Genomic DNA, 51006 nt, shown 5'->3' with positions numbered 1-51006 from the left:
TCCGGCCCGTTGACCGTCTTCAGACGCTCGGTGACGATTTCCTTGGTGACGGACATGGCAGTTTTTCCTTACGCAGCTTGCGCCTGAGATGCAGCTTGCACCTGAGATAATGCAGTTTCCGGACAGAACCAAGCCGTGGAGCAATGGCTGTCTTGGCGTGCCTGAAAAAGCGGCGGGTCCTGTCGGATTTCATCCACGCCAAACGTCTTCCAGATAATCGAGCGCCGATGCGGCCAACAATCAGGTCAAGCGACAGTCGTCAAACGATCGCGGCGACCTATTTCGGTGACCAGCACGGGCCGACAACCAGGAAAGGAGACCATCATGCTCGCAAACAGCAACGCAACGGCAAATCTGGCGGTAAGCGACCTGGCAAAGGCCAAGGCTTTCTACGAGGGAACGCTTGGCCTGCAACAGGTGCACGATGAGGGCGGCGAACTGATCGTCTACAAAAGTGGCGATACCACCCTCAACGTCTATCATTCCCAATTTGCCGGAACCAATAAGGCGACAGCGGTGACCTGGATGGTTGGCGACGGGATCGGCGATATCGTCAAGGCGCTGAAGTCGAAGGGCGTCGCCTTCGAGCACTATCAGATGCCGGGCCTGACACTGGAGGGCGATATCCACGTCGGTTACGGAATGAAGGTCGCCTGGTTCAAGGATCCAGACGGCAACATCCTGAACCTTGTGGACAGGTAGATTTCCTCACCTCACCTCGCCAGGCCAACCGCGAGGTAGGTGAGCGCCGAAATCAAAGCGGTGGCCGGCAGGGTGACGATCCAGGCGATGACGATATTGCCGGCAATGCCCCAGCGCACGGCCGAGACGCGGCGGGCGGCGCCGACGCCGATGATGGCGCCGGTGATCGTGTGCGTGGTCGATACGGGAACGCCGAGCCAGGTCGCGGCAAACAGCGTGATCGCCCCACCGGTCTCGGCGCAAAAACCCTGCATCGGGTTCAGCCGGGTGATCTTCGAGCCCATGGTGTGGACGATGCGCCAGCCGCCGAACAACGTACCGAGCGCCAGCGCCGTCTGACAGGTGAGCACGACCCACAGCGGCACATAGAAAGTCGCGCCGAGCATGCCTTGCGAATAGAGCAGCACGGCAATGATGCCCATGGTCTTCTGGGCGTCATTGCCGCCGTGCCCGAGGGAATAGAGCGAGGCGGAAAAGAACTGCATGACGCGGAAGGTGCTGTCGACCGCAAACGGTGTCTGGCGCACGAAGAGCCAGGAAACGGCAAGGATCAGGACAAGAGCCAGGATAAAGCCGGTCGCTGGCGACAAGACGATTGCCGCAACCGTCTTGCCAAGCCCTGTCCAGACGATGGCGCCCACGCCTGCCTTTGCCACACCGGCGCCGACCAGACCGCCAATCAGCGCGTGCGAGCTGCTCGACGGGATGCCGGCGATCCAGGTGACGATGTTCCAGACGATGGCGCCGACGAGCGCTGCAAAGATCACCGCCGGGGTGACGATGCTGACGTCGATGATACCCTTGCCCACGGTCTCGGCAACGTGGAGGCCGAAGAACATGAAGGCGATGAAATTGAAGAATGCCGCCCACAGCACCGCATATTGCGGCCGCAGCACGCGGGTGGAAACGATGGTGGCGATGGAATTGGCGGCATCGTGCAGGCCGTTGAGAAAGTCGAAGAACAGTGCGACGGCGACGAGGCCGGCCAGCACGGGAAAGGCAATGGTGGCTTCCATCACCTAGACATTCTCAATGACGATGCCGCTGATCTCGTTGGCGACGTCCTCGAAGCGGTCGACCACCTTTTCCAGCTGGCCATAAATCTCTGAGCCGATCATATAGGCCATCGGATCGCTGCTGCCGTGCTTCCTGAAGAGATCCTTCAGCCCTTGCTCATGCAGGTCGTCGGCCCGGCTTTCGACGCGCATTACCTCTTCGGCGATGGCGTTGAGGCGCACAGTATGCGTCGCGACCTTGCTGAGCAGCGGGATCGCCTCGGCCACCAGCTTGGCGGCGGCGACGATGACGCCACCCATTTCCTGCATCAGCGGATCGAACTCCTTGCGCTCGAACAGCTTCACCGTCTTGACCGTCTTGTGCATCATGTCGATGGCATCATCCATCGACTGGATCAGGTCCTTGATGTCGCCGCGATCGAAAGGCGTGATGAAGGAGCGCCGCACCGCCAGCAGGACTTCCGCGGTGATGTGGTCGGCCTCATCTTCGAGATCGATGATTTTCTGGCACCATAGGTCGATATCCCTGCCCTGGAGAAGCTGCTCCAGCGCCTCGGCGCCGCCGACCACGGTGCGGGAATGTCGTTCGAACAGGTCGAAGAAGCGATCTTCGCGCGGCAAAAGCTTGCGGAACCAGCCCAGCATGGTCGATCTCCCAGTTTCATCCACATAGCGCCGCATCGCGCCGCGGGAAACAGCTAGCCGGCTTAAAGGTGTGGATGCCGGGCAATTGTGCGTGGTGCTTGCGGTAGAGCACAATTTCCCCGACCTTGCAGCGAACGACCGGAAAGATCGCATGATCGACAAGCTGGAATTCTTCATCGCGCTCGCCAGGGAGGAGCATTTCGGCCGGGCGGCGGAGGTATGCGGCGTCACCCAACCGACGCTCTCGGCCGGCATCAAGCAGTTGGAAGGCCAGCTTGGCGTCATGCTGGTTCTGCGCGGCTCACGCTTCCAGGGGCTGACGCCGGAGGGAAAACAGGTGCTGGTGTGGGCACGCCGCATCGTCGGCGACACCAGAACCATGCGCGAGGAAATGCGCGCGGCGCGCCACGGACTTTCCGGCCGTATCCGCATCGCCGCCATCCCGACGGCGCTCGCCATGCTGCCGCGGCTGACGACGCCGTTTCGCGAAAAGCATCCCGGCGTCACCTTTTCGGTGCTGTCGCGGACCTCGATCGAGGTGCTGTCGCTGCTCGGCAATTTCGACATCGATGCCGGGATCACCTATCTCGACAACGAGCCGCTGGGGCGGGTGACCAGCGTGCCGCTCTATGACGAGCGCTACCAACTGATCACCGCGATGGGGAATCCCTATTCCGACCGCGACAAAGTGACATGGGCGGAGCTCTCAAGCCTGCCGCTGTGTCTGTTGACGCCGGACATGCAGAACCGCCGCATCATCGATCAGCATCTGGCCGAAGCCGGCGTGCAGGTGCGACCGACGCTGGAATCCAATTCGATGATCGTGCTGTTTTCGCACATCCGCACCGGCAAATGGTCGTCGATCATGCCGCTCAACCTTGCGGAAACATTCGGCTTTGCCGAGCCGATCCGGGCCATTCCGATCATCGAGCCAGATGCCAGCCACACGGTTGGCCTGGTGGCGACACCGCGCGAACCGCACACACCTTTGGTCTCGGCGCTGCTGGACGAGGCAATGGCGCTGGCGGACGATTTCCACGCCAACCGTTCCGCTAGACAGAGTTAGCCAAACGGAACGATAGAAAATTTCTATCGTACAACGAAACCGCTTTATTGATTTCAGAGGTTTTCTCTGGTTTCTTAAGCACTTAGCGATAAAGCGGCACGCGCATGTCGTTGTTCCAAAACAGCTTGATGCTCTTGGCCGATAGTATGGGTCGCTACGATAGGGAGGGCGCTGCATGACAATGCAGCCTGCAAGTACCGAGATTACGTCGCGCACGGCCGCGATCATCCAGGAGATGAAGGGCCTCGAAGGCCCATTGCTGCCGATCCTTCACGGCATCCAGGAAGAGTTCGGCCATGTGCCCAAGGATGCGCTGCCGGTCATCGCCGAGGCGCTGAACATTTCCAGGGCCGAGGTGCACGGCGTCGTCAGCTTTTATCATGATTACCGCAGCCACCCGGCAGGCAGGCATGTGCTGAAGCTCTGCCAGGCGGAATCCTGCCAGTCGATGGGTTCGGACGCCATCGCCGCCAAGCTGAAGCAATTGCTGGGCATCGGCTTCCATGAGACGACCCGCGACGGTTCGGTGACGCTGGAGCCGGTCTATTGTCTCGGCCTGTGCGCCTGTTCGCCCGCCGCAATGCTGGATGGCGAGGTGATCGGGCGGCTCGATGACGAGAAGCTCGACGAGATCGTTGCAGAGGTGCGCTCATGATCCCGCGTATCTACATTCCAGCCGATTCCGGTGCGCTGGCGCTTGGCGCCGAAAAGGTCGCCAAGGCGATCGCCGGCGAACTCGCCGAGCGCGGCATCGAAGCCAAGATCGTGCGCAACGGGTCGCGCGGCGCCTATTTCCTCGAGCCTATGGTCGAAGTCGCGACAGCCAATGGCCGCATCGCCTACGGGCCGGTCAAGCCGTCCGACGTCAAAAGCCTGTTCGACAGCGGCTTCCTCACCGGCGGCCACCACAAGCGCTGGCTGGGCACGCCGGACAAGATCCCCTTCCTGGCCAAGCAGACGCGGCTGACCTTCGCGCGCTGCGGCGTCACGGATCCGCTTTCGCTCGAATCCTACAAGAAGCATGGCGGGTTGAACGGACTGACGAACGCGCTGGCGCTGACGCCTGCCGCCACCGTCGCCCAGGTTACCGAGTCGGGCCTGCGCGGGCGCGGCGGCGCAGGCTTCCCGACCGGCATCAAGTGGAAAACGGTGCTCGATACCGCAGGCGACCGCAAATACATCGTCTGCAACGCCGACGAAGGCGATTCGGGTACCTTCGCCGATCGCATGATCATGGAGGGCGATCCCTTCGTGCTGATCGAAGGCATGACGATCGCCGGTATAGCCACGGGCGCGACGAAGGGCTTCGTCTATGTCCGTTCGGAATATCCGCATGCGGTGGCGGTGATGAACAAGGCCGTCGAGATCGCCCGCAAGGCTGGCGTTCTTGGCGCCAGCGTGCTGGGCTCACCCTACGCTTTCGACATGGAGATCCGGGTCGGCGCCGGCGCCTATGTCTGCGGCGAGGAGACGGCGCTGCTCGATTCGCTCGAGGGCAAACGCGGCATGGTTCGGGCAAAGCCGCCACTGCCGGCGCATAAGGGGCTGTTCGGCAAGCCGACGGTGATCAACAACGTCATCTCGCTGGCCTCGGTGCCTGTCATCATGGACAAGGGTGCGGCCTACTACAAGGATTTCGGCATGGGCCGCTCGCGCGGCACGATCCCGATCCAGATCGCCGGCAACGTCAAATATGCCGGTCTGTTCGAAGCCGCTTTCGGCATGACGCTGGGCGAGATCGTCGACGAGATCGGCGGCGGCACTGCCACGGGGCGCCCGGTCAAGGCCGTGCAGGTCGGCGGGCCGCTCGGCGCCTATTTCCCGCGCGCGCTGTTCGACACGCCATTCGATTATGAAGCCTTCGCGGCCAAGGACGGGCTGATCGGCCATGCCGGCGTCGTGGTGTTCGACGACACCGCCGACATGCTGAAACAGGCGCGCTTCGCCATGGAGTTCTGCGCCATCGAAAGCTGTGGCAAATGCACGCCCTGCCGCATCGGCTCGACGCGCGGGGTTGAGACCATCGACAGAATAGTTGCGGGCATTGAGCCGGAGAAGAACCTCGCTCTGGTCACCGATCTCTGCAACACGATGAAGTTTGGTTCGCTCTGCGCGCTGGGCGGCTTCACGCCCTATCCCGTGATGAGCTCGATCACCCATTTCCCCGACGACTTCAAGCCAGCGCCCGTGCGCGTGGCTGCCGAATAGGAGCTGGCAGATGAACATCAAGGCCGACTTCCCCTCCCTCGTCGAAGAGATCGACTACGGAACCCCCCAATCGAAGGCGCAGAAGCAGGTCACGCTGAACGTCGACGGGCGCAGCATCACCGTGCCGGAAGGCACCTCGATCATGCGTGCGGCCATGGAGGGCGGGGTCGAGATCCCGAAGCTTTGCGCCACCGACATGCTGGACTCCTTCGGGTCGTGCCGTGTCTGCCTTGTCGAGATCGAAGGACGTGGCGGCACGCCGGCTTCCTGCACGACGCCCGTCGGCGAAGGCATGATCGTGCGCACGCAGACCGAGCGACTCGACGCCATTCGCCGCGGCGTCATGGAACTCTACGTCTCCGACCATCCGACCGGCTGGAACGAACAGGCCGGAACCGGCGCCAGCGAGTTCGATGCAGTGGCGAAGTCGATCGGCCTGATCGAGAACCGCTACGGCATCGAAGGTCGCAACCACGTCAAGCCGGAAGGTGGCGTGGCGCCCGGCCATGGCTCGCTGGGGGTCGACTACATCGCCCGCGACGAGTCCAACCCCTATTTCACCTATGATGCCTCGCAATGCATCGTCTGCTCGCGCTGCGTGCGGGCCTGCGAAGAGGTGCAGGGCACCTTCGCGCTGACCATCGAGGGACGAGGCTTCGAATCCCGGGTTTCGGCGGGGATGCACGAGGCGTTCATCGATTCGGAATGCGTGTCCTGCGGCGCCTGCGTCCAGGCCTGTCCAACCGATGCGCTGCGTGAGAAGACGGTGCTTGCCAAGGGCCTGCCGGAGCGCTCCGCCGTCACCACCTGTGCCTATTGCGGCGTCGGCTGCTCATTCAAGGCCGAGGTGAAGGGTGACGAAGTCGTTCGCATGATGCCCTATAAGGAGGGCAAGGCGAACCACGGCCATTCCTGCGTCAAGGGCCGTTTCGCCTATGGCTATGCCACCCACAAGGACCGCATCCTGTCGCCGATGATCCGGGAAAAGGTCACCGACCCGTGGCGCGAGGTGAGCTGGGAAGAGGCGATCGCCCATACGGCCAAGGAATTCCGCCGCATCCAGTACCAGTATGGACGCACCTCGATCGGCGGCATAACCTCGTCGCGCTGCACCAATGAGGAAACTTACCTAGTCCAGAAGATGGTGCGGCAAGGTTTCCGCAACAACAATGTCGACACCTGCGCACGCGTCTGCCATTCGCCGACGGGCTACGGGCTCGGCCAGACCTATGGCACCTCGGCCGGCACGCAGGATTTCGATTCCGTCGACTTCACCGACGTCGCCGTCATCATCGGCGCTAATCCGGCTTCCGCCCACCCGGTGTTCGCCTCGCGGCTGAAGAAGCGGCTGCGCCAGGGCGCCAAGCTGATCGTGCTCGATCCGCGCCGCACCGAGATGGTCAAGTCGGCCCATATCGAAGCGGATTACCACCTGCCGCTGAAGCCCGGCACCAATGTGGCCGTGCTGACGGCGCTGGCGCATGTGATCGTCACCGAGGGCCTGTTCGACGAAGCCTTCATCCGCGAACGCTGCGACTGGACGGAGTTCCAGGATTGGGCATCGTTCGTCGCCTTGCCGGAAAACAGCCCCGAAACCGTCGGCAAATTGTCCGGCGTCGATCCCGAACTGATCCGGGGGGCCGCCCGCCTCTACGCCACCGGCGGCAACGGTGCGATCTATTACGGCCTCGGCGTGACGGAACACAGCCAGGGTTCGACCACTGTGATGGCAATCGCCAATCTCGCCATGGCCACCGGCAATATCGGCCGGCCCGGCGTCGGCGTGAACCCGCTGCGCGGCCAGAACAACGTGCAGGGCTCCTGCGACATGGGCTCCTTCCCGCACGAACTGCCCGGCTACCGCCACATCTCCGGCGAAGCCGTGCGCGATATCTATGAGACCTTGTGGGGCGTGAAGCTGGACGACGAACCCGGCCTGCGCATCCCCAACATGCTGGATGCCGCCGTCGACGGCAGCTTCAAGGGCATCTACATCCAGGGCGAAGACATTCTGCAGTCCGATCCCGACACCAAGCATGTCGCCGCCGGCCTTGCCGCGATGGAATGCGTCGTCGTGCACGACCTGTTCCTCAACGAGACCGCAAATTACGCACATGTCTTCCTGCCGGGCTCGACTTTCCTGGAGAAGGACGGCACCTTCACCAACGCCGAGCGCCGCATCAACATGGTGCGCAAGGTTCTTGAGCCGAAGGCGCGCTACGCCGATTGGGAGGCGACGCAGGAGCTTGCCCGCGCGATCGGGCTGGACTGGAACTATCAGCATCCCTCGGAGATCATGGACGAGATCGCGATGACGACGCCGAGCTTCGCCGGCGTCTCCTTCGAGTTGCTCGACCGCGTAGGATCCGTGCAATGGCCCTGCAACGAGAAGGCGCCGCTCGGCACCCCGATCATGCACATCGATGCGTTCGTGCGCGGCAAGGGCAAGTTCATCCGGACCGAATATGTGGCGACGGACGAAAGGACGGGGCCGCGCTTCCCGCTGCTGCTCACCACCGGCCGCATCCTGTCGCAGTATAATGTCGGCGCGCAGACCAGGCGCACCGACAACAGCATGTGGCACTCGGAGGACCGGCTTGAGATCCATCCGCACGATGCCGAGAACCGGGGCTTGCGCGACGGCGACTGGGTCCGGCTGACCAGCCGCTCGGGCGAGACGACGCTGCGCGCGCTGATCACCGACCGGGTGTCGCCAGGCGTCGTCTACACGACGTTCCATCATCCGGACACGCAGGCCAACGTCATCACCACCGACTTCTCCGACTGGGCGACGAACTGTCCGGAATACAAGGTGACGGCGGTTCAGGTCGGCGCCTCCAACGGGCCGTCGGAATGGCAGCGCGACTATGACGAGCAGGCCAAGCAGAGCCGGCGCATCGCGAAGCTGGAAGCGGCGGAATAGCTTTTGGGAACCTCGCTTTCGATAAAATGAAGGCGACGTTGCAATGACGGAGGAACAAAGGTGACTCGAAAGGAGGCCTACGAAATGCTCCTTCGCCTTTGTGAGAAGCAAGGCGCCGATCTGGATCGCTTCCTAAGTGATATTCAGGGACATGCTGCCAAAGAAGATTTCGAAAAGCTTCGGAGCATCGTCGGCAAGATAATGGGCAACGGACACTACGAGGCGTTTGAAGCCATTGCCCATGATGTTCCCGAATTGGCGCCTGTTTGGATGAAGCGTACCTGATGCGTACCCGCCAGCCTCTCAGCCAAATTTCCCGCTTGGCGCATCGCGCCAGCGGCACGGCTGCTGCCGACCGCATGGTGCCGGAAGAGACGCCGGTGGCCTTCTCCTTTGCCGGCACCACCCATGCGGTGATGATGGCAAGCCCGGCCGATTTCGAGGATTTCGCGCTCGGTTTCTCGCTGACCGAAGGCATAATCGCCGCACCTGACGAGATCGAGGCGATCGAGGTCGAGGATCATGGCGCCGGCATCGATATCCAGATCCGGCTGAAGGATCGAGCCAATACACGTTTCGAGGCGCGACGTAGACGACTGGCTGGCCCGGTCGGCTGCGGGCTCTGCGGCATCGAGTCGATTGAGGAGGCGATGCGTTCGGTCGACGCGGTTGGTGCTTCAAAGCTTACGCTTGATGCCGACGACATTGTCCGTTCGGTCAAGCTTCTGTCGAAAGTGCAGCCGCTGCACACCGAGACCGGAGCCGTGCACGCCGCCGGCTTCTATGTACCTGGCAAGGGCATCGTCATGGCGCGCGAAGATGTCGGCCGTCACAATGCGCTCGACAAGCTGGCCGGCGCGCTGGCCAAAGCCCGCATCGACGGCGCATCCGGTGCTGTCGTGGTGACATCCAGGGTTTCGGTTGAAATGGTGCAGAAGACGGCTTCTATCGGCTCGGCCTTCATCATCGCCGTCTCGGCGCCGACCGCACTTGCCATCCGCACGGCGCAAGAGGCCGGCATGACGCTGGTGGCGCTGGTTCGCGGCGACGATTTTGATATTTTCACCCACCCCGACCGGGTGGTTTGCGGAGTTGCCAAGCATGTCGCATGACGAAGAACACATTATGAGCACCGCCGAGAAGCTGGTGCGCATGGCAAACCAGATCGCCGATTTCTTCCATTCCAAGCCGCGCGAGGAAGGCATTGCCGGCGTCGCCGAGCACATCAACAAGTTCTGGGAGCCGAGGATGCGGCGGCAGTTCTTCGAAATGCTGGACGACGGCACCGGGAACTTCAACGAGTTGGTGGTGGCCGCCTCCGCCAGGATCAGGCGGCCGATCACGCCGGCTGCGGCCGACCTCAAACTCGGACTCGAGCCCTCCCCTGCCGATGTCGCCGCCTCGCAGGAATAGTCGCCAAGCCGCGCCGGCTTATATTCTCCATCGCTAAAGTTTAGCTGCCGCAATCTGCGCTGTTCTGCTATGGTTTGACGACCAGAAATCGTCAGGCCGGGGTGGAAATCTCGTGAGGCCGATCGAGACGCGATACGCCCGTAGCGGCGATGTGCGGATCGCCTATCAGGTGGTCGGGCAGGGATCGTTCGATCTCGTCTTCGTGCCGGGTTTCATTTCCAACCTCGACCTGCACTGGGAAGACGAGGGCTATACCAGGCTCTTGAAGCGGCTTTCGGCATTCTCGCGGCTGATCCTGTTCGACAAGCGCGGCACCGGCCTGTCCGACCGCGTCGACGCCCATAACCTGCCCAGTCTCGAAACGCGGATGGACGATGTGCGCGCGGTTATGGACGCCGCCGGCAGCGGCCGTGCAGCCCTGCTCGGCTCCTCCGAAGGCGCGCCGATGGCGATGCTGTTCGCCGCCACCTATCCGGAGCGGACGCGAGCTCTGGCGCTCTATGGCGGCTATGCGCATTTCCACAAATGGGTGATGTCGCGCGAACGCCTCGACGCTTTCATCGAGATGGCGGAGACAGCCTGGGGCACCGGCGCCACGCTGCCCCATTTCGCGCCGAGCCGGGTCGACGACGCGCATTTCGCTCAGTGGTGGGCACGTTTCGAACGATTATCGGCGAGCCCGACTTCGGCGGCGGCGCTGGCGCGCATGAACGCCGACGTCGACATCCGCCATATCCTGAGCGTGATCAGCGCGCCGACGCTTGTGATACATCGCCGCAACGATGCGCGGGTCGACCCCGATGCCAGCCGCTTCCTTGCGCAAAAGATTCCCGATGCCCGGCTCGTCGAGATTCCGGGACGCGATCATCCGATCTGGACCGGCGATGTCGATGGGGTGGCCGACTTGATCGAGGAATTCCTGACCGGCGAGCGCGCCGTAGGCGAAGTGGACCGTGTGCTGGCGGCGCTGCTGGTGACACGCATCTACGACACGGCGCGGCTCGGCGACCGCATGTGGAGCGAACGCAGCCAACGCTTTCAGGAAACCTGGCAGCTGCTGGTCGGGCGCCATGGCGGGCGCTCTGTGGGCCTGCAGGGCGAGTTGATGATTTCGCGCTTCGATGGCCCGGCACGCGCCATTCGCTGCGCGGCGGCGCTGCGCGAGGCGGCGCAGGAAATCGGCGTGGCAAGCGCGCAAGGGGCGCATGTCGGCGAGATCGAAGTGCGCGGTCCGCCCGTTGGGATGACCGCGCGGGTGGCGATGCAACTAGCCGCCCATGCCGGCCGCGGCGACATTATCGCGTCGCGTCTGATCGCCGATCTAGCGGCTGGGTCGGGCCTGCATTTCACCGACGCCGGGCGCATCAGCGTCGACGAGTTGGAGGAGCCGTTGGCGCTGGTCCATGCGACGTCCGAACAACACCTGGAACCCGCCTGCCGGCCCAAACCCAAGGCTGCCGAGCCTGCCGCATTGACGGCGCGCGAAACCGAGGTGGTGAGCCTCGTCGCCGACGGCAAGAGCAATGCCGCGATCGCCGCCGAATTGAGGCTGAGCGAACACACGGTCAAGCGCCATGTCGCCAACATACTGCTCAAGCTGGACCTGCCGTCGCGGGCGGCGGCGGCGGCGTTCTCGGTCAGGCACCCTGGCCCGCACGGGCCATGAGAGCCATGGCGCTTTCGGGCGAAGCGGCCAAGGGCGGCTAGGCGCTATCAATTCTCCCATGCAGGCCAGGCGGATGTCGCCGGAAAGGTGCTGCGAACGGAGGAGGAAATGCTGACGTCGAACCAAACACTCAAATCGCTTGTGATAGCGGCAGGCATTGGAGCGCTGTTCGCCATCGCTCCGGCAAAGGCCGAGGATGCGTCCGCGGCGGCGACCTACAAGGACATTGAGGCGACGCTCGGCTCGGTGCCGGACATGTTCAAGACGTTGCCGGATGTGGCCGTCGCCGGCGCCTGGGCCGAGATCAAGGGCGTGCAGCTCAACCCGAAGACGGCGCTTGACGGCAAGACCAAGGAACTGCTGGGCCTCGCCGTCGCAGCACAAATCCCGTGCCAGTATTGCATCTATTTCCACACCGAGGCGGCCAGGCTCAACGGCGCCAGCGACGAGGAGATCAAGGAGGCGGTGGCGATGTCCGCGATCGTGCGCCACTGGTCGACGATGCTCAACGGCAGCCAGGTCGATCTGACGACCTTCAAGAAGCAGGCCGACGACGTGTTCGCGGCCGTCAAGGCGAAGTCGCAGTAAAAACCACTGCCTGGCGACAAGCGCCGGGCAGCACTTCGACCATCAACCGCCCGGAAGACGGGCCAATGGAGAATGACATGCTGACCAAGACCCAAACAGTGGATGGCGCGGCGATCAAGAAGGCCATCGAAACCCGTGATGGAAAGATGCTGTCGAGCTTCTACGCCGACGACGCGCTGGTGCGGGTGATCGACCGCAACAACCCGCCGAGCAAGCCGCGTGAAATCCGCGGGCGCGCCGCGATCACCACATTCTGGGACGACATCTGCAGCCGCGCGATGACCCACAAGGTCGATACCACCATCGCCGACGGCGACAGTCTCGCCTTCACCCAGGCCTGCGCCTATCCGGACGGCACCAAGGTGTTCTGCGCGGCGATGCTGGAGCTGAAGGACGGGCGGATCGCAAGGCAGACCGTCGTGCAGGCCTGGGACGAGTAGACCAACAGCCGGTGGATCAATCGCGGCCTGGGCCGCAAAGCTGGAGGAGAAGACGATGTTCAGCGCCAGATGGCAGATCGACGCCAAGTTCGGGCACAAGCAGACCGTGCTCGACCTGTTGAAGAAATGGGAACGCGAGATCGGCTCGCAGGTCGGCCTCGACGAGCTGGAATTCCAGATCATGACCGGTTCGATCGGCGCGCGGGAGGCGACGGTCGAGTCCCATCACCAGGTCGAAAGCCTGGCCCAGTTGGAGGCGTTCTTCGCCAAGATCGGCAAGATCGACGGGCATGCAAAATGGGGCAAGGAGATCGAGCCCTATGTCGTGTCGGGCACCAGCCTGTGGAATATTTATCGCGTTGTGGAGTAGCGACTCTTCTCCCCGTGAACGGGGAGAAGAGAAAATAGCCACGCCCGGCCCTACGCAGGCTCCGGGCGTTCGAAGCTCGAAAAGCCAAGCAATTGGCTTTTCGTCCGCTACGCGGACCACCTCTCACCCATGCGCAACCATCACATGGCGCACGGCGGTATAATCCTCGAGCGCATATAGCGACATGTCCTTGCCGTAGCCGGACTGCTTCAACCCGCCATGCGGCATCTCGTTGGTCAGCATGAAGTGGGTGTTGATCCAGGTGCAGCCATATTGCAGGCGGGCGGCCGTCGCCATGGCGCGCGACACGTCCTTGGTCCATACGGATGACGCCAGGCCGTAGTCGCTGTCGTTGGCCCAGTTCACCGCCTCGTCGACTTCCGAAAAACGGGTGATCGAGACGACCGGTCCGAACACTTCGCGGCGCACGATCTCGTCTTCCTGCAGGGCGCCGGCAACGACAGTCGGCTGGTAGTAGAAACCAGATCCCTCGCCCGGCTTGCCGCCGGTGGTGATCTCGATGTGCTTCAGTTCCGAGGCGCGCTCGACGAAGCTGGACACGCGGTCGCGCTGACGGCGCGAGATCAGCGGACCGATCTCGTTTTCGGTGTCGTCGGGACGGTTGTATTTGATGGTCGAGACGGCCGAGGAGAGATCGGCGACGAGCTTGTCATAGATCTTCCTGCCGGCGTAGATGCGGCAGGCGGCGGTGCAGTCCTGGCCGGCATTGTAATAGCCGAAGGCGCGCAGCCCGTTGACCACGGCGCCAAGATCGGCGTCGTCGAAGACGATGACCGGCGCCTTGCCGCCGAGTTCGAGATGCGTGCGCTTGACCGACTTGGCAGCTGCCTGCAGCACCTTCTTGCCGGTGGCGACATCGCCGGTGATCGAGATCATGTTGACCTTGGGATGGTTGATCAGCGTGTTGCCGACGCTGTCGCCGCGGCCGAGCACGACATTGACCACGCCTTCGGGCAAGATGTCCGCAAGGATTTTCGCCAGCTTCAGCGCCGTCAGCGGTGTCTGCTCGGACGGTTTGAAGACGACGGTGTTGCCGCCGGCGATCGCCGGCGCCAGCTTCCAGGCCATCATCATCAGCGGATAGTTCCACGGCGCGATGGAAGCGACGATGCCGATGGCGTCGCGGCGGACCATCGAAGTATGGCCGGGAATGTATTCGCCGGCGACGACGCCCGGCATCGAACGGACGGCTCCGGCGAAGAAGCGGTAGCAGTCGACGATCGCCGGGATTTCGTCATTGAGCACGGCGTTGATCGGCTTGCCGCAATTGAGCGCCTCGAGCGTGGCGAATTCCTTGGCATCGGCCTCGATGCGGTCGGCGATCTTCAGCAAATAGCCGGAGCGCTGCGCCGGCGTGGTGCGCGACCACAAGACGAACGCTTGTTCGGCGGCAGTGATCGCCGCCTCAATCTGTGCCTGGCTGGCCTCGGGCAGGCTGAGGATGGTCGCCCCGGTCTTTGGATTGAGGATCGGCTCCTCGGTTTCGGTGCCCTTCTCGAATCTCGAGCCGATCAGCATCTGGGTGTCCATAAGGTTTCTCCTTAACAGGAGCGAGTAGCGAGTAGCGAATAGCGAGTAGGGTTTGACTGTCGATCTTCCCTATTCGCTATTCGTCACTCCCTATTCGCTGATTTCATTTTCCACTGCCCGCAATCTGGTCGCCGTCGCGGGTGAGGTAATAGGCGGCAAGGATCGGCAGCAGCGTCACCAGCACCACGACCATGGCGACGACATTGGTCACCGGGCGCTGGCGCGGACGGATCAGCTCTTCCAGCATCCAGATCGGCAATGTCTGCTGCTGGCCGGCGGTGAAGGTGGTGACGATGACCTCGTCGAAGGACAGCGCGAAGGCCAGCATGCCGCCGGCAAGCAGCGCCGTGGCAATGTTGGGCAGCACGACATGTCGGAAGGTCTGAAAACCGTCGGCGCCGAGATCCATCGACGCCTCGATCATCGATCCGGAGGTGCGGCGAAAGCGGGCGACGGCATTGTTGTAGACGACGACGACGCAGAAGGTGGCGTGGCCGAGCACGATCGTCCAGAACGAGAACGGGATATCTGCCAGCGAAAAGGCCGAGCGCAGCGCGATGCCGGTGATGATGCCGGGCAGCGCGATCGGCAGGATGACCAGCAGCGAGATGGTTTCGCGGCCGAAGAATTTTGTCCGCGAAACCGCCGCCGAACAGAGCGTGCCGAGGACGAGCGCGATCGCCGTCGAGATCGCGGCAACCCTGACCGACAGCGACAATGCCTGCCAGACATCCGGCCGGTTCCAGGTGACGGCGAACCATTGCGTCGTCAGTCCTGGCGGCGGCCAGACGAAGCTCTTCTCCTCGGTGGTGAAGGCGTAGACGAAGATCAGCAGGATCGGCAGATGCAGGAACAGCAGGCCGCAGGCGGCGGCGATCTTCAGGCCGAGCGGCGCCGACTGGGAACCATCAGAGCGCATCGAAGGCCCCCATGCGCTTGGCGCCCCAGAGATAGAAGCCCATGATGACGATCGGCACCACGGTGAAGGCGGCGGCGAGCGGGATGTTGCCGGCCGTGCCTTGCTGCGAATAGACGGCTTGGCCGATGAACAGCCGCGAGGTGCCGATGATCTGCGGGATGATATAGTCGCCGAGCGTCAGCGAGAAGGTGAAGATCGAACCGGCGACGATGCCCGGCAGCGCCAGCGGGAACAGCACGTTGCGGAAGGTCTGGCCGGGCGAAGCGCCCAAATCGGACGAGGCCTCGACGAGATTGCCGGGCACGCGCTCGAGCGCCGCCTGTACCGGCAGGATCATGAACGGTAGCCAGACATAGACGAAGACGATGAAAGTGCCGGTGAACGATACCGACAGCGAATTGCCGCCGACGATCGGCAGCGACAGCCAGGCGTCGAGCACCCACAACAAATGCAGCTTGGCGAGGAGCCAGGTGAGGATGCCTTCCTTGGCCAGGATGAGCTTCCAGGCGTAGATCTTGACCAGATAGCTCGACCACAGCGGCAGCATGATGCCGAGATAGAACAAGGCCTTCCAGCGACCGCGCGCATAGCGCGCCGCGTAGTAGGCGATGGGGAAAGCGATGACGGCCGAGGCCAGCGTGACCAGAGCCGCCATCGTCACCGTGCGCAGGATGATATCGAGATTGGCGGCCTGGAACAGGTCACCATAGGTCTTGAGCGTGAACTCACGGTTGATGAGACCGGAAAACTCGTCGATGGAGAAAAAGCTCTGCGCCAGGAGCGCAAACAGCGAGCCGATATAGACGATGCCCAGCCAAAGCACCGGCGGCAGCAGCATGAGCAACAGCAGGACCTTCGGCTTGCGCCAGAAAAGGTCCGACAGCGCGCCACGCAGGCCGCCGCTGCCCGGCAGGATGGCGGGCGCGGGATTGGAGCTGAGCGCGGCGGTCGTCATGATGGAGCTCTGTACTCATGGAGGATGTATGAGAGGCCGAGATCCTTCACACCCCCCTCTGTCCTGCCGGACATCTCCCCCGCAAGGGGGGAGATCAGCAGCTTGTCCGCCTCACCGGCTCTGCAGCGTTGGAAGCTGGCGAAGCCAGTGGTAACAGCCAATCTCCCCCCTTGCGGGGGAGATGTCCGGCAGGACAGAGGGGGGTGCAATGCGCAAACCTTCATCATGCCGGCTCGTCCATCAGATGCAGGTGCTCGCGGTTGAAAGTCAGCACGACCGCCTCGCCTTCCCCAGGCAAGGCCGTGCCGGCCGGCACGATGGCGTGCAGTCGAAGGCCGTCGGCGTCGAGCGCCAGTTTTGTCGTGGCGCCGAGATAGTTGGTCGAGACGAGGCGGGCGGACACGCCTTCACCACTTGTGCCCCCGCTGGCCGCGCGGCCGACGCGAATGGATTCAGGGCGGAGACTCCCCCAGCGATGCTGGCCGGAATAACGCTGGACGAAATCCGGTGGCAGTACATTCGATGAGCCGACAAAATCGGCAACAAAACGCGTCTTCGGCCGCTGGTAGATATCCTCCGGCGTGCCGATCTGCATGATCTTGCCGTCGTTGAAAACGGCGACGCGGTCGGCCATCGACAGTGCTTCGCCCTGGTCGTGGGTGACGAAGACGAAGGTGATGCCGAGCGCCTTCTGCAGCGACTTCAGCTCCTCCTGCATGTTCTCGCGCAATTTGAGGTCGAGCGCGCCGAGCGGCTCGTCGAGCAGCAGCACCTTTGGCTGGTTGACCAGCGCACGGGCGAGCGCGACGCGCTGGCGCTGGCCGCCGGAAAGCTGGCCGGGGCGGCGGGCGCCATAGCCGGGCAGCCGCACCAGTGACAGCGCCTCTTCCGCCGCCTTGTGCCGCTGAACCTTGCCGACGCCCTTGACCATCAGCCCGTAGGCGACGTTGTCGAGCACGTTCAGATGCGGGAACAGCGCATAGTCCTGAAACACGGTGTTGACGTTGCGGCGATAGGGCGGAACGCCCTCGGCGCGTTCGCCGAAGATCGAGATCGAGCCCGATGTCGGCTGCTCGAAGCCGGCGATGAGGCGCAGGCAAGTGGTCTTGCCGGAACCGGACGGCCCGAGCATGGCGAAGAATTCCCCCGGCGCGATATCGAGATCGACCGCGTCGACGGCGCGCACGCTGCCGAAATGGCGCGAGGCTTTCTGGAAGGAGACGGCGGAGGTCATGGGCTGTCAGTCCGTTGCCGGTTTGGTGTGCTGATGTCGCGCGACGTCCTACCTCCCCCCTTATGGAGAGGTCGCGGCGAAGCCGCGGGTGGGGGTGCCTCGAAAAACGCCGAGCCGACCCCACCCCGACGCTATGCGTCGACCCTCCCCACGAGAGGGAGGGTAAGAAAAATCACCGCCCGCCGATGACGCCGATATAGTCCGACACCCAGCGGTAGTAGGGCACGCACTGGTCGTTCTGGGTGGTGCATTTCGACACCGGCGTCTTCCAGAACTTGATCTTGTCGAAATTCTCGTAGCCGTTGGTCTTGCAGCCTTCGTCGGTCAAAAGCTCGTTGCCCTTGCAGGCGGCGGGCACGACGGGCAGCGAACCGAACCAGGCCGAGACATCGCCCTGCACCTTGGGCGACAGCGAATGTTCCATCCACATATAGGCGCAGTTTGGGTTGGCCGAATCGGCTTCCATCATCGTGGTGTCGGCCCAACCGGTGGCGCCCTCCTCCGGGATGGTGGACGCGACCGGCTTCTTGGCGGCGACCAGCGTGTTGACCTGATACGGCCACGAGCCGGAAGCGACGACGCCTTCGTTCTGGAAATCGTCGACCTGAATGGCGGCGTCGTGCCAATAGCGGCCGACCAGCGTGCGCTGGACGCGCAGCAATTCCAGCGCAGCCTTGTACTGATCCTCGTTCAGTTCGTAGGGGTCCTTGATGCCGAGTTCCGGCTTGTGGAACATCAGATAGTTGGCGGCATCCGCGATGTGGATCGGCCCGTCATAGGCTTGGACGCGGCCCTTGTTGGACTTGCCGTCAGGCAGCTTCATTTCCTCGAAGACGATGTTCCAGCTCTTGGGAGCCTCCTTGAACACGTCGGTGTTGTACATGAGGACGTTCGGGCCCCACTGGTAAGGAACGCCGTAATGGGCGCCGCCGACGGTGAACCACGGCGCGTCCTTGAGGCGCTCGTCGACCGTCTTCCAGCTCGGGATGAGATCGGTGTTGATCGGCTGCACGCGCTTGCCGGCAACGAGGCGCAGCGAGGCATCGCCTGAAGCGGTGACGAGGTCGAAGCCGCCCTCATTCATCAGCGAGACCATCTCGTCGGAGGTGTTGGCGGTCTTGACGTTGACCTTGCAGCCGGTCTCCTTCTCGAAGGAGGTCACCCAGTCATAGCCCTTGTCGGTTTCGCCGCGCTCGATATAGCCCGGCCAGGCAACGATGTTGACCTGGCCTTCGCCCTTGCCAAGTTCCTTGACCTGGGCGACGGCCTGACCGGAAAAGGTCAGCGCGACCGTCAGAGCAGTGCATGACTTCAGGAATGAATTCATTGTCGATCTCCCATTTAGGCGCCTGACCCTGAAAGCCGGTTTCGGTCTTCGCTAGGGGTCACGCGCGGACTGAAAACTGTCAGTTCGTCCGTTGGGCTTGATGCCGCTCTGATGGCGGCTTTGGTCCCTGGACCGAAAGTGCTTTGAAAACTCCGGTTTCGCAAATTCATTTATCAGAAGGGCGATATCGGTTTTTCCGATAGGTGGGCAGTCGATCTCTCAGGGACGCTGGCGGACCGTCCGTTGCGACTGGGCAAGGCCGATGAAATCGCGCGCCGCCTGCGGCAGACCGGAGCCGCGCCGCCAGACCATGCCGACCTGGACCACCGGCAAGGAGCCGGAAATGTCGCGCGATTCGATGCGGTCGCCTTCCAGCGACCAGGGCCGGTAGACGAGGTCGGGCAGCAGCGCCACACCGGCGCCGGTGGCGACCAGACTGCGCACGGCCTCCACGGAACGGGTGCGGAAGGCGACATGCGGCTTGGCGCCGATCGCCGTCAGCAGCTTGCCGGTATTCTCCTCGATCTCGTCGACGGTCAGCATGATCAGCGTTTCGGAGGCAATGTCGCCAATGCCGATGATGTCGGCGCCGACGAGCGGATGACCGAGCGGCAGCCACAGCCGATAGGCCGAGACTTCGAGGATTTCCGACTGCAACGCGGTGCGGTCGCGCAAATTGGAGGTGACCATGACGGCAATGTCGAGCTTGCCGCCGATCAGGAGGTGTTCGAGATAATCGCCATTGTCCTCGATGGCAGAGACCTCGACGCCGGGATAGGCGCGGCGGTAGCGGGCGAGCAGATCCGACAGCACATAGCCGGCGACCAGTGAGGTGACGCCGAGCTGCAGCCGGCCGGCCGCCACCGTCTGCTCGCCCGAGAAAGAGCGGCGCGCGTCGGAAACGTCCGCGAGAATCTTCGTCGCGTGGCGCAGGAACTGGTGGCCCTTGTGGGTGATGTTGAGGCCACGCGGATGGCGTTCGAACAGTTCGACGCCGAGATCGCTTTCGAGCTCCTTGATCGCTTCGGTGACCGACGATTGCGAGATTGACAGGTTCTGCGCGGCGCCCGAGACCGTGCCTTGCTCGGCGACGGCGATGAAGAACTGCAACTGGCGGATGGTGAAAGCCATGGCCGGACTAAACACGGCGGACGCGATGCTGGGAAGTGGCAACCGGCGAACACTTGACGGCTTCGCCAATCGTAACTAACTAAGTTACATGAAGCGCAACAGCCGACTGTCCTCGACCTTGCACATTCTCGTCCACATGGCCGAGAAGCCCGAACAGGCGCTGACCTCCGAGCAGCTTGCCACCTTCATCCACACCAATCCGGTTGTGGTCCGTCGCACCATCGCAGGCTTGCGCGATGCCGGCATCGTCACCTCGTCGCGCGGGCACGGTGGCGGCTGGCTGCTCGGGCGGGCGCCCGAGAAAATATCCTTGGCCGAGATCAGCGTCGCCCTTGGCGAGACGCTGCTGCCGTTCAGCACCGAGCCGGAAAGCCCCGGCTGCCTCGTCGAGCAGGCGGTGATCGCCGTGCTCGACGATTTTCGCATCGCCGCCGAAAAGCTGCTGGCGGAGAAACTGAGCCGCATCACGCTGGCCGACCTGACCGCCGATTTCCGCCGCCGTTTTGACCTCATTGGAGTCTCCAGCCATGCAGTATGATCTTGCCGTCGTCGGCGGCAGCTTTGCCGGCCTGTCCGCCGCCATCCAGGTGGCGCGCGCAGGACGCAAGGTGCTGGTGATCGACGCCGGCCAGCCGCGCAACCGCTTTGCCGAGCATTCGCACGGCTTCCTCGGACATGACGGGCGCGCGCCCGGCGCAATCCTGGATGACGCAAGGCGGCAGCTGCTGGCCTATCCGACAGCCAGGGTTGTCGACAGGCGTGCGGACAAGGCCGTTGCTGCTGACAGCAGCGATTTCGAAATCGCCACCGACGGCGGCGAGACATTCGGCGCCACACGGCTGGTGCTGGCCACCGGGGTGCGCGATATCCTGCCGGAGGTTGCCGGTCTTGCCGAGCTCTGGGGCAGAAAAGTGCTGCACTGCCCCTATTGCCACGGCTACGAGGTTTCCGGCGGGCCGCTCGGCGTGCTCGCAACCGGCCCGATGTCCCTGCATCAGGCGCAATTGATCGCCGATTGGGGCGATGTCACGCTGTTCGGCAACGGCCTGTTCGAGCCTGACACAGAGCAGATGCGCGCGCTGGAGAGCCGAAAGGTGCGGTTTGAGCCCACCAGCGTTGCCGAGCTGCGGGAAGACGGCTCCGGCGGGTTGATCGTCCACCTCGACGATAGCCGAAAGGCCGGCGTCAGGGCGATGTTCACCGCGCCGCGCAACACCATGGCCAGCCCGCTGGCCGAACAGCTCGGCTGCGGCTTCACCGAAGGCCTTCTCGGTCCGATAATCACCGTCGATGACAGGCAGCAGACGACCGTGCCCGGCGTCTACGCCGCCGGCGACGCGGCACGTTCGATGCACAACATCGCCTTTGCGGTATCGGCTGGCACCTTTGCGGGCGTCTGCGCCCACCAGTCGCTGGTGTTTGGCTAAAACCCGGCTTCCTCGTCGGCGATGCTAAGCCGCGCGCCGGCCTGCGCAAGGGCGGCGGCCAGGTCGTGCGGCGGCGAGCGATCGGTGGCGAGTTCGGAAAAGCTGTCGAAGCCGCAGACCTGGACCAGACCAAGACGGCCGAATTTCGAGTGATCGGTGATGACCAGGGACCGCTGGCCGCGCGACAGCACCATGCGGGCGAACTCGGCTTCATCCAGATCAAAATCCATGACGCCCATCACCGCGTCGACGCCGCCGGTGGAAATGATGGCGTGGCTGACCGAAAAACGACTGACAAAATCGATTGCCGAGGCGCCGAAAGCAGCGCCGGAATCGCTGCGCAGCTCGCCGCCCGCCATGTAGACCTTGTTGCCGTTGATGGTGGCCAGCGTGCGGGCAATATCCGAGGAATTGGTGACGACCGTCAGGCGCCGGTGGCCAAGCAGTTCACGCGCAAGGAACGAGGTCGTCGTGCCGGTGTCGAGCATGATCGATTCGCCGTCGCGTATGGTGGCGGCGACCATGCGGGCAATGACGCGCTTGGCGTCGGCGTTCTCACGCATACGCCGCTCGAACGGCGCTTCGCCGATCATCGACGGCAGGCCGATGGCGCCATGCATCTTGAGGACAGAGCCATCACCAGTCAGTGGCTTGACGTCGCGGCGCACCGTCTCCAGCGACACGCCCAGCCGGTCGGCCAGACTGGCGATGGTGACGGTGCCCTCTTCCTGCACGAGACGCAGGATCTCGCCGTGTCGTTTGGACTGGGCCATCTGGTTTCCCGAACTGATGCTCTTGACCGATTTTAAGGTAATTCACATGCTTTTAAAGGAACTACCTTATGCTTTCGGGCAAAATACCCAAAAAAGGTCACACCTTTTTATTGACAAGCGGGCAGCCCTGGCGTGAAATCAAAGACATCAACGGCTTCAGATCTGCGACTGGGGCAGAGCCGCAACTCAGTGATCAGGCCGTTTGGAACGTGCCTGTTCAAGGAATTTTCAGATCCGCGGGGGCGGATGCCGGGCTCAAAAACCTGGCCAAGGGGCTCGTCGGTGCGGTGCGGGATACCGATCCTGGCGTCCCGCACCGACGAGATTATTTACGTTTCTCCCGCCATCGTTGCGCTGTTCACGGCGCCTTGTCGAAGCCCAGCAAACCAGGGATGTTCCGTGACCGCCGAAGATCGCATCCGCGCCCTGCCCTGCTGGACCGGTGGCATCGAGATCGCACCGCTGCCCGGCGGCCTGAGCAACGCGAATTATGTGGTCACGGACGCGGCCGGACGACATGTCGTGCGCTTCGGCAAGGACTATCCGTTCCACCATGTCTTTCGGGAGCGCGAGGTTATGACCGCGCGGGCGGCGCATGCCGCCGGTTTCGCGCCAGCCGTCCGCCATGCCGAACCGGGCATACTGGTAACGGAATTTCTCGGTGCGAAAACCTATCTGGCGGAAGACGTGCGCGCCAATCTCGGCCGCGTCGCGGCTCTGATGCGCGCCTTCCACCGGGAAATGCCCAATCACGTCTCCGGCGCCGGCTTCATGTTCTGGGTGTTCCATGTCATTCGCGACTATGCGCGCACGCTTGAAGAAGGCGGCAGCCGCAAGCGCAGCGACTTGCCGCATCTGCTGACGCTGGCCGACGAACTGGAGCGCGCGCAGAAGCTGCTGCCGATCGTTTTTGGCCACAATGATCTGCTGCCGGCCAACATTCTCGATGACGGCAACAGGCTATGGCTGATCGACTTCGAATATGCCGGTTTCAACACGGCGATGTTCGACCTCGCAGGCGCCGCCTCCAACGCCGGCATGAGCGACGAGGAATCTTTTGCCTTCCTGACCGCCTACTTCATGAAGGAACCGGACGATGCGATCCGCCGTTCGCACGCGGCCATGCAATGCGCCTCGCTGCTGCGCGAGGCGATGTGGAGCATGGTCTCCGAGCTCTATCTGGACGCGCCGGGCATCGACTACGTCGCCTACACCGAGGAAAATCTCGTCCGGCTCGACGCGGCACTGGAAAACTACCGGACAAAATACGGGATACAGAAATCATGACATTGCCGAGTCAGGCCGCCATCGTCGTCATCGGCGGTGGCATCATCGGCTGTTCGACGGCCTATCATCTGGCGCGCGACCACAAGGCTGACGTGGTGCTGCTGGAGCAGGGCAAGCTGACCTCGGGTTCGACCTGGCATGCCGCCGGCCTTGTCGGGCAATTGCGCTCGTCGGCGTCTATCACCCGCGTGCTGAAATACTCCGTCGACCTCTACAAGGGACTGGAGGCCGAGACCGGTCTCGCCACCGGCTGGAAGATGACCGGCTGCCTCAGGCTCGCCACCAATGCCGACCGCTGGACGGAGTACAAAAGGCTGGCGACGACAGCAAAAAGCTTCGGCATGGACATGCAATTGCTGTCGCCGGACGAGGTGAAAAGAATGTGGCCGCTGCTGGAGACCGGCGATCTCGTCGGCGCCTCCTGGCTGCCGACCGACGGCCAGGCGAGCCCCTCCGACATCACGCAGTCGCTGGCCAAGGGCGCGCGCATGCATGGCGCCAAACTGCTCGAGGATGCTCGCGTCACCGGCTTCGAGATGAAGGACGGCCGCATCACGGCGGTGAAGACCAGCAAGGGCGACATCGCCTGCGACAAGGTGGTCAACTGTGCGGGCCAATGGGCGCGGCAAGTGGGGGCCATGGCCGGCATCAACGTGCCGCTTCAGCCGGTGAAGCACCAGTACATCATCACCGAGAAGATCGACGGTCTGGCGACCGACGCGCCGACCATCCGCGACCCTGACCGACGCACCTATTTCAAGGAGGAAGTCGGCGGGCTGGTGATGGGCGGCTATGAGCCTAACCCGCAGGCCTGGGCGACTGGTCTCCCCGGCGACGACGTTCCCAATGATTGGGAATTCAGGCTGTTCGACGACGACTACGACCATTTCGAGCAGCACATGAGCCAAGCGATCGCGCGTGTGCCGGCGCTGGAAACCGTCGGCGTCAAGCAGATGATCAACGGGCCGGAGAGTTTTACGCCGGACGGCAATTTCATTCTCGGCACAGCGCCCGAATGCGCCAACATGTTCGTCGGCGCCGGCTTCAACGCCTTCGGCATCGCCTCGGGCGGCGGCGCTGGCTGGGTGCTGGCGCAGTGGGTGGTCGATGACGAAGCACCGCTCGACCTGTGGGTGGTCGACATCAGGCGCTTTTCCAACCTGCACCGCGACCGTCAGTGGGTCTGCGACCGCACGCTGGAGGCCTATAGCAAACACTATACGATCGGCTTTCCGCATGAAGAGTACGCCAGCGGGAGGCCGCGCATCGTCTCGCCGCTGTACGAGCGGCTGAAACAGCAGCGCGCCGTGTTCGGCTCGAAGCTCGGCTGGGAGCGGCCGAACTGGTTCGCGCCCGAAGGCGTCGAGCCGCAGGACATCTATTCGATGGGCCGGCAGAACTGGTTCGCGGCGGTCGGCGACGAACACCGGCATGTGCGTGAAAAGGTCGGCATTTTCGATCAATCGTCTTTCGCCAAATACGAGCTGAGCGGGCCTGATGCGCTGAAGGCGCTGGACTGGATCTGTGCCAACGACGTCAGCAAGCCGGTCGGCCGGCTGACCTATACGCAGCTTCTCAACACGCGCGGCGGTATCGAAGCTGATCTCACTGTGGCGAGGCTGGCCGAGGAGAAATTCTATATCGTCACCGGCACCGGTTTCCGCACGCATGATTCCTCATGGATCAGCGATCATATCGGCGAAGGGCTCGATGCCAGGCTTGTCGACGTCACCGAGGATTTCGGCACGCTGTCGCTGATGGGTCCTCGGGCGCGCGACGTGCTCTCGGCGGCGACCGGAGCCGACGTGTCGAATGCCGGCTTCCCGTTCGGCCATGTGCGCGAGATTACCATCGCCGGCCGCACGGTTCGGGCGCTGCGCGTCACCTATGTCGGCGAACTCGGCTGGGAACTGCATGTGCCGATCGCGGCCACCGGCGAAGTCTTCGACGCACTGATGGCGGCAGGCGAGAAGCATGACATCCGCCCGGTCGGCTATCGGGCGCTGGAATCGCTGCGGCTGGAAAAAGGCTATCGCGCCTGGGGCTCCGACATCACCCCCAACGACACGCCGCAGGAAGCCGGGCTCGGTTGGGCGGTCAAGCTGCGCAAGAACACCGATTTCGTTGGACGGCGCGCGCTGGAGAAGACCAGCGGCGCGGCACTGAAGAAACGCTTTGCCGGCTTCACGGTCGACAACCCCGAGATCGTGCTGCTCGGCCGCGAAACCATCCTGCGCAATGGCGAACCGGTCGGTTATCTCAGCAGCGGCGGTTACGGCTACACGCTGGGCAGGAACATCGGCTACGGCTATGTGCGCAACGCCGACGGGGTGAGCGATGATTTTCTCGCTTCCGGCGACTATGAACTGGTGGTTGCGATGGAGAGGACAGCGGCCAATATCCACCTCGAGCCGATGTATGATCCGGCGGGCGCCAGGGTCAAAGCGTAGGTCAAATAACGCGCAAAGCGAGGCCGCGGCTTGGTACCGTGTCGGCCTCGCCGGGCATCGAGACGTAAGGACGCGTTTCCTCGACGCGGGTGACGAGGCCTTGCGCCTCGATCTCGCCGACACGCGTGGCAAAGCCGGCATCCCACAGCGTGTTCTTGACCGTCAGCACGATCACGCCGCCCGGGCGGCAGATGCGGATTAGCTCGTCCAGCCCCTCGACGCCGACATGGCCCGAGGTGAAGACGCCGGCCGAGATGATCCCGGCATAGGCATCATCGGCAAAGGGCAGATGACCGCCGAGCGCCAGGCAATGGAGCGCGGAATAGACGCCCTTGCGGGCCGCCTGATCCAGCATGCCTTGTGAAATATCGAGTGCCTCGACTTGCGGGTAACCAGCAATATCAAGCCATTCGCCGATGAGCCCGGTGCCGGCCCCGGCATCGAGCAGCGGTGCTGAACCGCGCGGCAGATGGCGGGCCAGCAAGGCAAGGCAGATCGTCGGATGGCGATAGCCGGCGGCCGACATGTCGGCGTCATAGGTTTCCGACCAGCGATCATAGAGTGCGGCCACCTCTTCGGGCCGCTTTGCCGCGTAGGCCGCGCCGAGCGCGCCATGATGTTTGCTGTCCGCCACTTTTATCCAGTCCGCCAATTTTTGATCTCGCAGTGATGATAGCCAAAGCGCGAAAATTGTGGAACCGTCGCTGCGACAAATAACGGCGTGGGGGCGCAGGCATGGTGACTGACGAGGCGCGTGCGGCACTGGACGCCATTCCCATGCTGGCCGGCTACAGCGGGCCGCTGGAACGGCTGGGCGGCCTCACCAACCTCGTCTTCAAGGCCGGCGACTTCTGCCTGCGCATTCCCGGCAAGGGCACCGAGGAATACATCAACCGGGCCAACGAAGCAGTGGCTGCACGCGAAGCGGCAAAGGCAGGGGTCAGTCCCGAGGTGCTGCATGTCGACCCCGGCACCGGGGTGATGGTGACACGCTACATCGCCGGCGCCGAAACGATGTCGCCGGAGAAATTCCGGACACGTCCGGGCAGTCCGGCCCGCGCCGGCGAGGCCTTTCGCAAGCTGCACGATTCAGGCGCGGTGTTTCCCTTCCGCTTCGAATTGTTCGCGATGATCGACGATTACCTCAAGGTGCTGTCCACCAAGGAGGTCGCCCTGCCCGCCGGTTATCATGACGTGGTGCGCGACGCCGAGAGCGTGCGCTCGGCGCTGGCCGCCTATCCGCTGCCGCTCGTTGCCTGCCACTGCGATCCGCTGTGCGAGAACTTTCTCGATACCGGCGAGCGGATGTGGATCGTCGACTGGGAGTATTCGGGCATGAATGACCCACTCTGGGACCTTGGCGACCTCAGCGTGGAAGGCAAATTCGACACGGGGCAGGATGAGGAGATGATGCGCGCCTATTTCGGCGGCGAGGCCAAGCCGGCGGAGCGCGGCCGCATCGTCATCTACAAGGCGATGTGCGACCTGTTGTGGACGCTGTGGGGGCTGATCCAGCTCGCCAACAACAATCCGGTCGATGATTTTCGCGCCTATGCCGACGGTCGGTTCGCGCGCTGCAAGGCGCTGATGGAGACGACGGAGTTTTCACGGCACCTGGCGGCGATACGTCAGGGCTGAGCCTACTAATTCACGCCCTTCGGCACGTTTTCGGGCGGCACCGCAGTCTCGACCACTTTCTGGCGGTGGAAGATGAACAGGCCGGCCAGAACGACGATGCCCGAGCCGATCAGTATGCGCGGGCCTGGCACGTCGCCGAAGAATGCCAGTCCGAACACCACCGCCCACAGCAGCAGCGTGTAGTGCAGCGGCGCCAATGTCGAAGCCGGCGCCAGCTTGAGCGCCCTGGTGATCATCAGATGCGCGCCGCAGGAGACGATGCCGAGCAGCAGCATGGCGCCGAGATCGAGCGCCGACGGCGTCTGCCAGGCGCCGATGGTCAGCACACCCCCGACCAGCAGCGTGCCGATAGTCTGCCATGTCACCAGATTGGTGTCGCTGGTGCCGCGCAGCCGGCGGTTGAGGATGATGGCGAAGGCGAAGGAGATGCTGCCCACCAGCGCAAAGCCCGACGACAGCGAGAACGCCGCCGAGGACGGTTTCAGCATGATCAAAACGCCGCAGAAGCCGAGCAGGATCGCCATCCAGCGGCGCCAACCGACCTTTTCGCCAAGCAAGAGGTGCGAGAGCGCCGCAACGTAGATCGGCCCGGCCATGTAGAAACTCATGACATCGGCAAGCGGCAGATAGACCACGGCGGCATAAAAGAGCGCGGTGTCGAGCGTGGTCATGACAACGCGCAGCAGCTGCAGCTCCAAGCGCTCCATGCGAAACAGCTTGGCCGTGCCTTGATGGGCAATCATCGGGCCAAGCACGAAAAAGGCGCCGATGGAGCGGATCAGCACCACCTGACCGACGGAGAAGCTGGCGACCAGCCACTTGCCCATGGCGTCGTTCAGCGCAAACAGGAAGTCGCCGGCCAGCATCAGCAGAATGCCGGCCAGAAGCACATTCCTGATCGTCGAATTCTGCGCCACGGGCTGCGTCATGCCGATCCCGATTCCTCCCTAGTAAGCCGCGTCGTAGACGGAAGCGGCGGCTTTGACGAGGAGAATTCGGGCAATGGGTAAGACCAGCGCCAGGAATCGGCTGTATCTAGCTGGATATGTGCCGCCGGTTCACCATTCCCGGCCTTCCGTCGATGGACAGCCTGGTTTCCTGCTTCGTCCGCTCCGCCACCACCTTGCCCCTGGCGATGACGCACAGGCGCTCGGCGCGCAAGCGCAGGGCTTCGACCGGATTGCCGGCATCGAGGACGACAAGGCTGGCGCGCTTGCCGACCGCCAGGCCGAGATGATCGAGGCCCATGATCGCGGCATTGACGTTGGTGACCATGTCGAAGCAGCGCGCCATCTCGGCCGGGCTCGACATCTGAGCAACGTGCAGACCCATGAAGGCGACATCGAGCATGTCGGCGGTGCCAAGCGAATACCAGGGATCGAGCACGCAATCCTGGCCCCAGCCGACGCGAATGCCGAGCGCCAGCATCTCCTTGACCCGAGTCAGGCCGCGGCGCTTCGGGAAGGTGTCGTGGCGGCCCTGCAGCATGATGTTGATCAGCGGATTGGGAATGACCGAGACGCCGGCCTCGGCGATCAGCGGCAGCAGCTTCGAGACGTAGTAATTGTCCATCGAATGCATCGATGTGAGATGCGAGCCGGCCACCCTGTTTTGCAGACCAAGGCGCTGCGTCTCATAGGCAAGCTGTTCGATGTGACGCGACAGCGGGTCGTCGGTCTCGTCGCAATGCAGGTCGACCATCAGGCCGCGCCTGGCCGCGATCTCGCACAGCTCCGTTACCGAGCGCGTGCCGTCGGCCATGGTGCGCTCGAAATGCGGGATGCCGCCGACAATGTCGACGCCCATGTCGAGCGCGCGAATGGTGTTTTCACGCGCAGATGGAGCGCGATAAAACCCGTCCTGCGGGAAAGCGACCAGTTGCAGGTCGATATAGGGAGCGACCGTCTTCTTGACCTCGAGCAGCGCCTCGACCGCCAGCAGCCTGTCATCGCAGACATCGACATGGGTGCGGATGGCGAGCAGGCCCATCGACACCGCCCAGTCGCAATAGGCCAATGCGCGATCACGCACCGCCTCATGCGTCAAAAGCGGCTTCAACTCGCCCCATAGCGAAATGCCTTCGAGCAGCGTACCCGACGCGTTGATGCGTGGAATGCCGTATGAGAGCGTCGCGTCCATGTGGAAATGCGGATCGACGAAGGGCGGCGAGACCAGATTGCCGCGGGCGTCGACCTCGGTTCGCGCGGAACCCTGCATAATGGGCTCGATCGCCGCGATCGTCTCGCCGCTGATGCCTATGTCGGCAACCCTGCCATCAGGCAGCGTGCCGCCGCGAACGATAAGGTCGAAATCCATCTGTCGTCATCCCGTCAAAAGAATCATCTGATATAGCCGAGGCTGAAAATCGCATCCCGTCGATGCCGCTTGCAACAGCGGTTTGTCCGCGGCGGCCGCGGATGGTTCCATCCGGCCGCAACTCCCTCTATAAGCCGCCTTCGTTGTCCCGGTTTCAAGGATCCGCCGTTTGTTTCGTTTCTTCCGCTCGACGGAAAACCAGCGCCTCGTTGCGAGGTTGATCCGGGAATCCTTTTATCAGCACAGGTTTGGCTACGGCGCCGCGATCTTGTCGATGCTTGTGGTGGCCGCCACGACCGGCGCCAGCGCCTGGATTCTCAAAGAGATCACCGACGAATTCGTGGTCTTCAAGCGGATTGACCGCGTCAACCTGATTGCGGCGGGGGTCGCCACGATCTTCATTCTCAAGGGTCTCGCCAACTTCATCCAGGCTTATTTCATGAGCCGGGTCGGCAACGCCATCATCGCCGATCGCCAGCGCAAGATCTACGATCGAATCCTGGCGCAAGGCATCGAATTCTACCATTCGACCTCCTCGTCCGACCTGATCACACGCATGACCAACAATGCGCAGGCGGCGCGCAACGTGCTCGACCTCGTTGTCACGTCCTATGTGCGCGACCTGTTGTCGCTGGTTGTGCTGGTAGGAGTCATGGTCTGGCAGCAGCCAGCCTTGTCTATAATCTGCTTCGTCGTCGGCCCCTTGGCTATCTACGGGGTCAACCGCATCCTCAAACGTGTTCGCAAGTTCGCCGCGATGGAGTTTCGCTCGGTCGGCCAGATCGTGCAGGTGATGCAGGAAACGGCAATCGGCGTCCGCGTCGTCAAATCCTTCAACCTCGAAGGCGCAATGCGCAACCGCATGTACAAGGCTGTGTCGGACGTCGAGAACCGGGCCAACAACATCGCGACGCTGGAGGCTGCGACAAGCCCGGTGATGGAGACGCTGGCCGGGCTGGCAATTGCCGGGGCCATCTTCGTCAGCGGCTTCCTGGTCTTGCAGGGCGGCCAGATGCCGGGAAACATCATGGCCTTCATCGGGGCGCTGCTGTTTGCCTATGAGCCGGCAAAGCGCCTTGCGCGCGTGCGCATATCGCTGGAAAGCGGTATTGTCGGCGTGCGCATGATGTTCGAGCTCGCCGACCAGCCGCTGACTCTGGTGGAGAAGCCCGACGCGAAGCCGCTTCTGGCCGGACCGGGCGAGATCCGGTTCGACGCCGTCGACTTCGCTTATCAGAACGGGCCGCCGGTGCTGGACAGATTCGATCTGACGCTTGCGCCCGGCAAGATGACGGCGCTGGTCGGGCCTTCCGGCGGCGGCAAGTCGACGATTCTAAACCTGATCATGCGCATGTACGACCCGAAGAGCGGCAAGGTGCTGTTCGACGGCCAGGACATTTCCCATGCGACGCTGGCGTCGCTGCGGGAAAAGATCGCCTATGTCAGCCAGGATACGTTCCTGTTTGCCGGCACCATCATGCACAACATCCGGCTTGGGCGCGAGGGTGCGACCGACCAAGAGGTGATCGCCGCCGCCAAGGCGGCCAACGCCCATGACTTCATCAGCGCGCAGGCGAAAGGCTACGAGACGGATGTCGGCGAGAATGGCGGCCTGCTATCGGGCGGCCAACGCCAACGGATCTCGATAGCACGCGCCATGCTGCGCAATGCCGAGATCCTGCTTCTGGACGAAGCGACCAGCGCGCTCGACGCCGAATCTGAAGCGCTGTTCCGAGACGCGCTGCAGCAATTGACGGAAGGCCGCACGACGGTCGTTATCGCGCACCGTCTGTCAACCGTGCACCAGGCAGACACGATCGTGGTGCTCGAAGCCGGCAAGGTGGTGGAAAGCGGCCCGCACAAGACCTTGCTCAAGCAGGGCGGGCTTTACCAGAAGCTTTATGAGTATCAGTTGATGCCGTGATGGTGTTCCGGATGTTGGAGCCAGCCCCCTTATCCGGCCCTTCGGGCCACCTTCTCCCCGAGGGGAGAAGAGATCGTCAGCGCCGGCGCCAGCCTCTTCTCCCCTGCGGGGAGAAGGTGGCCGCGTAGCGGCCGGATGAGGGGGCCTGGGCGCGAACCTTATTCCGGCACAAACCTGACCGCGCCCTTGGCCGCGCTGGTCGCCATCGCGGCATAGGCGCGTAAGGCGGTCGTCACCTTGCGCTTGCGCTTTTCCTCGGGCTTCCAGGCCAGGGCGCCCCTGGCCTCCATAGCAGCACGGCGCGCTGCCAGTTCGGCATCGTCGACAGCCAGGCGGATGCTGCGGTTGGGGATGTCGATCTCGATCGTATCGCCCTCCTGCACGAGCCCGATCAGCCCGCCTTCGGCGGCTTCCGGCGATGCGTGGCCGATCGACAGGCCCGAGGTGCCGCCGGAGAAGCGGCCGTCGGTGACCAGAGCGCAGGCCTTGCCGAGCCCTTTCGACTTCAGATAGCTGGTTGGATAAAGCATTTCCTGCATGCCTGGGCCGCCGCGCGGCCCTTCATAGCGGATGACGACCACATCGCCGGCCTTGATCTCGTTCGACAGGATCGCCTTGACGCTGGAATCCTGGCTTTCGAACACGCGGGCCGGGCCGGTGAACTTCAGGATCGATTCATCGACGCCGGCCGTCTTCACGATGCAGCCGTCGAGCGCCAGATTGCCTTTCAGCACGGCGAGGCCGCCATCCTTGGAAAAGGGATGTTCGGTCGAGCGGATGACGCCTTTCTCGCGGTCGAGATCGAGTTCGTCCCAGCGGCGGTCCTGGCTGAAAGCGACCTGTGTCGGCACGCCACCAGGGGCGGCGAGGAAGAAATCGCGCACACTCTGGCTGGTCGTGCGAGAAATATCCCAATGGTCGAGCGCTTCGCCCAGCGTTCGCGTGTGCACCGTCGGCAGGTCGCGGTTGAGCAGGCCGGCATTGTCGAGCTGGCCGAGGATGGCCATGATGCCGCCGGCGCGGTGGACGTCTTCCATGTGCACGTCGGACTTGGCTGGAGCAACCTTGCACAGCACCGGCACCTTGCGCGACAGCGCGTCGATGTCGTCCTGATCGAAATCAATCTCGCCCTCATGCGCGGCAGCCAGGATGTGCAGCACGGTGTTGGTCGAGCCGCCCATGGCGATGTCGAGCGTCATAGCGTTCTCGAAGGCGCCCTTCGAGGCGATGTTGCGCGGCAGCGCGGTTTCGTCGTCCTGCTCGTAATAGCGCTGAGCGAGATCGACGATCAAGTGGCCGGCCTCGACGAACAGCCGCTTGCGGTCGGCGTGGGTAGCCAGCGTCGAGCCATTGCCCGGCAACGAAAGGCCCAGCGCCTCGGTCAAGCAATTCATCGAATTGGCGGTGAACATGCCCGAGCAGGAGCCGCAGGTCGGGCAGGCCGAGCGCTCGATGACCTTGACGTCCTCGTCGGAAATTCGGTCGTCGGCGGCCGCGACCATGGCATCGACCAGGTCGAGCGCCTGCGTCTTGCCGGCCAGAACCACCTTGCCGGCTTCCATCGGACCGCCGGAAACGAAGACGGTCGGGATGTTGAGGCGCAACGAGGCCATCAGCATGCCGGGCGTGATCTTGTCGCAATTGGAGATGCAGACCATGGCGTCGGCACAGTGAGCGTTGACCATGTACTCGACCGAGTCGGCGATCAATTCGCGCGACGGCAGCGAATAGAGCATGCCGTCATGGCCCATGGCGATGCCGTCGTCGACGGCGATGGTGTTGAATTCCTTGGCGACGCCGCCGGCCTTCTCGATCTCGCGCGCGACCAACTGGCCGAGATCCTTGAGATGGACATGGCCCGGCACGAACTGGGTGAAGGAGTTGACCACCGCGATGATCGGCTTGCCGAAATCCGAGTCCTTCATGCCGGTGGCGCGCCAGAGGCCGCGAGCGCCGGCCATGTTGCGGCCATGGGTGGTGGTGCGGGAGCGATAGGCAGGCATGTTTTTTCCTTGGTGGCTGGCCACAGCCAGGCATGGCGCGGCGGAGCTGAATTCGGACCGCAGGCGTTATAGACGCGCAAGCCCGGTCTGGCCACAATTTTGCAATGCGCCAGAACGCAAGGCGCAACTTGGTTGACGAGGATCATTCATCTGTATATAGCCAAATGGGTATATACCTTATTGGCTATGGATGACAGATGAACCAGCTGGACGCTATCTTTGCCGCGCTCGCCGATCCAACACGGCGCGCCATCCTTGCGCGGCTCATCCAGGGCGAAGCTTCGGTCATGGAGCTCGCCGAACCCTTCGCGATGAGCCAACCGTCTATTTCCAAGCATCTCAAGGTGCTGGAAAACGCTGGGCTGATCTCTCGTGGCCGCGACGCGCAGCGCCGGCCATGCCGGCTGGAAGCCGAGCCGCTAGCCGAGGCCAATGACTGGCTGGAGCGTTATCGCAAAATCTGGGAAGGCAATTTCCAGCGCCTCGACGCCCTGTTGGGCGCCATGCAAGCCGAAAAAGCTCCCGGCGAGGCAGACCAATAGCCGGAAAAATCGGGACCTGTGTCGGATCGCCGGCCGGCCGGCCGTCCTTGGACAACATAAGGAGGATCATCGTGAGCACCACAATTCTTCCCGGCTCAACCGTCGCCACCTTGACAGTGACCACGCCCAGCGACCGTGAGATCCAGATCACCCGCCTCTTCGCGGCGCCACGGCCGATGGTCTTCGACTGCTGGACGGTGCCGGAGCTGCTGAAGGGCTGGCTGCACGGCCCGGACGGCTGGCGTCTGACGGTCTGCGAGATCGACCTCAGAGTCGGCGGCGCGACGCGTTATGTCTGGCAGCACCGCGACGGTCGCAGTATGGGTATGAGCGGCGCCTATCGCGAAATCGTACGGCCGAGCCGGATCGTCGCAACCGAACTGTTCGACGAGGACTGGACCGGTGGCGAAACGATCGGAACGGTGACCTTTACCGATCAGACCGGCAAAACCCTTTTAACGCAGACGGTGCTCTACGCTTCGCAAACAGCCCGTGACGGCGCTCTCGGCACCGGCATGACCAGCGGCATGGCCAACAGCTACGCCCAGCTCGACGCCTATCTTTTTTCACTCCAGGACGCCGCTAAGGGCGCCGCCTGACCCTTCCCCAAAGAAATGCCAAGGAGACAGACAATGCAAAAGATCACCACCTCCCTGTGGTTCGACGGCCAGGCCGAAGAGGCCATGAACCACTACGTATCGATCTTCAAGAATTCCAAGGTGTTGAGCGTCACGCGCTGGCCACAGGGCCACGCCCAGGAAGGCAAGGTGTTGGTGGCCTCATTCGAACTCGACGGCGTGCAGTTCCAGGCGCTCAATGGCGGCCCCCAATACAAATTCACAGAGGCCATGTCGCTGTCGATCGACTGCAAGACGCAGGCTGAAGTCGACCATTTCTGGAGCAAACTCACCGAAGGCGGTGGCGAACCCGGCCGTTGCAGCTGGCTGAAGGACAGATTCGGCGTTTCCTGGCAGGTCGTGCCGGAGCAATTGCCCAGGCTGCTCGGGGATGCGGACCGGGCGAAGGCCGGCCGGGTGATGTCGGCGATGATGCAGATGGGCAAGATCGACATCGCCAAGATCGAAGAAGCGGCCAAAGGCTGAGCGAAACCTTCAACGCTGGCGCCGCCCTCATCCGCCCTTCGGGCATCTTCTCCCCGTAAACGGGGAGAAGGAAAAAGCGCGACTTACGCCGCCTTGTCGCGGACCTGATAATCCTTGATCGTGGCAAACTTGATCGCCTTCCAGCGTTCCGCTTCGTAGTTCAGCGAAAAGGCGTGCTGGGCCAGGAACACCGGATCGTTGTCGAGGTCGCGGGCGATGTCGCCGCGATGCGCCTCGATGAAGCGCAGGACCTCGGCCTTGTCGTCGGCCGAGATCCAGCGGCAGACCGAAAACCGCGACATCTCGAATTCGACCGGCAGCGTGTATTCGAAGTTCAGCCGCTCCTTCAACACGTCGAGCTGCAGGGCGCCGACGACGCCGACGATGGCAGGCGAGCCGTCCTCCGGCGAAAACAGCTGCACGACGCCCTCTTCGGCCATCTGGTGCAGCGCTTCCTTGAGTTTTTTCGCTTTCATCGCGTCGCCGAGGCGAACGCGGCGCAGGATTTCCGGTGCGAAATTCGGCACGCCGCGGAACAGGATTTCCTCGCCCTCGGTCAGCGTATCGCCAATACGCAGCGTGCCGTGGTTGGGAATGCCGACGACATCGCCGGCGAACGCCTCGTCGGCGGTGACGCGGGTGCGGGCAAAGAAGAATTGCGGCGCCGACAGCGACATAGGCTTTCCCGTACGCACCAGCTTGGCCTTCATGCCGCGCTCGAGCTTGCCCGAACAGACGCGGACGAAGGCAATGCGGTCGCGGTGGTTGGGATCCATGTTGGCCTGGATCTTGAAGACGAAGGACGTCATCTTCTCCTCGGTTGCCTCGACCTTGCGGGTGTCGGCCTCCTGCGCGCGCGGCGGCGGTCCAAAAGCGCCAAGCGCCTCGATCAGGTCGCGCACGCCATAATTGCGCAGCGCCGAGCCGAAATAGACCGGCGTCAGATGGCCCTCTCGGAAGGCTTCTATATCAAGGGGTCTGCACGCTTCCCGCGCGAGCTCCAGTTCCTCGATGAAGGCTTCGCGTTCGTTTTCTGGCAAAAGGCCAGCAACGCGGTTGGAATCGGGACCATTAACCGGCGTGCGTTCTTTCTCCGCGTCGCCCCTGCGCACGGCATTCAGCGCCAGATGATAGGTGCCGGCAAAATTCTTGCCGCGGCCGATCGGCCAGGTGACGGGGGCAGTATCCAGCGCCAGCTTCTGCTCGATCTCGTCCAAAATCTCGAACGGATCGCGGCTTTCGCGGTCCATCTTGTTGATGAAGGTGATGATCGGAATGTCGCGCAGCCGGCAGACTTCGAACAGCTTCAGTGTGCGCGGCTCGATGCCCTTGGCGGCATCGATGACCATGACCGCCGAGTCGACCGCCGACAGCGTGCGGTAGGTGTCGTCGGCGAAATCCTCGTGGCCGGGCGTGTCGAGCAGGTTGAAGACATTGTCTTCATACTCGAAGGTCATCACCGAGGTGACGACCGAGATGCCGCGCTCACGCTCGATCTTCATCCAGTCGGAGCGGGTCTGGATCTTGTCCTTCTTGGCTTTGACCTCGCCGGCAAGCTGGATAGCGCCGCCGAACAGCAGCAGCTTTTCGGTGAGCGTCGTCTTGCCGGCGTCCGGGTGCGCGATGATCGCGAAGGTGCGGCGGCGCGCCACTTCTTCTTCTATTGCTTCGGGCATTCTCTGGGATTTCCGTGTGACAGGCCGGGCTTCTAGCAGCGCAGTGCCGGGCTGTCGACCGGTCCGGCGGCTCGGAAGCTGCTGATCGCCGCCTCACCGTCAGAGCATACAGCTCAGCCGTGCTGTGGCTCCGGCCAGTGCATTGCCGCATATTTTGCGCTGCGCAATGTTGGCAAGCGGCTGCCGGGATGGCACTGGACGAACATCCCTCCGGATGGCGAGGCAGAGGAGCAAGCATGACTGCGGCGAAACAAGTGATCGTCATCGGCGCCGGCATCATCGGCGCCTCCATCGCCTGGCATCTGAGCAAGGCGGGAGCACAGGTCACGGTCATTTCCGACAGCCCCGTCGGTGGAATCGCCACCCCAAACTCGTTTGCCTGGATCAATGCCAGCTGGGGCAATCCGGAGCCCTATTTCCGGCTGCGCACCCGCGCGATGGCCGAATGGTCGCGGCTGGCGCAGGACCTACCCGGCCTGCCGCTCAGCTGGTGCGGTGGCCTGTGCTGGGATCTGTCGGCCACCGACATGGAAATCTACGCCACGGAGCATTCCGCCTGGGGCTACGGCATCGAACGCGTCGACCGCGCCGGTGCCGCGCGCATCGAGCCCAATCTCGCCGAGCTTCCCGACTTTGCCCTGCATGTGGCTGAGGAAGGTGTCGCAGAGCCCGTGGCCGCCGCCCATGCCCTATTGGCAGACGCGAAGCGACATGGCGCGAAGACCATCTCCAGCACGGTGACGGCCCTGGTCCAGACCGGCGGCAGGATCACCGGTGTCGACACTTCGCACGGATTGATTGCATCAGACGAGGTGGTGGTCGCGGCCGGCGTCGGCTCGCCGGAGATCGCCGCGACCGCCGGGATCAACCTGCCGATCGAAACGCCGCCCGGCCTGATCGTCCACTCACGGCCTTACAAAAAGCTGCTCAACGGTCTGGTTCTGGCCGAGCGGCTGCACATGCGCCAGACGGCGGAAGGCCGCATCATCGCCGGCTCGGATTTTGGCGGCGCCGATCCGGGTATGAATGCCGAAGCCACCGCCCACGCGCTGTTTGCGGCCATGAAGGCCATGCTGCGCGACAGCGACGGGTTGGAACTCGATTTCCACACGGTCGGCTACCGGCCGACGCCGATCGACGGCTTTCCGATCATCGGCCGCGCGGTGGGCATGGACGGTGTCTATGTCGCGGTCATGCATTCCGGCATCACGCTGGCGCCGGCCGTCGGCCTGTTCGCCACAAGGGAAATCCTCGACGGCGAGCGCGNGTCTATGTCGCGGTCATGCATTCCGGCATCACGCTGGCGCCGGCCGTCGGCCTGTTCGCCACAAGGGAAATCCTCGACGGCGAGCGCGACCCCTTACTTGCCCCTTATGGATTGTCGCGCTTCGCTCAATAGGCGGGCGGACGGCGAAAGCCGCCGGTGAGTGGTTCGATTGCCTTGGCGATGCCGAGCAGCCGTGACTCCGACCAGCGTTTGCCGACCAGTTGCAGGCCGATCGGCAGGCCGGTGCTGTCCAGTCCGCACGGCATGGAAAGCGCTGGATGGCCGCTGTAGTTGAACACGGCGCCATAGGCCGGCAGCATCCAGTAGCTCTGCTCCTTGCCGTCGACCTTGATCGGCGTGCCCGGCTCGCAATGCGGGAAGGCGGTGGTCATGGCGACCGGGCAGATCAACGCGTCGTAGGCCTCGAAAAACCGGTCCCAGGCGAGAATGGATTTGTCGCGGCGGGCGAGTGCCTCGAACCAGCGCGAGACCGGTGTCGGTTCCTCCGGCGGCTCAGGCTGAGCGGCCTCCAGCATCATGCCGATCAGCGCGCCGCCCTGCTCCAGATCGTCATGCAGGTCGAGTTTCGGCAGTTTTGCTTCTTCGACGACCGCTCCTGCGGATTGTAACTGCCTTGCGAGACTTTCGACCGCGGCGCTGACGTCGCCCGCCACTGGAAACCCGGGAAAGAACGGCGCGAAGGCAATGCGCAATGTCTTGAGGTCGAGGCTTGGCATATCCTCGACCGGCACCGGCGCAAGATCGGTGTCGCTTCCATTAGGACCGGCAATGATTTGATAGATCAGCGCCAAATCTTCCACACTGCGCGCCAGCGGCCCAAGGCAGGACATCAGCCGCACGCTGCGCGCAGTACCGCCGGGATCGGGAAAGACGCCGGCCAGCGAGACGCGGTGCTCCGTCGGCTTCAGGCCATAGACACCGCAGAAACTGGCCGGCAGCCGGATTGAGTCCTGCATGTCGGTGCCGACATCGAACGGCGTCATCCCCGAGCAAAGTGCAGCCGCCGCGCCGCCGCTGGAACCGCCCGCCGTGCGCTGGAGATTCCAGGGATTGCTGGTGCGACCAAACAGCGGATTGTTCGACTGCCAGTCCGAAAGCATGGTCGCGACATTGGTCTTGGCCATCAGCACGCCGCCAGCCGCACGCAAGCGGGCGACGACCGGACTGTCCTGTTTGGCGACATAGTCGGCAAAGGGCGGAAAGCCGACCGTGGTCTTCATGCCGGATGTATCGTGCATGTCCTTCAGCGTGAACGGTACGCCGTGCAGCGGGCCGAGGGCCTCGCCGCGCGCCTGGGCCGCGTCGGCCTTCTTGGCGCACTCGCGAGCCCCTTCCCTGTCGAGCGAGATGACGGCGTTGACCGCATCGTTGTGCGCATCGATCTGCGCCAGATGCGCGTCGAGTGCCTCGACGGCGGAGATCTTCCGCGCGGCGATGGCAGTGGCCAGCTCGATGGTTGAGGAAAAGACGAGGTCCATTGACAATGCTCCGGCTTGGCCGCGTTCGCCTGATCGGATGGCGGACAGCGGCGCTGCTTCAAATGGAGTTGAGCATTCGAGGATTGTCTGCGTTTGATCGAAATTGTGCAGACTGGACTGTCCAAGTCTGCACTCTACGGCGCCCCCTCTGTCCTGCCGGACATCTCCCCCCACAGGTGGGGAGATTGGATGTCACGACAGCTTTCGCCAATCTCGGACGTTGCAAGGAATAGCGCGGCAGTCGCAGGTGCCAATCTCCCCCCGTGTGGGGGAGATGTCCGGCAGGACAGAGGGGGGCTGTCCCGCGGCGTTGCCGCACTTTTGCAACTAGACGGCCAGTGCCAGCCTGGCCGATGCGGGTGCGAAAGGGCGAATGACCATGCCATCGCCAGTGATCGTCACAAAACTCGACGGCGGGATCGCCTGCCAGTCGCCGCCCTCGCGGTCGAAGGGCTCGGAAACGATGCAGCGGCCGCCGCCCTTGCGCAGGACAGACGTGTAGAGCGTCGGTGCGTGAGCGTCGGTGGCGTAGCGCACCGCATGCAGCGCCTGCCCGTCGGAGAAGGCGGCGGTGAGTTTCAGCGCCGGTTCGAGGCCGGCGCGGCGCGAGGCTTCGAGCACGCGGCTGGTGGCGCGGGAGACGGCGCCTTGCGGATCGCCGGTCAATCCCTCGTCGATCATCAGCAGGAAAAACAATTCGGAATCGGTGGTGCCTTCGCGCTGGTCGAAGACAGCGTCGGACAGCGAATTCTCCAGCGCGCGGCGGATTTTTTCGAAGCCGCCGATCTGGCCGTTGTGCATGAACGACCAAGAGCTGGAGATGAACGGATGGCAATTCATGCGGCTGGTGGCGCCGCCGGTGGACGCCCGCACATGGGCGAGGAACAGGCCGGATTTGATCTGCCGGCACAGGCTCTTCAGATTGGGATCCGACCATGCCGGCAGGATGTCTCGGTAGAGACCCGGCTCCGGGCGGTCGCCATACCAGGCAAGGCCAAAACCGTCACCATTGGTCGGCGATTTCGCTTCCTGGGCGCAATGGCTCTGGGCGATCAGCGAGTGACAGGGCGCGGTGAGCATGTCTTCGAGAAAGACTGCTTCACCGAGATAGGCCGCCCACCGGCACATCGCTTCTGTCGCCCTCTAGGCGCGATCCATAAGAGCCGCAGGCTCCTTGATCGCGTGTGTGCCTCTGTTGTGCGTCCGCTCGTAAAGCTCACGAACGATTCGGCTGGCGGTAGTCTCAAACAGAAATGGCAAGAAAGCGTGAACGAGCGCGGCGCCAGCCGCCATCAGCAGCCGCGACGAGAACCAGCCGGCAAAGGCCATATGAGTGAAATAGGTTTCGCCGACCTTGGCCGGATGAGAGGTGAAAATCCTTGCGACCGACATGCTGGTCCCCTTCAGCGCTTGAAGTTCCTGATATGAGTATCCTGACACGCTTCGCCGGTTCATCGGTCTCAAAATATCCTTGTATTTGACCCGTTGATGGGACAAACATCCCACATGGCGTTGGAAATCGACGAAATCGACCGGAAATTGCTTGCCGAATTGCAACGCGACGGCACGCTGTCGGTCGACCAGCTGTCGGAACGGGTGGCGCTGTCGCGCAATGCCTGCTGGCGCCGGGTGAAGCGGCTGGAGGAGGATGGCGTCATCACCGGCCGCGTGGCGCTGGTCGATGCCGAAAAGCTCGGACTTGGCCTTTCCGTCTTCATCCTGATCCGCACGTCCAACCACGACCCGGAGTGGCTGCAGAAATTCCGCGCGGCAGTGACCGGCTTTCCCGAGATCACCGGCGTCTACCGCATGTCGGGCGACCTCGACTATGTCTTGCGCGCCCGCGTCGCCGACGTGAAGGCCTATGACCGGCTCTACCAGCGGCTGATCGCCAAGGTGGCGCTGTCGGATGTGTCCGCGTCCTTCGTGATGGAGGAGATCAAGGAGACCACCGTCGTTCCGATGGAACTGCGCTGAGGTCACAGTGCCGCCCAAAAGAAAGCCGTTGATAGAATTACAGTCGAGTTGACCGAATCGCCGTTCGCGCCGATAGGATCGATTTTATGCGCGCAGCCCTTCAAACTCCCTCCGTCATCGGTCCGACCGTCGGCTTCGTCAGGTTGCCGCATGCTGAAGGACTTCCCCTCCCCGCCTATGAAAGCATCGGTGCCGCCGGCATGGATTTGCGCGCCGCGGTGCCCGACGACCGGCCGCTGCTGATCCTGCCCGGAAAACGCGCTTTGGTGCCGACCGGGCTGATCCTGGAGATTCCCGAGGGCATGGAAGGTCAGGTGCGGCCACGCTCCGGACTTGCTTTCAAGCACGGCCTGACCGTGCTCAACACGCCCGGCACCATCGACAGCGATTATCGCGGCGAGGTGAAGGTGCTGCTGATCAATCTCGGCGACGAGGATTTCGCGGTGACGCGCGGCATGCGCATCGCCCAGATCGTCTTCGCGGCGGTGACGCAGGCGGCCGTGGAAGAGCGCACTTTGGCCGGCGGCACGGCGCGTGGCTCGGGCGGGTTCGGATCGACCGGCACCGCCTGATGTCTGAACTGCCTAAACTTGTCATCTTCGACTGCGACGGCATCCTGGTCGATACAGAGAATTTGGCCAATCGGCGTCTCGCCGAATGGCTGACCGCTGCCGGCTATCCGACAAGCTTCGAATATTGCCGCAAGAATTTCTCCGGCCGCAGCATGGCGTCGGTGCAGAAAGAGATCGAAGCAGAGACCAGCGTCAGGCTCGGCGTCGATTTCGTCGATCGCTGGAACGCCGGCCTGCCGGATCTGTTTGCCCACGGCGTCGAAGCGATCCCCTACGTCCGCGAGTTCGTCGAAGCCGTGCGTTCAGCCGGTATCGCCTATTGCGTCGCCACTTCGGCCCGAGTGTCGAAGATGCACATCACGCTTGGCCAGACCGGGCTGTTGCCGCTGTTCGAACGCGCGATGTTTTCCTCGACCATGGTCAGCCGTGGCAAGCCGTTCCCGGACCTGTTCCTGCATGCGGCCAAGACCATGGGCTTCGCGCCCGCCGACTGCATCGTCATCGAGGACAGCGTCGCCGGCACGCAGGCCGGGATCGCCGCCGGCATGCGGGTGTTTTCCTATCATGCCGATCCCTATTCCGACCGCGCTGGCCTGATCCAGGCCGGCGGCATCCTGTTCGACGACATGCGCGAGCTGGCCGGGCTGGTGCCGATCCACTAAGCTGATCTTCAGCCCGCGGCTGTACGCCTCGATCGTCCGTGCTAGCTTGGCCCCGCCAATTCGAGGCCACGCATGAAACCCGCCCTGTTCCGCTTCTTCCTTACCTTGACGCTGCTGCCGTTTTTGTGGACTGCGGCCGGCGCGCAAGCCGTCGGCTTCCCGGAACTCGGCAGTGCTTTGCCCGGCCGCACGGATGCCACCTATCTCGACCTCGCGAGGATGGTCATTCCAGATCTCGCCGCGGACCAGGACGGCTTCTACAGGGGCGGGTTACCGATCGAGATGCGACATATCGAGCGACCGGATGGCGGCGGTTCGCCGCCCGAAACTTCGGGCTTTTCCAATGCCGCGGTGCTTGCGATCAAGGCCGGCGGCAAGGACCGGCTGGCCATGCTGTTCGACCTCGGTGACTCTCCCGACAGCGCCGAAGGCTATGCGGTGCTGGCGCTCTACGACGTCACGGCCAAGCCAAAATTGCTCGACGCCGTCAATGTCGCGCTCGACCGCGGCACCTACTTCCGCGAACCGGGCAAGCTTTCGGTCAGCGCCAACGATGACGTCCTGATCACCATGAGCGCGCATTTCAACTCGAGCCAGAACTATGTGATCACGCCGCTGATCATGGTCCGCGACGACAAATTCGAACTGATCGACATGATCTATACGTTCGACGAAAACCTGTGCGCCTACAGCCGCAAGCAGGATGTAGCTTTTCAGGCCATCGCGGAGGGGAAGTCCTATGCTGCCATCAAAGTGACGGTGACCGATGCCACGGTGCTCAACGGCGAAAGCTGCGACGACACTCCGCCCCGACCAGAGTCCCACGCGATTTCCGTCATCTATCACTGGGACAAGAAGACATCGCACTACATCAAGGATTCCGACACGCTGGACAAATTGGCAGGAGAGAACGCCAAACGCTTCTGAACCAACCGCATTCGTTTGCCCGGCCAAATGGGGCAGGATAAAATCCACTTAGCCACACCGCATATGATGGGGGTACTACCATGGACAAGGGCAAGATCTTCCGCGACCTGCATGCCTCGACCTTCGTCATGCCCAATCCCTGGGATATCGGCACGACGAAGCTGCTCGGCTCGTTCGGCTTCACGGCGCTGGCGACAACCAGCGCCGGCTTTGCCTTTTCGCGCGGCTTGCCGGACGGCGCGGTGACCTTCGACCAGATGATCCACCATTGCCGCGAGGTGTCGGGGGCGACCAGCCTGCCGGTCTCGGCCGACCTCGAGAAAGGCAAGGGCGACGGCGCCGAGCAGGCCGCCGAAACCATCTTCGCGGCCGAAGCGGCCGGTCTTGCCGGCTGCTCGATCGAAGACCACACCGGCGACCCCGACAAGCCAATCTATGATTTCGCGCACGCTGTCGAGCGCGTTGCGGCGGCGGTGGAGGCGGCGCGGGCGCTGAAGCGCGATTTCGTCTTCACGGCGCGGGCCGAGAATTTCCTGTGGGGCAAGTCCGACCTCGACGATACCATCAAGCGGCTGCAGGCGTTCGAGAAGGCCGGCGCCGACGTGCTCTATGCGCCAGGCATCGGCGACGTCGAGATGATCCGCACGCTCTGCTCGGCGGTCAGCAAGCCGGTCAATGTCATGGCAAAGCCTGGCTTCACCATCGCCGACCTCGCCATGGCCGGCGTCAAGCGCATCTCGCTCGGGCCGTGGCTGACCAATTTCGCCTATGGCATGCTGGAAACGGCGGCACGCGAGATCCAGCAGGACGGCACCTTCGGCTTCACCCGCGCCGCCATGCCGTTCGGCAAATTGCAGGCCCTCTTCGGCAAATCTTCGGATTAATGGGGCCCGTCGCATGACGCTGACCGTCGTCGATATGCATACCGGCGGCGAGCCGCTCAGGATCGTCACCGGCGGCTATCCGGATATCCCGAAGGGCACCATCCTGGAAAAGCGCGCCTATGTGCGCGACCACCTCGACCATTTGCGCAAGCTGCTGATCTTCGAGCCGCGCGGCCACTACGACATGTATGGCGCGCTGCTGGTGGAGCCCGACCTGCCCGGCGCCGACCTCGCCGTGCTGTTCATGCACAATGAGGGTTACTCGACGATGTGCGGCCACGCCATCGTCGCGCTCGGCCGCTACGCCGTAGATGAGGGATTGGTGGCGAAACAGGAACCAATCACGACAGTCAATATCGAGGCGCCGTGCGGGCTGGTCGTCGCCTCGGTCGAGGTCAGGGACGGCAAGGCCGGTGCGGTGTCGTTCGAAAGCGTGCCGGCCTTCCTGTTCGCCGGCGGGCAGACGATAGAGCTGGCGGGCCATGGCACGATCGGCTTCGACGTCGCCTATGGCGGCGCCTTCTACGCGCTGGCCGATTGTCACCAATTCGGGCTTGAATTCGGCAGAAGCCGGGTGCGCGATTTCGTCGATGCGGCAACCGCGCTGACGGACAGGCTCAAGGCCGAATTGCCGCTGTCGCATCCCGACCATGCCGACCTAGCCTTCCTCTATGGCACCATCCTGACCGATGGCCGCGATGCGTTTTCCAGCGAGGTGACTAAAAACATCTGCGTCTTCGCCGAGGCGGAGGTCGACCGCTCGCCGACCGGCTCCGGCGTCACCGCAAGGCTGGCGGCCATGCATGCCAAGGGCGAGATCGCGATCGGACAGACGCGCACATTCGAAAGCATTGCCGGCTCGCGTTTTTCGGGAGCCGTGGTGCGGACTGCAAAGGCTGGCCCGCACGAGGCGATCATCGCCCGCGTCGGCGGCCGCGCCTATTATAGTGGCAGGACTGAGTTTATCGTCGAAGCGGACGACGAGCTCGGACGCGGATTCCTGTTGCTCTGAAGAAAATGCTCAGTGGCGCGAGGAGCGAGCCACTTCCCGCACCGAGATCGCCTTGTGCAGATGCACCATCATGGCGGCGGCGAACAGCGGCGTCAGCAGGTTGAGCAACGGCACGGCGAGGAAAGCCGCGATGAGCAGCCCGGCGAGAAACACTGTGGCGGCATAGTGCCTGCGCAAGGCCCTGGCCTCTTCTTCCCTACGAAAGCGCATGGCGGCGAATTCGAAGAACTCGCGCCCGAGCAGATAGCCGTTGACGATGAAGAAGGCGGCTATGTTGACGCCCGGCACCAAGAGAAGCAGCAGCGCGACGATGTTGCCAAGAATGACGACGCCGAGGAATCGCGCCGACAGCACCAGCGAGCGCAGCGCCGGCATGGCGCGGCCGGTCGGATCGCCGGGATAGTCGGTGCGCTCGACCACTTCGGCGATATCGTCGAGGAACAGGCCGGCGACAACAGCCGTCACCGGCGCGATGAGCAACGCCATGCCGAAGGCAAGCGCTATTGCCGCGATGATGCCGCCCAGCCACCCGGCCCAGGACGGCATGCCGGGCAACAGCGTCTGCAGCCACGGCAGCGCCAGCCACTCGACGAGGCTGGTCAGGCCGAACCACAAGGCGACAAGCGCCAGCAGCGTCAGACCCAATGTCTTGAGGAACACGGCCCGAAAGGGAGGCGAGAGCAGCTCGAGGGCCGCAGTGCGGGCAGCGTCGAAAATCACCTTGTCACACCCCGGTTAGCGGACGCCGCCTAAAAGGCGGATGCTTCCGAGATAGGCAGCGCAGGCCATGAGCACAAGCGGGCTGGTTCTTTGCTTTGACGCAATTCCCAAGGGAAAGCGCTATCCGCTTTTCCCGGGAAAACCGCTCACACTTTTCCTGGAATTGCTCTACCGCGCAAACGCCGGCTTTCGAATCGGGATGGTCATGGCAGCGACCCCGGCCACGACGAACGCCATGCCCAGCCATGCCGTCGAGCCTAGGCTTTCGCCGAGGAAAAGGGCGCCGATGCCGACGCCGATCGGCACCCGCAGATAGGCCTGCGAGGTGGTGCCGACCGAACCCAGCGTGTGGATGAGGCGGAAATAGATGACGAAGGCCAGCGCCGTCGAAAACACCGACAGGCCGAGCAGGGCCAGGATAGATGCGGTCGAGGGCGCGAGCGTCCATGGCTGGTCGAACACAAGGCTGATGGGCACGAGTATGACGGCGCCGCACAGCATGGAACCGGCGGCAGGCAGCATTGGGTCGAGGCCCTTGAAACCACGGCCGAAAATGGCCGCACCCGCATAGCAGATTGTTGCCGCTACGATGGCCAACTGCGCCCACAACTCGTGACCGAGGCCACCCAGTGCCTGCGTGCCGATGATGAGGCAGATGCCGGCAATGCCGGCGCCGACGCCAATCAGCTTGCGCACCGTGACCGGCTCGTGGCGGGTGATGAGCGCTGTCAAGAGGAAGGTGAAGATCGGCGAGGTGGCATTCAGGATGGTGGCGAGGCCGGCATCGACCGAACGTTCCGCCGCCGCGATGAGGGTGAACGGGATGACGCTGTTGAGGCAGGCCTGGAAGGCGAAGCGGCGCCAGCTTGCCGCATCGCCCGGCATGGCGAGCCCGCGCCAGCGGAGGATGGCGAACAGGATACCACCGGCAATCAGGGTGCGGGCGGCAATGAAGGTGACCGGCGGGATGGTTTCGACGCCGATCTTGATGAAGGTGTAGGAGGCGCCCCAGAGCACCGCCAGCACGACGAGCAGCGCCAGGTCGGTGGTCATGTCGTTCTTTGCAGGCTCGTTCTTTGTCGAGATCTTCTTTGTAGACATGGGGCTGGCTCGCCTTCGAAACGGGATCGGCTGAACCAGGCTTGTAGGCGGTGCGGCGAAGAAATGCTTCGGCCACGGTCGAATTGTCATAGCGCCTCGCGGCTGAGGCGCCTTTTGCCTGTTCCGCCAAAGTTGCGTGTCTCGCCCTAGGCAAACCGGTTTCAAATCGCTAGACCCGCGCCGGGCCGGCGTGGCAAGAAGCCGGCTCGGGTTTTTGGCGGAGATTTTGATGCCGGATTATGACGTGCTTTGCATCGGCAATGCCATTGTCGACATCATCGCCCAGTGCGACGAGGAATTCCTCGAGACCAACGGCATCATCAAGGGCGCGATGAACCTCATCGACACAAAGCGCGCCGAACTGCTCTACAGCCGCATGGGGCCGGCGATCGAAGCCTCCGGCGGTAGCGCAGGCAACACGGCGGCCGGCGTCGCCAGTTTCGGCGGCCGCGCCGCCTTCTTCGGCAAGGTCTCCAACGATGCGCTGGGCGAAATCTATGCCCACGACATCCATGCGCAGGGCGTCGCCTTCGACACCAGGCCGCTCAAGGGCGAGCCGCCGACGGCGCGCTCGATGATCTTCGTCACCCCCGACGGCGAGCGCTCGATGAACACCTATCTCGGCGCCTGCGTCGAGCTTGGACCGGAGGACGTCGAGGCCGACAAGGCCTCCGGCGCCAAGGTCACCTATTTCGAAGGCTATCTGTGGGACCCGCCGCGCGCCAAGGAAGCAATCCGCCAGACGGCGAGGCTGGCGCACGCGGCAGGTCGCGAAGTGTCGATGACGCTGTCGGATTCGTTCTGCGTCGACCGCTACCGCGACGAATTCCTCGACCTGATGCGTTCGGGCACGGTCGACATCGTATTTGCCAACAGCCACGAGATCAAGTCGCTCTACCAGACGTCGTCGTTCGACGAGGCGCTGGCGCAAATCCGCAAGGATTGCAGGATCGCCGCCGTCACCCGCTCGGAAAAAGGCTCGGTCATCGTGCGCGGCGACGAGACCGTGGTCATCAAGGCGACCGCCATCAAGGAACTGGTCGACACGACAGGCGCCGGCGATCTCTATGCCGCCGGCTTCCTGCATGGTTACACGCAAGGCCGCGACCTGCAGACCTGCGGCGACCTTGGCTCACTGGCGGCCGGACTGGTGATCCAGCAGATCGGCCCCAGGCCGCGGCAGAATTTGCGTCGCGAGGCCGAGCAGGCGGGGTTACTGTAACCCTAAAGCCCGGCGCTTGTGCCGTAGGCGGCCGGTCGCGCCGCTGCCCTTCGCAGGCTCAGGGCGTTCGAAGCTCGAAAAGCCAAGCAATTGGCTTTTCGTCCGCTGCGCGGACCGCTTCTCACCGTCGCGCGGCTGTCATACATCGCACCTACACGCAATCTGGGCGTCCCGCGACTGACATTTCGGTGCGCCCTCAGTCAGTTGGGGTGTCAAGAAATGCTGGACAGCATGCTGTCGGGCGGCCGGATTCGTTGCCGCCGCGATTTCCGTTTTCCGCACTAGAAATTCAACAATCGGCCGCAGCTGAGGGGAGCGCGCGGCCAAAAGACAGATGCATGAACAGATTTCAGATCCAGGGCCTCAAACAGGACGACTTCGCGGAGATGGTCGCGGAGGACGTCGAGCGCGCGCTTGCGCACTATGACGAGGCCATCAACAAGCCCACCATGGTCTCGGTCGGCAAGATCGCCGGCAGCATAGCGTCCGCCGTCACCTTGCTGTCACCGAAGCACCAGCGCGCCATCGACGCCATCCATGCCGACCTGCCCGGCCTGGCCTCGAAATTCGTGCGCGCGGTGGCGGCGGAAGCCGCGCGCCGCAGCGAAGCCGGTATAGCCGGCGTAATCAATCCGCCGACGACCCCGTTGGCCGATGTCGAGCCTCCTTCGCTGCCAAAGTCCGACGATCTCGAATCGATGCTGATCGAGGACTGGGCGGGCCGCGTCGCCGGCTCGACCTATCTGGAAGAGAATTTGCGTATCGCCCGCTCGACCCTGCATCGCTGGCAACGGCGGGGCGAGGTCATCGCCTTGCGCAAGGGCGGCCGCAAACATGTCTTCCCGCTGGCGCAGTTCGTCGATGGACGGCCGGTTGCGGGCATTCGCGACGTGCTGTCGCTGATCACCAATCCAAGGCTCGCATGGCTGTGGCTGACGCGGCCCTCGGCGCAGCTCGACGGCCGCATTCCCGTCGACCTGCTTCGGCAGGATCAGGTCGACGAGGTGATCGAAGCCGCGCGCGTATTCGCGCCGGGCTGAACGCCTCGCAGACTCACCGCTAAGGCTCGCCGCTCAAGTCCCCGCCGTATACGCCGCGATCGCCGCCATGTTGACGATGTCCGAGTCCTTGGCGTTGAGCGACACGATCTGAACTGGCTTGTTCAAGCCGACCAGCAGCGGGCCGATGACCGTGGAGCCGCCGAGTTCCTGCAGCATCTTGGTCGAGATCGAGGCCGAGTGGAACGCCGGCATGATCAGCACATTGGCCGGGCCGGTCAACCTTATGAACGGATATTGCGCCATGGCCCGCGCATTGAGCGCCACGTCGGCGGCCATTTCGCCGTCATATTCGAAATCGACGCGGCGCTTGTCGAGGATGCGCACCGCTTCCTGGACGCGCTCGGAGCGCTCGCCCTGCGGATGGCCGAAGGTCGAATAGGCGAGCATGGCGAGCCTCGGCTCATAGCCCATGCGGCGGGCAAAGCCCGCGGCCTCCTCGGCGATGTCGGCGATCTGCTCGGCGTTCGGCATGTCGTGCACGGCGGTGTCGGCGACGAGCACGGTCTTGCCCCGCGCCAGCACGATCGAGACGCCGATGACGCGGTGGCCGGGCTTGGCGTCGATGACGCGGCGGATGTCGTCGAGTGCGGTGGAATAGTTGCGGGTCACACCCGTGACGATGCCGTCGGCGTCGCCCAGCGCCACCATGCAGGCGGCAAAATGGTTGCGGTCGTTGTTGATCAGCCGCTGGCAGTCGCGGAACAGGAAGCCTTTGCGCTGCATGCGCTCGTAGAGATAGTCGGTGTAGATGCCGTTGCGGCGCGACAGGCGGGCGTTGATGATCTCGATGCCTTGCTTGTTGAGGTCGA

General features: G+C 63.4%; 49 protein-coding genes and 1 pseudogene (1 of these 50 only partly in view). 30 read left to right on the top strand and 20 right to left on the bottom strand.

Annotated elements, in window-relative coordinates:
* The first annotated feature begins 324 nt into the window (after window positions 1-324).
* Window positions 325-702, top strand: a complete 378-nt coding sequence (locus X735_RS149150) for a VOC family protein (RefSeq protein ID WP_023811693.1) — start codon at window positions 325-327, stop codon at window positions 700-702.
* A gap of 11 nt (window positions 703-713) precedes the next feature.
* On the opposite strand, the gene X735_RS149155 is transcribed toward X735_RS149150, so the two are convergent.
* Entirely contained in the window at window positions 714-1718 is a 1005-nt protein-coding gene (locus X735_RS149155; RefSeq protein ID WP_023811692.1) for an inorganic phosphate transporter, read from the bottom strand.
* A gap of 3 nt (window positions 1719-1721) precedes the next feature.
* Window positions 1722-2363, bottom strand: coding sequence for a DUF47 domain-containing protein (locus X735_RS149160; protein ID WP_023811691.1), 642 nt, complete (start codon window positions 2361-2363; stop codon window positions 1722-1724).
* 151 nt (window positions 2364-2514) lie between these two features.
* Here X735_RS149160 and X735_RS149165 point away from each other — a divergent pair, with 151 nt between their 5' ends.
* From X735_RS149165 to X735_RS149210, 11 genes are all read left to right on the top strand, one after another.
* Window positions 2515-3429, top strand: coding sequence for a LysR family transcriptional regulator (locus X735_RS149165; protein WP_023811690.1), 915 nt, complete (start codon window positions 2515-2517; stop codon window positions 3427-3429).
* A 175-nt stretch (window positions 3430-3604) separates the two neighbouring features.
* Window positions 3605-4084: a formate dehydrogenase subunit gamma gene (locus tag X735_RS149170; protein WP_023811689.1), complete on the top strand. Its 480-nt coding sequence runs from the start codon at window positions 3605-3607 to the stop codon at window positions 4082-4084.
* The gene (locus X735_RS149175; protein ID WP_023811688.1) at window positions 4081-5637 is read left to right on the top strand and encodes an NADH-quinone oxidoreductase subunit NuoF; all 1557 of its coding nucleotides are present in this window, start codon (window positions 4081-4083) and stop codon (window positions 5635-5637) included. The genes X735_RS149170 and X735_RS149175 overlap by 4 nt, the downstream gene beginning before the upstream one ends.
* Before the next feature lie 10 nt (window positions 5638-5647).
* The gene (gene fdhF / locus X735_RS149180; protein WP_023811687.1) at window positions 5648-8560 is read left to right on the top strand and encodes a formate dehydrogenase subunit alpha; all 2913 of its coding nucleotides are present in this window, start codon (window positions 5648-5650) and stop codon (window positions 8558-8560) included.
* Window positions 8561-8644: 84 nt separating this feature from the next.
* On the top strand, window positions 8645-8845 hold the full coding sequence (locus tag X735_RS1000000168745) for a hypothetical protein (RefSeq protein ID WP_155930580.1): 201 nt from the start codon (window positions 8645-8647) through the stop codon (window positions 8843-8845).
* Window positions 8845-9672 (top strand): formate dehydrogenase accessory sulfurtransferase FdhD, encoded by an 828-nt coding sequence (gene fdhD, locus X735_RS149185; protein WP_031213420.1) that lies wholly within the window; start codon window positions 8845-8847, stop codon window positions 9670-9672. The genes X735_RS1000000168745 and fdhD overlap by 1 nt, the downstream gene beginning before the upstream one ends.
* Window positions 9662-9973, top strand: a complete 312-nt coding sequence (locus X735_RS149190; protein ID WP_023811684.1) for a formate dehydrogenase subunit delta — start codon at window positions 9662-9664, stop codon at window positions 9971-9973. The genes fdhD and X735_RS149190 overlap by 11 nt, the downstream gene beginning before the upstream one ends.
* 112 nt (window positions 9974-10085) lie before the next feature.
* Window positions 10086-11639: an alpha/beta fold hydrolase gene (locus tag X735_RS149195; RefSeq protein ID WP_023811683.1), complete on the top strand. Its 1554-nt coding sequence runs from the start codon at window positions 10086-10088 to the stop codon at window positions 11637-11639.
* Window positions 11640-11747: 108 nt separating this feature from the next.
* Window positions 11748-12227: a carboxymuconolactone decarboxylase family protein gene (locus X735_RS149200; RefSeq protein WP_023811682.1), complete on the top strand. Its 480-nt coding sequence runs from the start codon at window positions 11748-11750 to the stop codon at window positions 12225-12227.
* A gap of 77 nt (window positions 12228-12304) precedes the next feature.
* Window positions 12305-12667 (top strand): nuclear transport factor 2 family protein, encoded by a 363-nt coding sequence (locus X735_RS149205; RefSeq protein ID WP_023811681.1) that lies wholly within the window; start codon window positions 12305-12307, stop codon window positions 12665-12667.
* Window positions 12668-12722: 55 nt separating this feature from the next.
* Window positions 12723-13037 (top strand): hypothetical protein, encoded by a 315-nt coding sequence (locus X735_RS149210; protein WP_023811680.1) that lies wholly within the window; start codon window positions 12723-12725, stop codon window positions 13035-13037.
* Between the two features lie 123 nt (window positions 13038-13160).
* Here X735_RS149210 and X735_RS149215 read toward each other — a convergent pair whose 3' ends face one another.
* The 6 genes from X735_RS149215 to X735_RS149240 all read right to left on the bottom strand — a co-directional run bounded on the left by X735_RS149215 (window position 13161) and on the right by X735_RS149240 (window position 20154).
* Window positions 13161-14588 carry a gamma-aminobutyraldehyde dehydrogenase gene (locus X735_RS149215; RefSeq protein ID WP_023811679.1) on the bottom strand — a complete coding sequence of 476 codons (1428 nt, stop codon included), beginning with the start codon at window positions 14586-14588 and terminating at the stop codon, window positions 13161-13163.
* Between the two features lie 103 nt (window positions 14589-14691).
* Entirely contained in the window at window positions 14692-15507 is an 816-nt protein-coding gene (locus X735_RS149220) for an ABC transporter permease (protein WP_023811678.1), read from the bottom strand.
* Window positions 15497-16462, bottom strand: a complete 966-nt coding sequence (locus X735_RS149225) for an ABC transporter permease (protein WP_023811677.1) — start codon at window positions 16460-16462, stop codon at window positions 15497-15499. The genes X735_RS149220 and X735_RS149225 overlap by 11 nt, the downstream gene beginning before the upstream one ends.
* Before the next feature lie 223 nt (window positions 16463-16685).
* On the bottom strand, window positions 16686-17696 hold the full coding sequence (locus tag X735_RS149230; RefSeq protein ID WP_023811675.1) for an ABC transporter ATP-binding protein: 1011 nt from the start codon (window positions 17694-17696) through the stop codon (window positions 16686-16688).
* Between the two features lie 172 nt (window positions 17697-17868).
* Window positions 17869-19023, bottom strand: coding sequence for an ABC transporter substrate-binding protein (locus X735_RS149235; RefSeq protein WP_023811674.1), 1155 nt, complete (start codon window positions 19021-19023; stop codon window positions 17869-17871).
* Window positions 19024-19242: 219 nt separating this feature from the next.
* Entirely contained in the window at window positions 19243-20154 is a 912-nt protein-coding gene (locus X735_RS149240; protein WP_023811673.1) for a LysR substrate-binding domain-containing protein, read from the bottom strand.
* Between the two features lie 88 nt (window positions 20155-20242).
* Between X735_RS149240 and X735_RS149245 the strand changes: the two genes are divergently transcribed.
* Complete coding sequence (locus tag X735_RS149245; protein WP_023811672.1) at window positions 20243-20692, top strand: Rrf2 family transcriptional regulator; 450 nt, start codon at window positions 20243-20245, stop codon at window positions 20690-20692.
* Window positions 20682-21581 (top strand): NAD(P)/FAD-dependent oxidoreductase, encoded by a 900-nt coding sequence (locus X735_RS149250; RefSeq protein ID WP_023811671.1) that lies wholly within the window; start codon window positions 20682-20684, stop codon window positions 21579-21581. The genes X735_RS149245 and X735_RS149250 overlap by 11 nt, the downstream gene beginning before the upstream one ends.
* On the opposite strand, the gene X735_RS149255 is transcribed toward X735_RS149250, so the two are convergent.
* Window positions 21578-22354 carry a DeoR/GlpR family DNA-binding transcription regulator gene (locus X735_RS149255; protein WP_023811670.1) on the bottom strand — a complete coding sequence of 259 codons (777 nt, stop codon included), beginning with the start codon at window positions 22352-22354 and terminating at the stop codon, window positions 21578-21580. The genes X735_RS149250 and X735_RS149255 overlap by 4 nt on opposite strands.
* A 399-nt stretch (window positions 22355-22753) precedes the next feature.
* Between X735_RS149255 and X735_RS149260 the strand changes: the two genes are divergently transcribed.
* Window positions 22754-23641, top strand: a complete 888-nt coding sequence (locus X735_RS149260; RefSeq protein ID WP_023811669.1) for a phosphotransferase family protein — start codon at window positions 22754-22756, stop codon at window positions 23639-23641.
* Complete coding sequence (locus X735_RS149265) at window positions 23638-26091, top strand: FAD-dependent oxidoreductase (RefSeq protein ID WP_023811668.1); 2454 nt, start codon at window positions 23638-23640, stop codon at window positions 26089-26091. The genes X735_RS149260 and X735_RS149265 overlap by 4 nt, the downstream gene beginning before the upstream one ends.
* 1 nt (window position 26092) lies before the next feature.
* Here the strand turns inward: X735_RS149265 and X735_RS149270 are convergent, their stop codons facing one another.
* On the bottom strand, window positions 26093-26725 hold the full coding sequence (locus X735_RS149270; protein WP_023811667.1) for a class I SAM-dependent methyltransferase: 633 nt from the start codon (window positions 26723-26725) through the stop codon (window positions 26093-26095).
* A gap of 101 nt (window positions 26726-26826) precedes the next feature.
* Here X735_RS149270 and X735_RS149275 point away from each other — a divergent pair, with 101 nt between their 5' ends.
* A complete protein-coding gene (locus tag X735_RS149275; RefSeq protein ID WP_023811666.1) occupies window positions 26827-27729 on the top strand; it encodes a phosphotransferase family protein in 903 nt (300 codons plus the stop codon).
* A 5-nt stretch (window positions 27730-27734) separates the two neighbouring features.
* Here X735_RS149275 and X735_RS149280 read toward each other — a convergent pair whose 3' ends face one another.
* Entirely contained in the window at window positions 27735-28658 is a 924-nt protein-coding gene (locus X735_RS149280; RefSeq protein WP_023811665.1) for a DMT family transporter, read from the bottom strand.
* Window positions 28659-28764: 106 nt separating this feature from the next.
* Window positions 28765-30045, bottom strand: a complete 1281-nt coding sequence (locus X735_RS149285; protein ID WP_023811664.1) for an amidohydrolase family protein — start codon at window positions 30043-30045, stop codon at window positions 28765-28767.
* 169 nt (window positions 30046-30214) lie between these two features.
* Between X735_RS149285 and X735_RS149290 the strand changes: the two genes are divergently transcribed.
* Window positions 30215-31969: an ABC transporter ATP-binding protein gene (locus tag X735_RS149290; protein ID WP_023811663.1), complete on the top strand. Its 1755-nt coding sequence runs from the start codon at window positions 30215-30217 to the stop codon at window positions 31967-31969.
* 158 nt (window positions 31970-32127) lie between these two features.
* On the opposite strand, the gene ilvD is transcribed toward X735_RS149290, so the two are convergent.
* Window positions 32128-33972, bottom strand: coding sequence for a dihydroxy-acid dehydratase (gene ilvD / locus X735_RS149295; RefSeq protein ID WP_023811662.1), 1845 nt, complete (start codon window positions 33970-33972; stop codon window positions 32128-32130).
* Between the two features lie 197 nt (window positions 33973-34169).
* On the opposite strand from ilvD, the gene X735_RS149300 reads away from it, so the two are divergent.
* From X735_RS149300 to X735_RS149310, 3 genes are all read left to right on the top strand, one after another.
* A complete protein-coding gene (locus tag X735_RS149300; RefSeq protein WP_023811661.1) occupies window positions 34170-34514 on the top strand; it encodes a metalloregulator ArsR/SmtB family transcription factor in 345 nt (114 codons plus the stop codon).
* 71 nt (window positions 34515-34585) lie between these two features.
* Window positions 34586-35113, top strand: a complete 528-nt coding sequence (locus tag X735_RS149305; protein WP_245273228.1) for an SRPBCC family protein — start codon at window positions 34586-34588, stop codon at window positions 35111-35113.
* Between the two features lie 33 nt (window positions 35114-35146).
* Window positions 35147-35617, top strand: a complete 471-nt coding sequence (locus tag X735_RS149310; RefSeq protein ID WP_023811659.1) for a VOC family protein — start codon at window positions 35147-35149, stop codon at window positions 35615-35617.
* An 83-nt stretch (window positions 35618-35700) separates the two neighbouring features.
* Here the strand turns inward: X735_RS149310 and X735_RS149315 are convergent, their stop codons facing one another.
* The gene (locus X735_RS149315) at window positions 35701-37293 is read right to left on the bottom strand and encodes a peptide chain release factor 3 (protein WP_023811658.1); all 1593 of its coding nucleotides are present in this window, start codon (window positions 37291-37293) and stop codon (window positions 35701-35703) included.
* 236 nt (window positions 37294-37529) lie between these two features.
* Between X735_RS149315 and X735_RS149320 the strand changes: the two are divergent.
* Window positions 37530-38692 (top strand): annotated as a pseudogene (locus X735_RS149320) (FAD-binding oxidoreductase).
* Here X735_RS149320 and X735_RS149325 read toward each other — a convergent pair.
* The 3 genes from X735_RS149325 to X735_RS149335 all read right to left on the bottom strand — a co-directional run bounded on the left by X735_RS149325 (window position 38686) and on the right by X735_RS149335 (window position 41451).
* The gene (locus tag X735_RS149325; RefSeq protein ID WP_023811656.1) at window positions 38686-40059 is read right to left on the bottom strand and encodes an amidase; all 1374 of its coding nucleotides are present in this window, start codon (window positions 40057-40059) and stop codon (window positions 38686-38688) included. The pseudogene X735_RS149320 and the gene X735_RS149325 overlap by 7 nt on opposite strands.
* Window positions 40060-40386: 327 nt before the next feature.
* Window positions 40387-41187, bottom strand: coding sequence for a class II glutamine amidotransferase (locus tag X735_RS149330; RefSeq protein WP_023811655.1), 801 nt, complete (start codon window positions 41185-41187; stop codon window positions 40387-40389).
* A gap of 15 nt (window positions 41188-41202) precedes the next feature.
* Window positions 41203-41451 (bottom strand): DUF6356 family protein, encoded by a 249-nt coding sequence (locus tag X735_RS149335; protein WP_023811654.1) that lies wholly within the window; start codon window positions 41449-41451, stop codon window positions 41203-41205.
* 114 nt (window positions 41452-41565) lie between these two features.
* Between X735_RS149335 and X735_RS149340 the strand changes: the two genes are divergently transcribed.
* The 6 genes from X735_RS149340 (at window position 41566) to X735_RS149365 (ending at window position 46093) form a co-directional block, all read left to right on the top strand.
* Window positions 41566-42036 carry an Lrp/AsnC family transcriptional regulator gene (locus tag X735_RS149340; RefSeq protein ID WP_023811653.1) on the top strand — a complete coding sequence of 157 codons (471 nt, stop codon included), beginning with the start codon at window positions 41566-41568 and terminating at the stop codon, window positions 42034-42036.
* An 86-nt stretch (window positions 42037-42122) separates the two neighbouring features.
* Entirely contained in the window at window positions 42123-42608 is a 486-nt protein-coding gene (dut, locus tag X735_RS149345; RefSeq protein WP_023811652.1) for a dUTP diphosphatase, read from the top strand.
* On the top strand, window positions 42608-43270 hold the full coding sequence (locus tag X735_RS149350; RefSeq protein ID WP_023811651.1) for an HAD family phosphatase: 663 nt from the start codon (window positions 42608-42610) through the stop codon (window positions 43268-43270). Before dut ends, X735_RS149350 begins: the two co-directional genes overlap by 1 nt.
* A 72-nt stretch (window positions 43271-43342) precedes the next feature.
* Window positions 43343-44197: a hypothetical protein gene (locus X735_RS149355; protein WP_023811650.1), complete on the top strand. Its 855-nt coding sequence runs from the start codon at window positions 43343-43345 to the stop codon at window positions 44195-44197.
* 80 nt (window positions 44198-44277) lie between these two features.
* On the top strand, window positions 44278-45081 hold the full coding sequence (locus X735_RS149360; RefSeq protein WP_023811649.1) for an oxaloacetate decarboxylase: 804 nt from the start codon (window positions 44278-44280) through the stop codon (window positions 45079-45081).
* A 13-nt stretch (window positions 45082-45094) separates the two neighbouring features.
* The gene (locus tag X735_RS149365) at window positions 45095-46093 is read left to right on the top strand and encodes a proline racemase family protein (protein ID WP_023811648.1); all 999 of its coding nucleotides are present in this window, start codon (window positions 45095-45097) and stop codon (window positions 46091-46093) included.
* A gap of 9 nt (window positions 46094-46102) precedes the next feature.
* Here X735_RS149365 and X735_RS149370 read toward each other — a convergent pair whose 3' ends face one another.
* Window positions 46103-46813 (bottom strand): sulfate transporter family protein, encoded by a 711-nt coding sequence (locus X735_RS149370; RefSeq protein WP_023811647.1) that lies wholly within the window; start codon window positions 46811-46813, stop codon window positions 46103-46105.
* A gap of 168 nt (window positions 46814-46981) precedes the next feature.
* Window positions 46982-47914, bottom strand: a complete 933-nt coding sequence (locus tag X735_RS149375) for an EamA family transporter (RefSeq protein ID WP_031213409.1) — start codon at window positions 47912-47914, stop codon at window positions 46982-46984.
* Window positions 47915-48143: 229 nt separating this feature from the next.
* On the opposite strand from X735_RS149375, the gene X735_RS149380 reads away from it, so the two are divergent.
* Window positions 48144-49136, top strand: coding sequence for an adenosine kinase (locus tag X735_RS149380; RefSeq protein WP_023811645.1), 993 nt, complete (start codon window positions 48144-48146; stop codon window positions 49134-49136).
* Window positions 49137-49474: 338 nt separating this feature from the next.
* Window positions 49475-50176 (top strand): antitoxin Xre/MbcA/ParS toxin-binding domain-containing protein, encoded by a 702-nt coding sequence (locus tag X735_RS149385; RefSeq protein ID WP_023811644.1) that lies wholly within the window; start codon window positions 49475-49477, stop codon window positions 50174-50176.
* 33 nt (window positions 50177-50209) lie between these two features.
* Here the strand turns inward: X735_RS149385 and X735_RS149390 are convergent, their stop codons facing one another.
* Window positions 50210-51006 carry the 3' portion of an NADP-dependent malic enzyme gene (locus tag X735_RS149390; protein WP_023811643.1) on the bottom strand. Its footprint extends 1483 nt past the window's final position, so 797 of the gene's 2280 nt are visible here — the last part of the coding sequence; its start codon lies beyond the right edge, outside the window; its stop codon occupies window positions 50210-50212.

The organism is Mesorhizobium sp. L2C084A000 (genome assembly GCF_000502875.1).
GTDB lineage: Bacteria > Pseudomonadota > Alphaproteobacteria > Rhizobiales > Rhizobiaceae > Mesorhizobium.
Note: the sequence above shows the minus strand (reverse complement) of the source record. Positions and strands in the feature narration are given on the sequence as shown.

Bases quoted from the DNA above. Each gene is read 5' to 3' on its own strand.
- X735_RS149150 (WP_023811693.1), top strand. From the start codon at position 325: ATGCTCGCAAACAGCAACGCAACGGCAAATCTGGCGGTAAGCGACCTG.
- X735_RS149155 (WP_023811692.1), bottom strand. From the start codon at position 1,718: ATGGAAGCCACCATTGCCTTTCCCGTGCTGGCCGGCCTCGTCGCCGTC.
- X735_RS149160 (WP_023811691.1), bottom strand. From the start codon at position 2,363: ATGCTGGGCTGGTTCCGCAAGCTTTTGCCGCGCGAAGATCGCTTCTTC.
- X735_RS149165 (WP_023811690.1), top strand. From the start codon at position 2,515: ATGATCGACAAGCTGGAATTCTTCATCGCGCTCGCCAGGGAGGAGCAT.
- X735_RS149170 (WP_023811689.1), top strand. From the start codon at position 3,605: ATGACAATGCAGCCTGCAAGTACCGAGATTACGTCGCGCACGGCCGCG.
- X735_RS149175 (WP_023811688.1), top strand. From the start codon at position 4,081: ATGATCCCGCGTATCTACATTCCAGCCGATTCCGGTGCGCTGGCGCTT.
- fdhF (WP_023811687.1), top strand. From the start codon at position 5,648: ATGAACATCAAGGCCGACTTCCCCTCCCTCGTCGAAGAGATCGACTAC.
- X735_RS1000000168745 (WP_155930580.1), top strand. From the start codon at position 8,645: ATGCTCCTTCGCCTTTGTGAGAAGCAAGGCGCCGATCTGGATCGCTTC.
- fdhD (WP_031213420.1), top strand. From the start codon at position 8,845: ATGCGTACCCGCCAGCCTCTCAGCCAAATTTCCCGCTTGGCGCATCGC.
- X735_RS149190 (WP_023811684.1), top strand. From the start codon at position 9,662: ATGTCGCATGACGAAGAACACATTATGAGCACCGCCGAGAAGCTGGTG.
- X735_RS149200 (WP_023811682.1), top strand. From the start codon at position 11,748: ATGCTGACGTCGAACCAAACACTCAAATCGCTTGTGATAGCGGCAGGC.
- X735_RS149205 (WP_023811681.1), top strand. From the start codon at position 12,305: ATGCTGACCAAGACCCAAACAGTGGATGGCGCGGCGATCAAGAAGGCC.
- X735_RS149210 (WP_023811680.1), top strand. From the start codon at position 12,723: ATGTTCAGCGCCAGATGGCAGATCGACGCCAAGTTCGGGCACAAGCAG.
- X735_RS149215 (WP_023811679.1), bottom strand. From the start codon at position 14,588: ATGGACACCCAGATGCTGATCGGCTCGAGATTCGAGAAGGGCACCGAA.
- X735_RS149220 (WP_023811678.1), bottom strand. From the start codon at position 15,507: ATGCGCTCTGATGGTTCCCAGTCGGCGCCGCTCGGCCTGAAGATCGCC.
- X735_RS149225 (WP_023811677.1), bottom strand. From the start codon at position 16,462: ATGACGACCGCCGCGCTCAGCTCCAATCCCGCGCCCGCCATCCTGCCG.
- X735_RS149230 (WP_023811675.1), bottom strand. From the start codon at position 17,696: ATGACCTCCGCCGTCTCCTTCCAGAAAGCCTCGCGCCATTTCGGCAGC.
- X735_RS149235 (WP_023811674.1), bottom strand. From the start codon at position 19,023: ATGAATTCATTCCTGAAGTCATGCACTGCTCTGACGGTCGCGCTGACC.
- X735_RS149240 (WP_023811673.1), bottom strand. From the start codon at position 20,154: ATGGCTTTCACCATCCGCCAGTTGCAGTTCTTCATCGCCGTCGCCGAG.
- X735_RS149245 (WP_023811672.1), top strand. From the start codon at position 20,243: ATGAAGCGCAACAGCCGACTGTCCTCGACCTTGCACATTCTCGTCCAC.
- X735_RS149250 (WP_023811671.1), top strand. From the start codon at position 20,682: ATGCAGTATGATCTTGCCGTCGTCGGCGGCAGCTTTGCCGGCCTGTCC.
- X735_RS149255 (WP_023811670.1), bottom strand. From the start codon at position 22,354: ATGGCCCAGTCCAAACGACACGGCGAGATCCTGCGTCTCGTGCAGGAA.
- X735_RS149265 (WP_023811668.1), top strand. From the start codon at position 23,638: ATGACATTGCCGAGTCAGGCCGCCATCGTCGTCATCGGCGGTGGCATC.
- X735_RS149275 (WP_023811666.1), top strand. From the start codon at position 26,827: ATGGTGACTGACGAGGCGCGTGCGGCACTGGACGCCATTCCCATGCTG.
- X735_RS149280 (WP_023811665.1), bottom strand. From the start codon at position 28,658: ATGACGCAGCCCGTGGCGCAGAATTCGACGATCAGGAATGTGCTTCTG.
- X735_RS149285 (WP_023811664.1), bottom strand. From the start codon at position 30,045: ATGGATTTCGACCTTATCGTTCGCGGCGGCACGCTGCCTGATGGCAGG.
- ilvD (WP_023811662.1), bottom strand. From the start codon at position 33,972: ATGCCTGCCTATCGCTCCCGCACCACCACCCATGGCCGCAACATGGCC.
- X735_RS149300 (WP_023811661.1), top strand. From the start codon at position 34,170: ATGAACCAGCTGGACGCTATCTTTGCCGCGCTCGCCGATCCAACACGG.
- X735_RS149310 (WP_023811659.1), top strand. From the start codon at position 35,147: ATGCAAAAGATCACCACCTCCCTGTGGTTCGACGGCCAGGCCGAAGAG.
- X735_RS149315 (WP_023811658.1), bottom strand. From the start codon at position 37,293: ATGCCCGAAGCAATAGAAGAAGAAGTGGCGCGCCGCCGCACCTTCGCG.
- X735_RS149325 (WP_023811656.1), bottom strand. From the start codon at position 40,059: ATGGACCTCGTCTTTTCCTCAACCATCGAGCTGGCCACTGCCATCGCC.
- X735_RS149330 (WP_023811655.1), bottom strand. From the start codon at position 41,187: ATGTGCCGGTGGGCGGCCTATCTCGGTGAAGCAGTCTTTCTCGAAGAC.
- X735_RS149335 (WP_023811654.1), bottom strand. From the start codon at position 41,451: ATGTCGGTCGCAAGGATTTTCACCTCTCATCCGGCCAAGGTCGGCGAA.
- X735_RS149340 (WP_023811653.1), top strand. From the start codon at position 41,566: ATGGCGTTGGAAATCGACGAAATCGACCGGAAATTGCTTGCCGAATTG.
- dut (WP_023811652.1), top strand. From the start codon at position 42,123: ATGCGCGCAGCCCTTCAAACTCCCTCCGTCATCGGTCCGACCGTCGGC.
- X735_RS149350 (WP_023811651.1), top strand. From the start codon at position 42,608: ATGTCTGAACTGCCTAAACTTGTCATCTTCGACTGCGACGGCATCCTG.
- X735_RS149355 (WP_023811650.1), top strand. From the start codon at position 43,343: ATGAAACCCGCCCTGTTCCGCTTCTTCCTTACCTTGACGCTGCTGCCG.
- X735_RS149360 (WP_023811649.1), top strand. From the start codon at position 44,278: ATGGACAAGGGCAAGATCTTCCGCGACCTGCATGCCTCGACCTTCGTC.
- X735_RS149365 (WP_023811648.1), top strand. From the start codon at position 45,095: ATGACGCTGACCGTCGTCGATATGCATACCGGCGGCGAGCCGCTCAGG.
- X735_RS149375 (WP_031213409.1), bottom strand. From the start codon at position 47,914: ATGTCTACAAAGAAGATCTCGACAAAGAACGAGCCTGCAAAGAACGAC.
- X735_RS149380 (WP_023811645.1), top strand. From the start codon at position 48,144: ATGCCGGATTATGACGTGCTTTGCATCGGCAATGCCATTGTCGACATC.
- X735_RS149385 (WP_023811644.1), top strand. From the start codon at position 49,475: ATGAACAGATTTCAGATCCAGGGCCTCAAACAGGACGACTTCGCGGAG.